Origin of the sequence: Microbacterium salitolerans (assembly GCF_019720895.1) — a bacterium.
In the GTDB taxonomy this organism is placed as follows: domain Bacteria; phylum Actinomycetota; class Actinomycetes; order Actinomycetales; family Microbacteriaceae; genus Microbacterium.
In genome coordinates this window covers 226,246-282,920 of record NZ_JAHKSH010000003.1, presented here as the reverse complement: position 1 = coordinate 282,920, position 56,675 = coordinate 226,246, and the positions used below count along the sequence as shown (strand labels likewise).

Genomic DNA, 56,675 nt, shown 5'->3' with positions numbered 1-56,675 from the left:
AAGCCGTCGCCGACGAGCCGGCGACGGTGGTCGTGCGCGTGACGGTGTTCGACCCCGACCTCACGCTGACGCGTCCGGGCGCCGACGCGCACCCGCGGATCCTCGTGACGCCGCGGCAGGCGTCGACGTCGGTCCCCGCCCCGATGCGCGTGCGGTCGGCGCAGTTCGGTCGCCAGGCCCCCGAGATCAAGCACACCGGGCTGTTCGGTTCCCTGCACCAGCGGCGCCTCGCGCAGCGGGCGGGGTTCGACGACGCCGTGTTCGTCGACCATCGCGGGCTGCTGTCGGAGGGCCCCACCTGGAACATCGGATTCGTCCGCGGCGACGACGTCGTGTGGGCCGCGGGCGACGCGCTGCCGGGCGTGACGCGAGCCCTGCTCCCGGGCGGTGGATCCGAGGAGGTGCGGCTCGACGATCTCGCAGACATGGACGGCGCCTTCGCGACGAGCTCGGGCGCCGGCATCCGTCCCATCGCCTCGATCGACGATCAGGCGTGGCCGACCGACCACCCGGTGTTCGATCATCTGCGCGCCGACTACGCCGCGGTCCCGCGCGACCGGATCTGACCGGGAGCGCGACAAGAGCCGGGGCGGTGGCAGCGCCACCGCCCCGGCTCCGAGAAGCCCTCGTCCGAGCGGCTCCGGTCAGAAGCGACCGGTGAGCTGGGCGCCCGCGAGGCCGAGCGCGGCGAACACGACGCCCCACAGGATGATCGAGATGATCTGCCAGAAGATGACGCGGTTCTTCGGGGCGCCGAAGCCGACGATGAGGGCCGACGTGATCTGGCTCGGGAGCACGAGCTGACCGAGCAGGCTGACGCCCGCGACCCCGTACTTGTCGAATCGGTCCTTGAGCTTCTGCCGGCGCGGCGAGAGCTCCTTCGGCGCGCCGTTCTTCGTCGCGGCGGTGCGGATCCCGTGTGCGGTCAGGACGAAGATCGTCATCGAGACGATGTTGCCGATCACTGCGGCGACGACGGCGACGACGGGGTTGACGCCCGCGACCACGCCGATGAACGAACCGAAGTACGACTCGATGAACGGAATGGCGCCGAGCAGGATCAGGCCGAGCCACTGGATCGCGGCGGGCAGGTCTTCGGTAAACGACTGGAGAGCTTCGAACATGTTTCCATCCCATCGTGTGCGGGGGTGTCGGCACCTCCCCCGCGGGGTGGATTCGGGATCCACCCCGCGGCGGGCGCGTGCCTCAGGCGATCGGAGTCTGGAGACTCTGCGGCTCGCGCGCGTCCGTCTTCGGCGCCCAGTCGGGTCCCGGGCGGAACGTGCGGAACACCAGCAGGAGGACGATGAGTGCGGCCATGAGGATCCATCCGGGCAGGCCGAGCGCCATGCCGATGAGCGGATCCATCTCGGGCGTCGCCCACAGCAGCGGGACCGTGAACGTCGCATTGAGGGCGCCGTGGCCGACGACCGCCGGCCAGACGCTGCGCGTGACGTAGCGCGACCACTGCAGCAGCACACCGACGAAGAAGGTGAAGGCGCACATCGCGAGGAGGCCGACGAGGTCGGTGCGCTGGAAGTTGTAGCCGAGCAGGATGATCGGCGCGTGCCACAGCCCCCACACGACGCCGATGATCAGCGCCGAGCGCCAGAACCCGAGCGGCGACAGCGCAGTCGTCAGGTAGCCGCGCCAGCCGAGCTCCTCGCCGAAGGCGGCGATCGACGACGTGGCCACGGCGATCGGCAGCGACGCGATCTGCAGGATGAGGAACACATCGAGATCCATCTGGCCGGCGAGCTGCTGCTCGACCGCGGCCATCGCCCAGTCGGCCTCCGCCCAGCCGAGCGCGACGGCGAGGACGAATCCGCCGATGCCGACGGCGAGGAACACGACGGGCGCGAGGACGAAAAGCCAGATCTTGCGCGAGACCGGACGGAAGGGCAGGAGCCCGAGATAGCGGGCGCGGGATCCCCTCGGCACGGTCGCGAACGCGATGATGAGCGCGCCCGCCGCCGGGGTGTACATCAGCACGGCCGCCAGGACTCGGAACAGCGGCGACGCGAGCCCGTCGCCGAGCCACAGCGGCAGACACACGAGCCAGCCGAGCGCGAAGGCGATCGCGAGGAAGAGACCGACGGATCCCCACGGCACCCTCGCGGGCGGGATCCCCGGTCGCGCGTCGTGCGGCGAGTACAGATCGGTGGCGTTCATGGGTCCATCGTCCTGCCGCCGCGAGCGGGGCGCATCCGCCCTGCGACGGAGCATGCGGGGTCCGTCGCAGGGCGGCGGAGGATCCCTGTTGCGATGTCCGCACGTGCTGATATCGTTACCAACCACGCACGACTTTGCAGCAGACTGGGCGACGGTGAACAAGACGATGGAGCAGCGTGCCGACGCGGACACGCGCGAGTGGGTTCTCGAGGTCGGCGGCAGCCACGCCACCGCGGCCGCGATCGACGTGGATCGCCCGGATGAGCCGTTCGCACGGCACTCCGACGAGACCATCGACGGCGGCGCCCCACGCGACGAGCTGCTCGACACGATCGCGCGCCCTGCACAGGCGGCGCTGCGCGCGGCGAGCGCGGAGGCCGCCGACGTGCACTGGGCGGTCGCGATGCCCGGCCCCTTCGATTACGACTCCGGAGTCGGTCGCTTCGCGGGCGTCGGGAAGTTCGAGTCCCTGCGGGATGTCGATGTTCGTCAGGAGCTCGCGCACCGACTCGGCTCGCCCCCGCACCAGATCCGCTTCGTCAACGACGCCGTCGCCTACGGGATCGGCGAGTGGGCGTTCGGCGCCGCAGAACGCGTCGACCGCCTCGTCTGCATCGCGCTGGGCACCGGCGTCGGGTCGGCCTTCCTGCGCGACGGCACTCCCGTCGACCACGGCCCGGACGTCCCTCCGGCAGGAGAGGCGCACCGCATCGTCTGGAACGGAGCTCCTCTCGAGGACACCGTCTCGACTCGCGCCATCACGGCGCAGTTCGCGCGGCGCACGGGGCGGACGCTGGCGGTCAAGGAGATCGCCGCTCTCGCCGACACCGGCGACGACGTCGCCCGCTCCGTCCTCGCGGAGGCGATGCGCGCGCTCGGTGCAGCGCTGTCGCCATGGCTGAAGTCGTTCGACGCGCGCCACCTGGTCGTCGGCGGCTCGATGGCGCGCTCCTGGCACCTGCTGGGCTCCGCCCTGTCCGACGGCCTGCAGGCGAACGGCGACATCGCGGTGCGCCCCTCCGCTCTCCTCGACACCGCACCGCTGCTCGGGGCGGCCGCCTGGCTGCGCCGCGAATGCCTGACCCATCCACCCACGACCCCGGAGTGACACCAATGAAGCCCGCTCTCATCGCCCAGGCCCCCTGGACCTCCGAGGAGGCCAGAGAAGGACTCCTCGACCGCGCGACAGCCGCATCCGGCACCATCGGCTCCTCGTCGATCCACGTCATCCCGGAACCGCTCCAGCGCACGGTCGAGGGGACGCGCGTACGCAGCGTCCGGATCGTCGTCGACGGACACACGGGAGAACCGGTCGATCTCGACATCCGCGTGACAGACGACGGCGGCGCCGACCTCGTCGTCGGGCGCGCGGAGGCACCATCGGGCTCGGTCCGCGTCCTCGTCCCGGCCGCCGAGCGCCCGCTGCGCGTGTCGGTCGGCATCCCCGCCCTGGGCGCCGAGACGCTCGACGCGGCGCTCGACGTCGTCCGTGAGTGGAGCATCCACGTCGTGCACCACTCGCACTTCGACTTCGGGTACACCGACCCGCAGGTGGCCGTCATCCGCAATCAGCGGTCCTACCTCGATTCCGCCGTCGAGCTCGCGCACCACACGGCCGACTGGCCGGAGGAGGCGCGGTTCCGGTGGAACGCGGAGGCGCTGTGGGCCTTCTCCGACTGGGAGAAGAACCGCACGTCCGCCGAGATCGACGACTTCGTCGCCCTCGTTCGCGACGGATCCATCGGGCTCAGCGCGATGCCGTACAACCTGCACACCGACACCTGCTCGACCGACGAGCTCCACGAGCTCTTCGCCGAGGCCCGCCGCATCCGCGATGAGTACGGCATCTCGTTCTCCAGCGCGATGCAGACCGACGTCCCCGGCCAGGTCGCCGGCCTGCCGGACGCCCTGCAGGAGGTGGGCGTGAAGTATCTGGCCGTCGCGCACAACTGGGCCGGCCGGTCGAACCCGCATCAGAACGGCGCACTCGACCTTCCGCGCATGTTCCGGTGGCGCACACCCGCGGGCAGCTCGGTGCTCGTCTGGATGACCGACAGCCCGCACGGGCTGGCCTACCTGGAAGGCCCGATGATCGGGCTCACGGAGTCGTACGACACCGCTGAGACGCTGCTGCCGGCGTATCTGACGGCGCTCGCGACGCAGGGCTACCCCTTCCCTCCCGGCGTGTTCGGCGCCCACGGCGAGGAAGACGAGGGCCGCGCCCCCTATCCGTGGGACGTGCTCCACATCCGGACTCAGGGCTACATGGGCGACAACGGCCCCGCCCGGCTGCACCTGTCCCAGCTGGTGCGCCAGTGGAACGAGACGTGGGAGTTCCCGAAGCTGCGCGTCTCACGCAACGAGGACTTCTTCGCCGAGGCCGAGGAGCGGTTCGGCGACGAGCTCGAGACGTACGAGGGCGACTGGGGCGACTGGTGGGTCGAGGGCATCGGCTCGGGCGCGGTGCCGCTCGCGCTCGCACGCGAAGCCCAGGCGCTCGTCCCCGAGGCCCGCTCCCTCTCGCAGCTGGCCGCGCTGACGGGCGGCGAGCCCGCCCGCCACGAGGCCGCCCAGGCTCGCGCCGCCTACGAGGCGATCTCGATGTTCAACGAGCACACCTGGGGCGCGAGCAACTCGTGGACCCACGGCGACGAAGGATACGACTCCGGCGAGCGCCAGTGGCAGTGGAAGGTCGGCCACGCCCTCACCGCGCATCAGCTCGCCACCGACGCCGTCGAAGGCGCGCTGCATCACCTCGCAGCGGCCGTGCCCGCGGCGCCGTCCGCGCTCGCGAGCTATCTCGTCGCCAACGTCACCGGAGGATCCCGTCGATCCGCCGCGCGCATCCTCGTCAAGGAGTCGCAGGTGCCGTTCGACGCCTCCTTCGTCGTCGTCGACGCGCGCTCGGGCGAGACCGTTCCGCATGCCGTCGAGCCGCAGGGCAATTCGCTGCACCGTGAGTCCGGCCGCTGGATCACCTTCAGCGCCGCCGACCTGCCGGACGTCGGCTTCGTGCGGTTCGACCTCGTGGCCGCCGACGCGGCCGCCGCAGCCGCGCCGCCCCTCTCACTGCACACGACGGCGCGCGAGGAGCTGCTGACGCTCGAGAACGAGCACCTCCGGGTCGAGGTGGATGAGCAGCGGTCGGCGATCCGCTCGGTGGTCGAGAAGGCCACCGGGCGCGACTGGGTCAACCAGGGGTCCGTCGTCGGCTTCAACTCCTACATCTACGACACCTACGGCAGCTCCGGCGCCGGGGTGAACCACCTCGCCAACAAGCTGTCGGTCTCGCCGCGCCTCGAGCTGCTGGCCTCTCGCACCGTGGCGAAGCCGGCGGTGCTGATCGAGCGCGTCAACGATGCGGTCGAGCAGCGCCTGGTCTACGAGTACTCCGCCGACGGCGTCGACTCAGTGCAGGTCACGCTGCGCCTGCGCCACGGCGAGCCGCGACTGCTCGTGGAGAACCGCGTGGCCAAGCCCGCGACCCGCACCAAGGAGAGCGGGTACTTCGCGTTCCCGTTCGCCACGGAGGATCCCCGCGTGCGCTTCGAGGTCTCCGGCGGCGCCACCGGTGACGGGCTCCCCCACATCCCCGGCGCTCCGCAGCACATGCGCGCGGTGCGCAACTGGGTCAGCGTGACGGACGGCGACGACGCGGTCGCGTGGGTGACCAGAGACGCGCCCCTCGTGCAGGCCGGCGCGATCTCCCTGCCCTACGCGCCGTTCCCCGTGAGCACGCACCCCGTCGAGCCGAGCACGGTGTTCTCCTGGTTCCACAACAACGTCTGGGACACCAACTTCCCGATCGAGCAGGGCTTCACGGCGACGTTCTCCTACGCGATCGGCGTGCGCGCGCACGCTGCGCAGTCGACGGAGGGCCTGGCGATCGAGACGTCGGCCGCGCTCACGAGCCCCCTGCAGTCGATCGCCGCCCGCGGCAGGGAGGGCGCCGCGATCGACACCGCGCGGATCCTCTCGCTGAGCGACGACCGCGTGCGACTGATCGGGCTCTCCGACCTCGGAGAGAGCGACGGGACGGCCGTCCGGTTGCAGTCGTTCGCCGACGAACAGGTGACGCTGACGATCACGCCGGAGTTCGCGGTCGCGCAGGCGCGCCGCGCGACGCTGCTCGGCGCCCGCCTCTCGGATCTCGACGTCGTCGCCGGCGCCGTCGAGGTCGCTCTGGCGCCGTACGAGACGGTGTCCGTGGAGCTGCGCCGAGGCGCGAGCACCGCCTGACGGCACGACGAAGGGGGCGGCCCGAGATCGGATGATCTCGGGCCGCCCCCTTCGTCGTGTGTCTCAGTACTGACCGAGCGCGAGACCCTTCTGGAAGAAGCGCTGCGCGAACATGAACAGCAGGCCCGTGGGGATCGAGACGAGCAGACCCGCCGTCAGCATGATGGTGAACGGCGCGCCGCCCCCCTCGGCGCCCGCCTGCAGCGCCTGGAGCAGCGGCATCACCGGACGGGTCTCGGCGCTCTGCGTGAGCACGAGCGCGAGCAGGAAGTCGTTCCACACCCAGGTCGCCTGCAGGATGAACACGACGACCAGGGCGCTGCGCGACATCGGCAGGTAGATCCGCGTGAAGATCCGGAACGGCCCGGCGCCGTCGACGACGGCCGCTTCGAAGACGGTCTCGGCGATCCCCGAGAAGAAGTTGCGCATCACGAAGGCCGAGAACGGCACCGACACGACCGAATACACGATCGCCATCCCGACGAAGGTGTCGAACATCCCGATCTGGGTGTACGCAGCGAACAGCGGGATGATCAGCATCTGCAGGGGGAAGATCGTGCCGCAGAAGACGACGAAGAACCAGAAGAATCCGTTCCGAAGCTTCAGCGCGATCACGGCGTATCCGACGCCGGCGCCGAGCACGACGGCGACGATGGGCGCGACCAGGGCGTACAGGAAGGTCGTGAGCAGCCCGGTCGGCACGTCCGTGGTCGTGAACACCGCGACGATGTTGGAGAGCAGTGCGGGCAGATTGCCGGGCGACCACAACGTGAGTCCCGAGTACTCGGACGTCAGCTTGCTCGCGTTGGCGAGCAGAAGGTAGATCGGCAGGAGCCAGAGGATGCCGATCACCGCGAGGATCCCGTAGCGGAGGATGCGGGAGATCATGCGCTGACCTTTCTCGAGGCAGTCGGTTCGCCGAGCGAGAGCTGCTTCCGGAGGTAGATCAGCGAGGCGGCGACCGTCACGACGGTGAGGAAGATCGCGACGGCGGATCCCAGCCCGTACTGGCTGTTCAGGAAGGTGTCGCGGTACATCGTCACGCCGAGCGTCTCCGAGACGCGGTTCGGACCGCCTCCCGTCATCGACTGCACGATGTCGAACGTCTTCAGGCTGTTGACGATCGACAGCCCGACCACGATCGTGGTCGACGGCCGCAGCAGCGGCCAGACGATCGAGGCGAACAGCCGGAACCCGCTCGCGCCGTCCAGCCGGGCCGCCTCGAGCGGCTCCTTCGGGATCGACTGCAGCCCGACGGTGAAGAGGAGCGCGTTGACGCCGACGCCCTGCCAGGCGGCGGCGAAGATCATCACGATCGTGTTGAGCGGGGCGTCTTCGAGCCATCGCAGCTCCGCGCCGGGCAGGTGGAGGAAGTCGAGCGCCTGCGACAGTGCGCCTCCGTTCTGGAAGACGAACGAGAAGATCACGCCGACGGCGACGCCCGACAGGGCGTAGGGGATCAGGAACGGCACGCGCAGCCATGCCGCGCCCGGCAGTCCGTAGGCCATGTAGGCGACGAACAGTCCCAGGGTCACGGGAACGAGCAGGGTGCCCAGCACCCACGCGAGCGTGTTGGCGACCGAGGTGAGGAAGGCCGGGTCCCGGAACATGTCGACGTAGTTGTCGATGCCGATCCACTCAGGGCTCCCGAGTCCGTCGTACTCGGTGAAGCTCAGGAAGACGGTATAGAAGACAGGCAGGTAGAGGACGATGACGACGGCGGCGACGCCCGGGCCCATGAAGGCCCAGGCGGCGCGCTGGTCGTGCGTCGGGGTGCGGTGAGCCATGCGGGTCAGTGGTCCGCCCAGTACTCGTCCGCGACGCGCTCGATGCCCTCGAGATACGGCATCGGATCGCCCGGGTTCGTCATGAAGCCGGTGAACTGATCGAGCGAGGCCGTGAGGATCTCCGCGGGAACGGCCTCGTAGTAGCGCAGGTAGAACTGGTACCCGTCACCCGCGTACTCATCGCCGATCGCGGCGAACTCATCGGAGGACGCCTCGGCGGTCGGGTTGTACGGCAGGTTGCCCTGCTGCTCCGACCATGCGGTCTGGGCCTCGGCCCCCATCCACCACTCGGAGTACTCGAGCCCGAGCTCCTTCTCGTCCGACTTCTCGGGTACGCACGCCGGGGCCGTCTCCGTGGCGACCGGGGTCACCTCCTGGTCGGCGTTGACATTCGGGATCGGGAACGCGCCCCAGTCGGTGCCGGCTTCGAGCCCCACCGTGTCGAGCGTGCTGGCGTACCAGGTGCCGAACGGCATCATCGCGACCTGCTGGTCCTTCATCTGGGTCTCGCCCGGGGTCTTCGAACCCGGATCCGAGAAGTAGCCCTTCTCCTTCATATCGAGCCAGATGTCCATCACCTCGACGACCTCGGGGTCGGTGAAGCTCGCCTCCCCACTCACCAGGTCCTCGTACAGATCCACGTCGGTGCCGGCCAGAAGGATCTGGAACCACACGAACGCCCACGGGTTGCCGCTGGAGTTCCAGAACGGCGCGACGCCCTCGTCGACGAGGACGTCGGCGACGCTCATCATCTCGTCCCAGGTCGTGGGGACCTCAAGGCCGTGCTCCTCGAAGGTGCGCTTGTCGTAGTACATCACCCAGCTGTCGACGCTGATCGGGGTGCAGTACTGCTTGCCGTCGACGGTGTAGAAGTCCCGCACCGATTCGGCCACCTCGCCGTCGGCGATCGCCGCGTCCCACAGCTCCGTGGTCTCGGCGACTACGCCGGCCTCGACGAGGTCCTCGAGCTTGCCGCCCGTGTGCCAGGTGAACAGACCCGGCGCCTTGTTCGAACGGAGCGACTGCTTGACGAACGCCTCGAACGCGTTCACGTCGGCGTAGTGCGTCGAGTCGAGGCTGATGTCGATGGCTTCGTCGGACACCTTCGAGAAGGCGTCGAAGTCCCAGCTCTTGTCCGTCACGAAGGTGAGCTCACCGGTCGTCGCCTGCGACCCGGAGGACCCGGCACACCCCGCCGCACCGAAGGCCATTGCAGCCGTAGCGGCGACCGCGACCAGTCGTCTGCGCGCGTTTCTCATGCGGAACTCCTTTGTTCATACCCCCGAAGGGCAGTCGTCGATGACTGAATGGCAACGCCTTGATATCGTTACCAGCGCGAAGCTAGCACGCTCCCCCTTTTCGAGGCAACCTCTCCGCGCCGCCGAGACGAATCCGTCACCCGACCTCCGATCCGAGGGTTGACCGATGGGAAGTCGGGCGGCACTCTGGACGGGCTGGTAACGATATCAGCCACAGAGATCGGATGAACAATGACGTCACCTCTTCGACCACGCTCCACTCGCACCTGGGCATCGGGGGTCGCCATGACCGCCGTCGCCGCCCTCGCCCTGGGAACCGCCTCCCCCGCCCTGGCCGCACCGAAATCACCGGATGACATCTGGCAGGAACGGGCGGTGACGACGTACGACGCGATGCAGGACCACCTGTATCTCGGCGCCGAGGGCCACCAGCTGTACAAGCTCAACACCGGCACGGAGGCGAACCCGTACTCCTACCTCTGGGAGTACCGCGAGGCCGCACAGGCCACGGCCGACCTGCAGGGGGCGGCCGACATCGGGCCGGCATACGACAACGTCGCGCGCCAGCGCGTCGCGAACTTCGACCTGTACTACAACGTCCGCGACGGCGACCGTCCGGGCTACGAGTCATATCTGCCCGCACCGCTCGGAGGCGGCGGCGACGTCTTCTACGACGACAACAGCATCGTCGGCCTCACCGACATCCGCCAGTACCGCAAGACCGGCGACCCCGAGCACCTCGAGAAGGCGCGGGGCGCGTTCGAGATCGTGAAGCGCGGGTGGAACACGGATCCCGACCTCACCTGCCCCGGCGGGATGGATTGGATCGATCGCCCGGACAACGCCGACCGCGGCGCGAACATCACCGGACTCGGTGCGCAGCTCGCGGCCCACCTGTACGAGCAGACCGGCGAATCCGACTACCTGGAGTGGAGCGAGAAGCTCTACGACTGGAACAACGACTGCCTGGGGTCGTCGCCCGGTCTGTATCTGAACAGCATCGACGACGCCGGCGAAATCAACCCGACGCTGTGGACGTACAACTCCGGATCGATGATCGCGACGGCCACCATCCTCTACCGGGCGACGAAGGACCGTGAGTATCTGAAGGAGGCCGAGGCGGCCGCGCGCGGCTCCCTGGAGTACTGGACCGCCGAGGATCGCCTGCAGCAGCAGCCCGCGATCTTCAACGCGTTCTACTTCCGCGACCTCCTCCTGCTCGACTCCGTCAAGCACGACCCCGCATACCGGGCCGCGGCCGAGGCGTACGCCCAGTCGACATGGGAGTCCAACCGCAATGCCGAGACCGGCCTGTTCCACTTCCAGCCGTCGGGTGGTGGCGACTACAAGCCCGACCGCCCGGCCGCGACGCTGGACAACGCCGGCATGATCCAGATCTTCGCGATCCTGGCGTGGGACAAGCGGGACCTGGACGACATCAGCTGAGGACAGGGGCCCGGAGGCCCGCCGTACCGACCTCCGGGCCCTCCCGCCCGTACAAGGATGTATCGATACCATGACGCCATGACCGAGACCGGCGCCACGCCCCCACTCCGTCCGCACAGCGCGCCGACGGTTCAGGATGTCGCCGCCGCCGCCGGAGTGTCGCCGATGACGGTCTCCCGTGTGCTGGGAGGCGGCGTCAACGTGCGCCCCGAGAAGATCGCGGCCGTCACGGCGGCCGTCGAGAAGCTCGGCTACCGGCGGAACGAGAACGCCCGCAGCATCCGCCCCGGACAGCGCACCGGACTGCTTGGGGTCATCATCACCAACGTCGCCAACCCGTACTACGCGCAGCTGCAGCTGGGTGCCGAGGAGGTCGTCGCGAGCGCGGGGATGCGCCTCCTCGTCGGCAACAGCGGCGAGGACGTCGAACGCGAACGCGCACTGGTCGACGACTTCATCGGGCGCCACGTCGACGGGCTGATCGTCGTGCCGACGGGCGAGCACGTCGCGCACCTGAGCTCCGCCGTGGCCGCGGGCGTCCCCCTCGCACTCGCCTCCCGCCAGGTCTCGGGTCTGGAAGCCGACGCCGTGATCGTCGACGACCACGGCGGAGCCCTGGAGGCGACCCAGCATCTCATCGACGAGGGCCACACGCGCATCGCATACGTCGGCAACACCACCTCCGTCTTCACCTCGCGGCGGCGCCTCGCCGGCTTCCGCGAGGCGCACGCGCGTGCCGGTCTCGAGATCGACGCCCAGCTCGTACGTGCAGCCCAGAACGACTCCGACGCGGCCCGCGCCGCGATGAGCGAGCTGCTGCGGCTCGACGCGCCCCCGACCGCGATCTTCGCCGCCAACAACCGCAACACGATCGGCGTCATGCGCGCCTGCATCGAGGCGGGCGCCCCGACCGCGCGGATCGTCGCCTTCGACGACTTCGAGCTGTCCGACATGACGCCCTTCGACCTCTCGATCGTGGACCACGACCCCCGCGACGTCGGACGCGAGGCCGCGCGCATGATCCTCACCCGCCTCCGCGGAGAGGCCGAGCCGGCCGCACGCGTCCTCGAACTGCCGGCGCGGTTCCGCGCGTAGTCACGCCCCCGGCCCGCAGATCTCCTCACGATGGATGTCGCGCCACCGCTGCGTCATTCTTTTGGTATCGTTACCATTCCTGCGTCATCGACGACGCGAATCCAACAGAGGGGACAGGCGCGGAATGACACACGTGAGCTCGACATCGGACTCCTCGGACCGCTATCGCAGCGAGTACGACCTCGCCCCGTCCGTGGATCTGCCGCACGGCGAGCGCATTCTGCGCGGATCCGACCTCTGGGAGCGTCTGCGCCTCGCGGCGAACGCCAGCGGCGCGCGGCCGCTCATCGCGATCGACGCCTACCCCGGCGCCGACCTCGCCGCGCTCCGCGCCCAGGTGCGCGAGGCGCTGCCCGACGTCGACCTGTTCGACGCCGAGTCCGCCGCGATCGACGGCGCCGCCCTCACGGCATGGATGCAGGCGAACCTCACCGACGACCGCGTGTTCGGCCTGCTCTCGCACAGCAGCATCGACGCGTTCTACGACCCCACGGCCGTGGACGCGCTGCGGTCCCAGATCGCGGAGCGCACGCGCGGCGGCGTGCTGATCGGATGGGGCGCGGCGATGATCGCGCCCGACGCAGACGTCCTCGTCCTCGGCGAGATGGCGCGCTGGGAGATCCAGGGCCGATACCGGGCCGGCATGCCGAACTGGCACGCGGACAACGCCGACCAGGATCCGCTCCGCAAGATCAAGCGCGGCTTCTTCGTGGAGTGGCGCGTCGCCGATCGCCACAAGCGCGGCCTGATCTCCACCGCCGACTTCGTGCTCGACCTCAATCGCGCCGACGAGCCGGCGCTGATCACCGGAGCCGCCTTCCGCGGCGCCCTGGAAGGGGCGGCGCACCGCCCATTCCGCGTCGTCCCGTACTTCGACCCCGGAGTGTGGGGCGGCCAGTGGATGAAGAGCGTCTGCGGCCTTCCCGAGGACAAGGCCAACTACGCGTGGTCCTTCGACGGCGTCCCCGAGGAGAACAGTCTGCTCCTCAGCGACGGCGACACCGTGTTCGAGATCCCGTCGATCGACCTCGTCCTCACTCGGCCGCGGGAGCTGCTCGGCGAGCGGACGCACGCCCGCTTCGGGGCCGAGTTCCCTATCCGCTTCGACCTCCTCGACACGATGGACGGCGGCAACCTCTCCCTGCAGGTGCACCCGCTGACCGAGTACATGCAGGAGAAGTTCGGGATGACGTACACGCAGGACGAGAGCTACTACCTGCTGGACGCGTCCGAGGACGCCGTCGTCTACCTCGGCCTCAAGACCGGCGTCGACCGCGCACGCCTGAGCGCAGATCTCGCGGACGCGGAAGCCGGCCTCGCCCCCTTCCCCGCCGCCGAGTACGTGAACCAGTTCCCCGCAGCCAAGCACGACCACTTCTCGATTCCCGCGGGAACCGTGCACTGCTCCGGCCGCAACTCGATGGTGCTCGAGATCTCCGCCACGCCCTACATCTTCACGTTCAAGATGTGGGACTGGGGCCGAGTCGGCCTCGACGGCGTTCCGCGCCCGATCCACCTCGACCACGCGCTGGCCAACATCCAGTGGGATCGGGACACCGAGTGGACTCGCGCCAACCTGGTCGACCAGGTCGAGACCCTCGGCCAGGGCGACGGCTGGGTGGAGGAGCGGACCGGACTCCACGAACTGGAGTTCATCGAGGTGCGGCGCCACTGGTTCGACGGCCCGGTCCGCCACGACACGCAGGGCACCGTCAACGTGCTCAACCTCGTCGAGGGCGACGAAGCGGTGGTCGAGTCGCCGACCGGCGCGTTCGCCCCGTTCGTCGTGCACTATGCGGAGACGTTCATCGTTCCCGCCGCGGTCGGTGCGTACACGATCCGCCCGCACGGGCGCGGGCTCGGGCAGCGCCTGGGCACGGTGAAGGCCTACGTGCGGGGCACGCGGCGCGGGGCTGGAAAGGCGGAGGGCGCCTGACCGCGCGGCGGCATCACGCCGCCGCGCGCACCCGGCGGTTGTGGCGGAGGACGACGGCGCACGCGCCGAGGGCGATCACCACTGCGACGCTCACGCCGACCCAGGCCGAGAGCGCGATGCCGAACATCGCGGCACCGCCGACCGTCAGTCCGGCACCGAGCGCGCGCTGAAGAATCTCGTGCTTGGGCACGACGGGCGGCTCACCGAGCCACGGGATCCTGCTGTCGGGGTTCGCGCGCACGGTGCGCAGGAGTGACGCCGCGAACAGTGCCGTTCCCGTCAGTGCCAAGAGGATCCCGACCGCAATGAGCATGCGCCCATTCCATCAAAGATGGGGATGCCCGCCCCGTCACGCCGACTGCGTGCGGCGAGTTCTCGCGATGAGCAGCCCGAGCAGTCCGAGTGCGATCAGCAGGATCGCCCACCCCAGCCCGGCCACCATGCCTCCGGTCGCGGCGAGCTCGGGCAGATCGACCGTCACCGAGTCGGACGCGGAGACCGTGGATGCTCCGCTGATCGCCATCACCGTCGCCGCGTTCGTCACGGCATGGGCCCTCGCCTCGTCGGCGGTGATGGTGTACGACACCGGCCCGCAGGTGACCGACTCGCCGGGGGCGAGCTCGGGGATCTCGCACGACACCGTTCCGCCGAGCTTCGGATCCTCGAGCACGGCGTCCGTCAGCGTGGCCGCACCTGTGTTCGTCACCGTGAACCGGAACTGCACCGTGTCGCCCGCGCTGACCTGCGCGTCGTCGTTCGCATCGGCGTAGTCGCCACCGGTCTTCTCCAGCGCCACAGCCGGCTGAGCCTCGACCTGCGTGGTCACGCTCGCCTCAGCGGTGAGCTCCTCCCCGCCGGCACCGACCGCTGACGCCGTCGCCCTGTTCACGACCTCACCGGCATCGACGTCCGCCTGCGTCAGAACGTAGGCGGCCGGGCCGCACAGAATCATCTCGCCCGGGGCGATGGACGCCGCCTCGCACGTGATCGTGTCGTCCAGGCGCGGGTCGGAGATCGCCAGCGCGGTCGCCGTCGTCGTCCCGGTGTTGGTCACCGCGAACGTGTAGTCGATGGTGTCCCCGGCATCCGTCGCGCCGTTGCCGTTCGCGTCTTCGACCGCCGCAGCCGACTTGGCCAGCGAGATGCCGCCCTCGCCGAGGAGGGCAACGTCCACCGACGCGACATCGGACACGGCGGCTTCGTCACCGACGGCCGTGACCGACGCCGCGTTGTGCACGGCGCCCGCGTCGACGTCGTCCTGAGTCAGCGTGTAGCTGACCGGACCGCAGCTGACTTCGTCGCCCGGCGCCAGATCCACGCCGCCGATCTCGGGACAGTCGACCACGCCGCCCAGCAGCTCGTCCTCGAGGACGACCTCGCTCAGGACCGTCGTCCCGGAATTGCGCACCGTGAAGCGGTATTCGATCGCGTCGCCCGCACCGACGCGATCGTCGCCGTCCACATCCACCGGCTCCCCGGCGGTCTTCGTGAGCTCGACGCCGCTCGTACCCGTGATGGTCGTGGTGGCCTCAGCCTTATCCGTCACGGAGGCGGTGGGGGCGGACGCCGTGACGGACGCGACGTTGCGCACGGCCCCGTCTTCCACATCGGCCTGCGTCAGCGTGTAGGTGATCGGTCCGCACTCGGCCGATTCGCCCGGGGCCAGCGAGACGTCGGTGAGCGCGGGGCAGTCGAGCGCACCGCCGAGCATCTCGTCGCGGATCTCCGCATTCGTCAGGGTCGTCGTGCCGGGGTTGCTCACGATGAGGGCGTAGTCAACGGTGTCGCCCGCGCCGAGGACTCCGTCGCCATCGGCATCCGTGGGATCTCCCGCGTGCTTCTCCAAGGCGACGGCGCTCGCCCCGCTGACGGAGACCGTCGCGGTGTCGTCGTCGGCGACCGACCCGCGCGGACTCTCCGCGGAGGCCGCGGCGGTGTTGACCACCTGGCCGTCGTCGACGTCCGCCTGCGTGAGGGTGTAGGAGACGGGGCCGCACTCGACCGACTCGCCAGGCGCGATCGCACCCGCGAGGGCGGCGCACTCGACCGGCCCGCCGAGGAGCGGATCCTCGATCGCCGCATCCGTGAGCGTCGCCTTCCCCGTGTTCGTCACCGTGAACGAGTAGGCGACGGTGTCGCCCGCGCCGATCATCCCGTCGCCGTTCGTATCCACCGGCTGCGAGGCCGTCTTCGTCAGCTCGATCCCCGCCTCGCCCGAGATGGGCGTCACCACCGTGGACGAGTTGTTCCCCTCCTCCGGGTCGGCCTGCGACGCCGCCACGGTCGCCGTGTTCGTGATCTCATTCGACGGAGTCGACGGATCCACCGTGCCCGTGAACGCGAACTCCGCCGACTCGCCGTCTGCCAGCTCCGCCAGCTCGCACGACACCACGCCGTCCGCGATGACGCACTCCTCGCTCGAAGGCGCCACACCGATGAGCTCCGCCGGGACCTCATCGGCGACCACGACCTCCGTCGCATCGTTCGGTCCGAGATTGTCGACCGCCAGCGTGTAGGTCACCTCGCCGTTCATCGGAGCAGGATCCACTGAGATGCTCTTCGTGATCGCCAGATCCGCGCGCGCCGTGACCGTCACATCCGCCGTGTCGACGAGATCGTCCGCATCCGGATCCGGGGTCTCCGACGACGCGGTCGCCGTGTTCGTGAACGTCCCCTCGGCCACAGCGACGCCCGAGATCGCGATCTCGGCCTCCTCGCCCGGCTGCAGCGCCCCCACATTCCACGTGCCACCCGCCCACGTGCCGGTCGACGCCTCCGCACCCGTGAGCGCGATGCCCTCTTCGATGGTGTCCTCCACGACGACTCCCGTCGCCGTCGACGGGCCATCGTTGCGCACCGTCACGAGGTACTGCACCTCGCCGTCGAGCGCGACATCCGGCGTCGACGTCATCTTCGTCAACGACACATCGGCGAGCGGCTCGAGCGGGACGACCACGGTGTCCGCATAGTTGTCGCCGTTGGGATCCGGTGTGCCAGAGGCGACGTTCGCGGTGTTGGCGATGCTGCCCGTGGCATCCGGTGCGATCGTGCCCGTCACGGTGACGGCCGCGGACGCTCCGGGTGCGAGATCGCCCAGGGCGCACGTGCCGACGAGACCCGTGATCATGCAGGAGTCATCGGCTGTCACATCACGGAGCTCCGAGGGGAGCACGTCGGACACCGTCACCCCGCGAGCCGTCGACGGGCCATCGTTCGTCACGGTGATGGTGAACGACTGCTCCGTCCCCGGGACGCCGGGGTTCGGCGTCGCGGTCTTCTCGACGCCGATGTCCGCGCTCTGCTCGACGACGACGGTCGCGGATCCGGAGTTGTTCGCCGTGTCCGCATCATCCGCCGGCGAGGCGACGGATGCGGAGTTGATCAGCTCGCCCGCCGGCGCGTCGGGTGCGACGAGGACGAGGATGTCGATGGACGCCGTCTCGCCCGGCTGCAGCGCCTCCCAGTCACAGCGCACGGCCTCGGCATCGAATGAACAGGCGGCATCAGCCGGTGCGACGACGTCCTGCACCGTCATGCCCTCCGGCACGGTGTCGGTGAGCACAGCGTTCTGCGCCGCCGAGGGACCGAGGTTCTCGACCCCGACCGTGTAGGTGAACTCGTCTCCCGCCGTCACGGTCGACGCCGAAGCCGACTTGGTCGCCGCCAGGTCCGCGATGATGGTCGGCTCGAAGCTCGTCGACGAGGCGTTGTCGGCGTCGTTCGCGTCGGACGTCGACGTAGTGACCATCGCGGTGTTCTGCACGGCCGCGGCGGCGTCCGCCGCGAGCGTCACCGTGACCGTCACGGTGACGGTCGCACCTGGTGCGAGCGAGCCGACTGCGCACGACACCACCGAGCCGTCGAAGTCGCAGCTGCCGGCGTCCGATTCGGCACTCACGAACGTCGTCGACGGGTCCAGGGGATCCGTGATGTCGACGCTCTGCGCCGTCGACGGTCCGGAGTTCGTCGCCGTCAGGGTGTAGACGACCTCTTCTCCGGCGACCGGCTCCCCGGGTGCGAACGACTTCTCGACCGAGACGTCGGCAGACGTCGAGACCGTTCCCGTCGCCGTGGAGGTGTTGTTCGACTGATCGGGGTCCGTCGTGGCGGATTCCACCTGCGCGGTGTTCACGACAGCGGATCCCGCCGGCGCGTCGGGCGACAGCACGCCGGTGATCGTGATCTCCGCGCTCTCGCCGTTCGCGAGCGGCCCGCCCTCGCAGTTCACGCTGGCCGTCACGAGGCACGACCCGGACGTCGTCTCGGCCTGAACATCGCTCAGCGATCCCGGCACGGGGTCGTAGACGGTGAAGTCCTCCGCCGCCCCGGGGCCGTTGTTCGTCACGGTGAGGGTGTAGGACACCGGGCCGCCGGCGACGAGCGGAGACGTGTCGAGCGTCTTCACGACTTCCAGATCGGCGACGGCGGTGAACGTCACGGTCGCGGTCGCAGACGCCGGCTCATCGTTGACCGTGAACGACACCGTCGCCGTGTCCGCCTCGGTCGGGGCCGTCAGGGTGGCGGTGTACGTGCCGTCGCCATTGTCGGTGACGTCGGACAGCGTTCCCGCCGTGGTCGAGATCGTCACGGAGTCTCCGCCCACCGGCAGCGGGTTGCCGTCCTCGTCGAACAGCGTCACCGTGATCGTCGACGTGCTGACGCCGTCGGCCTGCACGGTCTCCGGATCGGCGGCGATCGTCGATGTCTCGGCGTCAGCGAGCATGACCACATCGAACGGCGTCGCCGCCGTGTTGTTGTGGAGATCGACGTCGGCGAGGCTGCCGTCCCGCTGGACCGAGGGCGTGGACGGATCGACGGTGAGGTCGTCGAAGTTCGTCGGGATGACGGATGTGCTGGTGAAGGATCCCGGTTGGGGCGCGACCGTGCCGTTGACCGTCACCTCCACGGATCCTCCCGCGGGGCCGGACCAGTCGGCTTCGACCACCGGACCGATACCCGATGCCTGGGCGCACTCACCGCCGTCGACGCCGACACAGGTCCAGGTCACATCGGAGATCGGCAGATCGCTGAGATCTTGGTGGACGACGGCGACACCCGTCTCCGGGTCTGAGCCGCCCACGATGGTCGGTCCGTTGTTGGTCGCCGTCAGATCGAACGAGATCGGGTCGCCCGGAAAGAAGGTGCCGGCCGGGAATCCGGCCTGGCCGGGCGTCGTCGGACTGAGCGCACTGGTCAGCGCGAGGTCGCCGAGCGAGCGCACGCTGATGTTCCGGATGTCGTGGAAGCTCGAACCGTTGCCCGTCGATGCGGAGAACCCGAGCTTGAGGGTGTCGGGCAGCGGCACCTGGCCGGGCACGTCCGCGAGCTCCGTGGAGAAGACCTCGGTGAGCTCGCCGGCGCTCTCTGATTTCGCGGTCGGCTCCGACAGCGACACCGTGACCTGGATGCTCCCGTCGACCGGGAGGACCACAATGGAGGCGCGGCGGTAGAGAGAGCCATCATCCGCCGCCGGATCTCCGCTCGCAGCGACGGCGGTCGACAGACCCGGAACGGCGACCCCGTCGATCCAGGGGTACTGGGTATTCGCGGATCCGGTGCAGTCGCCGGGCCCCGACCCGCGGAGCCCGATGTTCTGCTGCCCGACGAGCGCCGAGTCGCCCCCGAAGTTGTTCACGTTGGCCCGCGGCCAGTTGCCGAACATGTCGAACCCGAGACCGAGGTACCCGCCATTCGTACCGCACGCCGAAGAATTGTTGCGCGCGTAGCCGAGACCCGCCCCCGGGTTGCCCGCACTGATCGGCTCTGCACCGTCCACGAGGTACAGGGCGAGCCCATCTCCGATGGTCGCCCCGCTGCCCGCGCGGAAATCGAACGTCGCCTCGAACCCGGAGCTCGACGGGAAGGCGACGGGATTGAGCAGGTTGGTGGTCCGGAGCGTGCCGTTGTCGGTGAGCCGCAGCCAGCCATCCGAGGTGTACGTGCCCCCGGTGTTTCCGTCGCCGGTGACGATGCGCTCCCAGGCATCATCGAACTCGCCCGGCGTCCCCGCGCCGTCGTCCACGATCGGAAAGGGCTCGACAGCCTCCGCGGCATCGATCCCCGGCCCCCACAGCGCCGTGAACCCGCTCACGACCAACGACACCGCAGCCACGGTGGAGACGAGCAGGCGCGCCCGATGCGAACGCTCGCCTCGCGGGGGCGCGACGGCCTTCGTCATGGGGAAACCTCCGGCTCCGGGTGAATCTTCAGCAAGTGTATGGGAGCGAGCTCGCTGCGGGAACAGGTGGCAGAAGTCACCTCGTGGGGCCGATGTCGGCACACGATCCGGTGATCGGCGCCTCGTCGGCCGCCGGATTCGTCGACGTTCGAGACCGCATCCGCGTCATTCCGGAGCGCGAGCCGCGTGGCGATCGGCTCACCAACGGTGAGCTCATACACCGGCGCCAGTTCCCGCATCTCATCAGGTTGGGGGCGAGGACGCCCGAGGTCAGGTCTCTGGTATCCCCGATCACGGCGGCAGGCAGTCTCTCCGCAGCTACACGCTGCGGAGAACCAGGTCGTCCCGAGATGTGAGCTCACGCCACTGCTGAGTGCGAAAACTCTCCTGTGCGAGGACGTCTGAGCGGGCGAGCAGCCCGACGTCGACACCGGCCTGACCGGCGATGTCGGCGACCGGGACCTGGAACGTGCGGTAGGCGCCCAGCGGGGCCACGGTGAGAACACCCTGGCGCGTGTCGACGAGCTCGCTCTGGTCGAGGATGAATCCTGCCGCCGCAACACCATCCGCGCCCTGCCAGGCGGCGACCTTCCAGAACCGCAGCGGGATGTGGATCCCTCGATAGGCCGGGTCGCCATCGGCAAGAATCGGGGCGGTGAACACCGACACCTTCTGGTCTGTCGCAGCGGCGTACTCCAGCACGTGATCTTCGAGCCCAAGCCAGAGCTCCTTCGACTGATTGAAGGCCGCCGCCTGAGGTGCCGCGTTCGTGTAGACGAACGTCGCCTCCGTGGCGTCGCGCGCGACCTCCGCGTCTCCCCACCCCGGATCCAGGCGCCGGACGAGATGGCCACGGTCGAGATCGTTGTGCGTGTAGATCTCCGGACCCGCTTGCTCCTCTGCCGCGACACGGGAGTCGAGACGCCAGCTCCCGGTGCGCGGCACTGATCGCAGCGCCGCCCCGTCGATGTTCACCGCGGTCACGACCGCGAAACGACGCATCGGGTCGAGAAGCACGGTGAATCGCGGGTAGTCGAGCTCGCGAGTGTCGACTGCCGAGGAAGGGAGAGGAACGTCGGTCGCCAGGAACGAGGGATCGTATCCGTCAGCCATGAGCCCATCCTGCCGGGAGTCCGTCGCCGCCGCTCGCAAGAGTCCGGCCCATCTGACCGATCGACGTGTGCCCCGGTGCTCAGTCGCTCCCGAACCCGTGCTCCATCTGCACCATGTCGTGGAAGCGGCTGTAGTGGCCCTGGAACGCCACCGAGATCTCGGCCGTCGGCCCGTTTCGGTGCTTCGCGACGATGAGATCGGCCTCGCCGGGGCGGTTCTGCTTGTCGTAGACCTCGTCACGGTGCAGGAGGATGACCATGTCGGCGTCCTGCTCGATCGAACCCGACTCGCGGAGGTCGCTCACCATCGGCCGCTTGTCCTGACGCTGCTCGGATCCGCGATTCAGCTGCGACAGCGCGATGACGGGAACCTGCAGCTCCTTCGCCATGAGCTTGAGGGCTCGCGAGAACTCCGAGACCTCCTGCTGACGCGACTCGACCTTCTTGCCGCTCGTCATGAGCTGCAGATAGTCGATCAGGATCATCTTGAGGCCGACGCGCTGCTTGAGGCGGCGGCACTTCGCGCGGATCTCGACGAGTGTCATGTTGGGGCTGTCGTCGACGTAGAGCGGCGCGTCGTTGATGCGGCCGCGTGTGGACGCGAGGGTCGTCCAGTCGCGCGAGTCGAGGTCGCCCTTGCGCAGCTTCTGCAGGGGGATCTGCCCCTCGGCGCTGAGCAGGCGCATCGCGATCTCGGAACGCCCCATCTCGAGCGAGAAGAAGATCGACGGCTGATCGTTCTTGATCGACGCGGCACGCGCGAAGTCGAGCGCGAGCGTCGACTTTCCCATGGCGGGCCGCGCGGCGAGGACGATCATCTGGCCCGCGTGGAGGCCGTTGGTGAGGCTGTCGAGCTCAGCGAAGCCCGTGGGCACGCCCGTCATCTGACCGTCGCGGCCCTTGGCGAGCTCGATCTCCTCGAGCGCGGCCGACACGGCGGTCTCGAGGGGGACGTAGTCTTCCGACTGCTCCTGTCCCGTGACCGCGTAGACCTCGGCCTGCGCCTGGTTGACGAGCTCGACGGCCTCACCCTGACCGTCATAGCCCATCTGCACGATGCGAGTGCCGGCGTCGACCAGGCGCCGCAGCAGCGCGCGCTCCTGCACGATCGACGCGTAGTAGCCGGCATTCGCGGCGGTCGGGACGATCGACGTGAGCGAGTGCAGATAGTCGGCCCCGCCCGCGCGCTGCAGGTCGCCCGTCTTGATCAGCTCGTCGGTGACGGCGATGACGTCGGTCGGCTCGCCGTGCGAGTACAACGTGAGGATCGCCTCGAAGATGATCTCGTGCTTGGGGATGTAGAAGTCAGCTCCGCGGAGCGTCTCGACGACATCGGCCACGGCGTCCTTCGACAGGAGCATCCCGCCCAGCGTCGACTGCTCGCTGAGCAGGTCGTGCGGGGGCGTGCGCTCGGCCTCGCGGCCTCCACCCAGACGCTCGGCGACGACGTCGTTGATCGACACAGGCTCTCCTCCCCGATGAATGCTTCGGTCGTGCGACCGTTCGCGCTGCGCGCGTCGTCTGCATGACAGCAGCGACCTCTGACATTCGAAGCGGGCGCTCCGGGGAGCGCCGACGCTTCACCCTAGGAGCGTCTCAGACCGTGCTCAATCAACCCTGTGGATAACCCTGTGGAGAGACCTGGGTAAAACGCCGCACGTCCTGTGGACAACACCTGTGGAGAACTGACTGGACATCGGGATACTGCAGCCGGCGAGCATCCTCTGACCTGGGGTTTCTCATTTCCACACCCTGTGGATCCCTGTGCAATTCAACCGCGCGTTGAGAGTTGAACATTCAGTGACGGATGTGGATGAAACACACGGTTGTGACCCCGCGCAGACACCAGACGGCGCCGACTCCCGAGGGAGCCGACGCCGTCTGACGACGCGCGAACGCGTTACTTCTTGAGCGCGACGACCTGCAGGCCGAGGACGGCGGTGACGTCCTCGTGCAGGCGCACGAGCGCCTCGTGGTCTCCCGTGACCTTGATGGCCGAAGGGATCGTGACCTTGCGCTTGTCGAGCTCGCCGAGCCCGGCAGCGGAGACGGCCGCGGCGACGTCGGCGGCCTTGACCGAACCGAAGAGGCGACCCTCGGCGCCGGCCTTGACCGACACCTTGATGCGAGCCTGCTCGAGCTTCTGCTTGAGCGCCTCGGCCTCTTCACGCGTGGCGATGGCGCGAGCCTCGCGGGCGGCGCGGATCGACGCCACCTGCTTCTCGCCGCCACGGGTCCAGGCCACAGCGAATCCCTGCGGGATGAGGTAGTTGCGGGCGTACCCGGACTTGACGTCGATCACGTCACCGGCGCTGCCCAGGCCGTCGACCTCATGAGTGAGAATCAGCTTCGACATGGGTTCTCCTTAGCGGCCCGCGCCAGCGTACGGAAGCAGGGCCATCTCACGCGCGTTCTTGATCGCGCGGGCGATGAGGCGCTGCTCCTGGACGGAGACACCAGTGATACGACGGGCGCGGATCTTGCCGCGCTCCGAGATGAACTTGCGAAGGGTGGCGACATCCTTGTAGTCGATGAGGCCGACCCGGATGTGCTTCGCGGGAGCGGCGTTCTTGCCACCCTTGCGCGGCTTGCGGCGGTCGCCGCTTGACTTTCCAGCCATTGTGGGTCCTTACGAAAATGAAGAAGAATTCAGAACGGGGTGTCGTCTGAGAACGACCCCGGGGTGCTCCACGCGTCAGCGCCGGTCGAGCCGGGCGTCGCCCAGGGCTCGCCCGATGCCTGCTGCTGCGGGCGCTGCTGCTGGCCTCCGCCGTTCCCACCCTGGGGAACCTGGCCCTGCTGACCGCCGCCGAAGTTTCCTCCGGTGCTGGCGGCGCGGGTGACCTGTGCAGTCGCATACCGCAGCGACGGGCCGATCTCCTGGACATCCAGTTCGATCGACGTGCGCTTCTCGCCTTCGCGCGTCTCGTAGTTGCGCTGACGGAGGTTGCCCTGCGCGATCACGCGCATGCCCTTCGTCATCGAACCCGCGACGTGCTCGGCGAAGTCGCGCCACACGCTTGCGCGCAGGAACAGGGCTTCGCCGTCTTTCCACTCGTTCGCCTGACGGTCGAACGTGCGAGGGGTCGAAGCGATCGTGAAGTTGGCCACGGGCACACCGCTCTGCGTGTAGCGCAGCTCGGGGTCGGCGGTCAGATTGCCTACGACGGTGATGACGGTTTCGCCTGCCATGCGATTACCTTAGGCCTTCGCCGCCGACTTGCGAGCGGCCTTGGCCTCGGCGCGCTTCTTCTCAGAAGCCGCCATCGCGATGGCCTCTTCCGCACGCAGGATCTTCGTGCGGACGACGTCGTCGGCGAGGCCGAGCTGACGGTCCATCTCCTGTGTCGTCTCGCTCGTGGCGGTGAAGTTCACGACGGCGTAGATGCCTTCGTTCTTCTTGTCGATCTCGTAGGCGAACTTGCGCTTGCCCCAGATGTCCACGTTCTCGATGGTGCCCTTGTCATCGGTGATGACCTTGAGGTACTTGTCGAGGTACGGGGGAACCTGGCGCTCGTCGACATCAGCGCTGATGATCACCATCATCTCGTACTGGTGCGTGTGCGTCACTATCCCACCTCCTTCGGACTCGAACGGGCGCCGGGTATCTCCCGGCACCAGGAGGGTGTGTTGCACGTCGCCCGCCGAAGGCCGGAATCGGCCGTTGGCGGACAACCTGAACAGTCTAGCGGATCCGTTCCTGTGCGGCGAGTGCGCGCACGCGGATGGGGCGGGGGCACTGTGCCCCCGCCCCATCCGGCCCTGGTCACTCCGCGGGCGAAGCCGGCGGCGCCGGAGGACCAGACGGCGCCGGAGGAGCAGACGGCGCCGGAGGAGCAGCCGAGGCGGGAGGAGCAGGCGGCGCCGGCGGTGCGGGCCGCGTGGGCGCCTCCTCGGCCTTCTTCTGGAGCTTCGCGAGCGACTTCGCCGCCGCCTCGCGACCGCCGAGGCCGTACGCGAGGGCCGCAGCCAGCGCGCCGCCGACGACGACGGAGCCGAAGGCGAGCACGATGATCTCGTCGGCGATACCCATGTAGCTCAGGCCCATCGCGGCGAAGAGCGCGATGGTCGCCCACCGGATCACGTTCGCCGCCATCGTCTTGCCCGCCAGCTTCGCGAGCAGACCCGCGATGACGAAGCCCGCGGCGATGATGATGCCGCCGAAGACGACCTTGCCGCCGAGCTCGAGGACCTCGTTGAGGATGTGCGTCACCTCGGGGAAGCCGAGCGCACGGGTCGCCATGATCGCGAAGAAGATCATGATCGCGACCTGGAGGACCCGCGTGATGATCTTCGAGGCGCTGGCGCCCTCCGGCACGATCTCGAGCTTCGCGACCGAGCGGTCGACGCCCAGGCCGCTCAGCGTCGTCTCGAGCACCCCGCCCAGGAAGGTTGCGACGAGGTAGCCGAGGCCGAGGATCAGGGCCGCCGCGATGATCGCCGGCAGGGCCGTCAGGAACATCTGGAGCATCTGCTCGGCCGGGTTCGAGATCGCCGAGATGCCGAGGATCTGCAGCGCCGCGATCGCGACGACGATGAGGATGATCGCGAACACGAGGTTGCCGACGATGCTCGCGATGCGGCCGGAATCGATCTTCATGCCGCCCGCGGGGGCCTTCGGATCACTCGTCGCCTCGCCGACGACGGTCTGCGCCCCGGCGGAGGCCTTCTGCGTGAGCTTCGAGAAGTTGATGGCGCCGATGGCCGTCTCGATCAGCTGCCGCACGATCTTCGCGATCACGAAGCCGATGGCGAAGACGAACGCGGCACCGAGGAGATTCGGCAGGAAGCCGAGCACCCCGACCAGCAGCTCCTGGATCGGCGCGAGCACCTGCGTCAGCGCGAAGAGCTGCAGCACCGCCAAGAGGCCGAAGAGCCAGATGAGGAGGGACGCGACGGATCCGAGAGAGGACCCGATCGCCTGTCCGTCGTGGCCCTGTCTCTGCAGGAAGGCCACGCGGAACACGAGTTTGCCGATCGCCCAACGGACGATGCTCGCGATGACCCAGGTCACCGCGATGATCACGATGGCGAGCAGAACCTTTCCGAGGATGCCCACCCAGTCGACGTCTGCGAAGTCCACGACCGACTCCTTTTCGAGTTGATTCGCGGCGCCGGTCGGCGCTCGCACGGGCACCGTATCGGACTCTCAGCGTCCGCACAGGAGGGGTCTTGCGATCCCTTCAGCACCCGTCGATCAGAGCTTCAGCGGCCCTCGACGGCATCTACGACCGCCGCGAAAGACGGATCCTCCGGGTCGATGACCGCGAAGTGACCCGCGCCCGGCAGCAGCGCGAGTGTGATGTCGTCGCGCCGGGTCGCGTAGCGCGTCGAGTACTCGACGGGGACGTCGCCGTCGAGGTCGCCGTGCACGAGCGCGATGTCGACGGACGGCACGGCCTGCTGCATCGGGTCCGCCGCGCGCACGGTCTCGGCGTCTGCAGATCCGAGGAACTCGCCGGCCGCATCGTTCGAGAGGCCGTCCGCCGCGCAGGCGGCCAGATCGAGGACCCCCGCGAGCGACACGACCCGCGCGAACCGGACCCGCTCCGCCGCGAGGATCGCGAGGTGGCCGCCCGCCGAGTGCCCGGCGACGACCCACTCGCCCGCGGGCACCCCGAGGGTGGCGCTCGTCTCCGTCGCGATACGCGCGAGGTCGTCGAGGGTCCCCGGCCACCCGCCGCCAGCCTGCCCCGCGCGCAGATACTCGGGCAGCGCGACGAGCCACCCGCGATCCGCGAAGAACTCGGCGAACGGCCGCAGATGCGTGCGGTCGAAGCGCGCGCGCCAGAATCCGCCGTGGACGAGGAGGAGGGATCCGCGGCGCTCGCCCCGTGGCGCGTACACCTCGACCACATCATCCGCCCCGCGGGATCCTACGAGCACGCGATCGGCGGCACGGGCCGCGCGGCTCAGGATGTCGGTCACGCCAGCATCTCGCCGATCGCGTTGATCGCGCGCTCCGTCTCCGAGAAGGAGGTCGACAGCGGCGACAGCCCCAGGCGGATCCCTGTCGGCGGGCGGAAGTCGGGGATGATGTTCGCCGCCCAGAGGCGCTCCATGAGCGCGGGGAACGCCGGGTGGTCGATCGTGATGTGGCCGCCGCGCACCGACGCGTCGCGCGGACTCGAGAGCTCGACGCCGCGCGGCGCGAGGATACGATCGTATTTCTCGATCGCGAACTCCGTGAGGGCGATCGACTTCTCGCGGATGCGCGAGATCCCGACCTCCTCGATGAGGTCGAGCGTCGCCTCCATCCCGAGCATGCCGACGATCGGCGGCGTGCCGCTGACGAACCGGCGGATCCCGTCGGCCGGCTCGTAGCCCTGCCCCATCGCGAACGCGTCCTTCACGCCCATCCAACCCTGGATCGGCTGCGTGGCCGACTCGAGGTGCCGACTGCTGACGTAGAGGAAGGCCGGGGATCCGGGCCCGCCGTTGAGGTATTTGTACGTGCACCCCGCCGCGAAGTCGACGCCCGTCGCGTCGAGCTCGATGGGGACCGCGCCGACGGAGTGGCAGAGATCCCACACGATGAGCGCGCCCGCGTCGTGCGCGGCGCGCGTGATCGCAGCCATGTCGGAGATGTGCGCGGAGCGGAACGCGACGTGGCTGAGCACGACGACGGCCGTCTGATCCGAGAGCACCCCGCGGACGTCGTCGAGCGTGACGCCGCCCGCGGGATCCGGCTCGATCCAGCGCGGCGTGCGGCCGGTCTCGGCCGCGATCCCCTCGACCAGGTAGCGGTCGGTCGGGAAGTTGCCGCGATCGACGACGATCTCGGAGCGGCCCGGGCGCTGATCGACGGCCGCGCGGATCACCTTGTACAGCGACACGGTCGTCGACTCGCCCACGACGGTCTGCCCCGGTGCGGCGCCGAGCACCGCGGCGCCGATGCGGTCGCCGAGCGCGACGGGCTTGTCGAACCAGCCCTTATCCCACCCGCGGATGAGGTCGGTGCCCCACGCCCCCGCGACGAACGACGCCATGCGCTCCTGCAGGGCCTTCGGCGGGCGCCCGAGCGAGTTGCCGTCGAGGTACGCGGCGACGGCGGGGTCGTCGGCGGCGACGAAGCGGTCGCGGTACGCGCGCAGCGGATCCCGCACGTCGAGGTCGACAGCCGTCGCGGTCATCGTCCGATCTCCGTCCGCACCGAGAACAGCTCCGGGAAGAAGGTGAGGTCGAGCGCCTTCTGCAGGAACGAGACCCCGCTGGATCCGCCCGTGCCCGTCTTGCCGCCGATCGTGCGCATGACGGTGCGGAGGTGCCGGAAGCGCCAGAACTGGAAGTTCTCCTCGAGGTCGACGAGCTCCTCGCAGGCCTCATACGCCTCCCAGTGCGTCTCGGCGTCGTCGTAGATGCCGCGGAACACGTCGATGAGGGCGGCGCTCTCGACGTGCGCCTTCGTGACATCGCGCTCGAGCAGCTCGGTGGGGATCGCGTGGCCGCGGCGGTGCAGCAGGCGCAGGAACTCGTCGTACAGGCTCGGCGCCTCGAGGATGCGCGCGAGCTCGGCCTGCGCCTCGGGTTCGGCGTCGAACACGGCGAGCATCTTCGCGTTCTTGTTGCCGAGGAGGAACTCGACCGCGCGGTACTGCCACGACTGGAAGCCGGACGACTGCGCGAGGAAGCCGCGGAACTGCGCGTACTCGGTGGGGGTGAGCGTCGCGAGCACCGACCACGCCTCGGTCATCGTCTTCTGGATGTGCTTGACGCGCGCGATCTTCTTGAGCGCGCTGCCGAGATCGTCGTCGCGAAGCGCCTGGCAGGCCGCCGTGATCTCGTGGATCATCAGCTTGAGCCACAGCTCGGTGGTCTGATGCTGGATGATGAACAGCATCTCGTCGTGATGCTCGGGCTCGCTCAGCGGGTGCTGCGCCGACAGGACCTGGTCGAGGCCCAGGTACGACGAGTAGGTGAGCTTGTCGCGCAGATCGGTGACGATGTCGCTCTCGAGCTCGCGGGTGTTGTCGTTGACGCTCATTCCTCGAGGCTATCCACCGAACCTGCGCCCTCACCGCTCGCAGAGGGACCGCGACTACCATCGGCCGCATGGTCGGGGGCTCGAAGGATTCTGGCGAGCGCGCGTGGGCCTGGATCCGCGCCGCGGCGGCGATGACGACCGTCGTCGCCGTGCTCGCCGAGCTGGTTCACGAGATCCGTCACGCCGGCGCGGACGAATCGGCGATCGCGGTGACCGCCGACTTCCTCGGGCGGTACACCAACGTCTCCGTGATCGCGGCGGGCGTCGTCCTCTGCCTCGCGACGTGGTCGGCCCTCGTGCGGCGCCGGCCGCTGCGTTCCGCGCCCGCCTGGATCGGCGGATCCCTCACGGGCGTCGCCGCCAACCTCCTGCTCGTCGCCGTGATCTACAACGCGCTCCTGCGGAACATCGAGCCGTCCGACGCGATCTGGTGGGTCAACGAGTTCATGCACGTGTGGCTCCCCGCGTACCTGCTCGTCGACGCGCTCGCCGTGCGGCAGCCGCGCGGGCGCGGCCAGTTCATGTGGGCGACGTTCCCTCCCGGCATCGCGTGGTGCATCTACTTCCTCACGCGGGAGTCGTACCCGTACTGGTTCGTGGATCCCGCGATCATCCCGGGCGGCGTCCCCGGCGTGCTCGGAGTGTGCATCGCGGTGCTCATCGGCGTCTCGCTCGTCGCCCTCGCCCTGCAGGGCCTGAACGCCCTGCTGCATCGGCGATCAGCGGCCGAGGCGTAGCGGAGCGGCCCCACAGCGCACTGAGGGGTAGCGCTCGGCGCGATATCCCGAAAAGATTCTCCCGACGATGTCGATCCGGCCGATTCTCATTCGACGCAGTGAGTGAGGAGGCCGAGAGGCGGCCCCCGCACACAGAGGAGATGGACCGATGAAGGTCATGCTGATCATGCGCGCGACAGATGCGGCGGTCGAGGCGTACAAGGAGATCCCCTTCGAGCAGGTCATCGAGAACATGGGGCGCTTCAACGAGGAGCTCATGAAGGCGGGCGTCCTGCTCGCGGGCGAGGGCCTGGCAGAACCCGACGACAACGCGTTCGTCGTCGACTTCACGTCCGAGCCGCCGCTCGTCACCGACGGCCCGTACGGCGAGACGAAGGAGCTCTTCAGCGGGTTCTGGATCCTCGAGGTCGCCTCGAAGGAGGAGGCCGTTCGGTGGGCGAGCAAGGTGCCGCTCGGCCCCGGCGCGAAGATCGAGGTGCGCCGCGTCACCGACGCGTCCGACTTCGACCCCGACAACGAGTGGATCCAGAAGGAAGAGGGCTGGCGCGAGGAGCAGGCGCAGCGCGCCGAGAAGTGACGCTCGCCCGATGACGACCGACGACACGGCCCTGCCCGCGGAGGAATCCGCGCGCCGGGCCGTGTCGGCCGTGTGGCGGATGGACGCGGCGAAGATCGTGGCGACCCTCACCCGCTACACGGGCGACTTCTCCCTCGCGGAGGATCTCGCGCAGGAGGCCGTCGCGGAGGCCCTCGAGCAGTGGCCGCGTCAGGGCAGCCCGCGCAACGGCGCGGCGTGGCTCACGACCACGGCGAAGCGCCGCGCGATCGACCACTGGCGGCGACGCGAGCGCTACGAGGACCGACTCGCGCAGATCGCGCAGGACACGGATCCGCTCGAGCAGGCTCCCTGGGATCCGGACGAGATCGACGACGACGTGCTGCGCCTCGTCTTCATCTCGTGCCACCCCGTGCTGGCCCCGCAGGCGCGCGTCGCCCTGACGCTGCGCATCGTCGCGGGGCTGACGACCGACGAGATTGCGCGGTCGTTCGTCGTGTCCACGGCGACGGTGCAGCAGCGGATCGTGCGGGCGAAGCGCACCCTCGCCGACGCCGACGTGCCGTTCGAGGCGCCGTCCGGGGCCGAGCTCGCCCCGCGCCTCGCCGCCGTGCTGAACGTCGTCTACCTCGTCTTCACGGAGGGGCACGCGGCCGCCGCGGGCGACGACGTCCTGCGCCCTGATCTCGCCCGCGAGGCGCTGCGCCTCGGACGATCACTCGCGGCGCTGCTGCCGAAGGAACCGAGCGCGCACGGGCTCGTCGCCCTCATGGAGCTGACCGCGTCGCGCTTCCCGGCGCGCACGGATGCCGCCGGCGCCCCCGTGCTCCTCGCCGACCAGGACCGCACGCGATGGGACCGCAGCGCGATCACGCGAGGGCGCGCCGCGCTCGCCCGCGTCGACGCCCTGGGCCGCGGGCGCGAGACCTACGCCCTGCAGGCCGCGATCGCGGAGTGCCACGCGGTCGCCGCGAGCGTCGACGACACCGACTGGGCGACGATCGTGCGGCTCTATGACGCGCTGCTGACCATCACCCCGTCGCCGATCGTCGAGCTCAACCGCGCCGTCGCCCTCTCGATGGCGGAGGGGCCGGCGGCCGCTCTCGAGATCGTCGACTCCCTCGCGGCGGACGGGCGGCTCGCCGCACTGCACCTGCTGCCGTCGGCGCGGGCCGAGCTGCTCGAACGCCTCGGCCGTCACGACGAGGCGCGCGCGGCGTTCGCGGAGGCCGCCGCCCTCGCGCAGAACGCCCGCGACCGCGCCGTCCTCCAGGCCCGTGCGGCGACGGGGCGCTGACAGCGGCCGTCACCACGCACGCGGATCAGAATCGGCTGCGATCTGGCGCAGCGCCTCGATCGCGGCGTCTACCCTCCGCAGGCGATGGCGGCCTACCGGCGTCAGCGCAACTGCCGCGTTGTCGAAGATGCGCTCCTCGACACGTCGGTACGCGACTTCCATCCCCTCGAAGGAACGCAGACTCGGATGCGGCACGGCGTTGACGAACCCGAATCCCAGCCCCCGTGCGACCAGCGATCGCATGGTCTCCGCGCTCGATGAGCGCCACCTCACGTCGATGTCCAGGCCGTGTGCGTTGATTCGTTCGAGGAGCAGCTCCTGCGTGGGAGGGACATCGAGCATGACGGCGGGCATATCCACGAGGTCGTAGAGCGATACCTCGTCGCGTCGTGCAAGAGGCGAATCGGCAGGAAGCATGGCGTGAAGATCGACGTCGATCAGGTGATGCTGCTCCAGGTCCGTGCCCCGAACCTGTCGCGAATAGACGATCCCGATGTCGAGTCGGCCCTCGGACACGCTTCTCTGGATATCCCTGGGTGCGCCCTCTACGAGCGACAGCTGCACGTCGGGCCAGCTCCGCGTCACGAGATCGGCGAGCGACGGCAGGAATCGAGGCCCGGCTGTGTGCGTGCACCCCACGCTCAGCGGGCCCCGCAGACCTTCCCGTGAGTCATCGACTGCGTCGGCTGCCTCAGTGACCGCGCCGAGGATCTCTCGGGCTCGCGCAGCGAAGTCGAGGCCCGCCTGCGTCGCATGAGCGCGGCGGGCGGGACCGCGTACGAGCAGATCCGCGCCGAGCGCCTTCTCGAGCTGCGCGATCGATGCGGACACGGTCGCCTGCGAGACATGGCACGCGGCTGCCCCCGCACCCACGGACCCGTGGTCGACGACCGAGACGAGGTACTCCATCTGACGGAGGGTGACATTCTTCATTGTCTCTACCTATGACTAAAGCAATTTCATTTGGCTTTCGTCATGATTGCGCGCGATCCAGACTGGATACAACTCGACGACGGCAATCGCGCGAAGGAGCGCCCATGACCTCACCCGTGTCTCCCGCCGAGATGAACGTGATCACTCTCGGCACTGCAGGCGGCCCTCGCTGGTGGCACCCGGATGGCGCCGACCGTGCGGGAATCTCCACGGCGATCACCGTCGGCGATCGCTTTTATCTCATCGATGTCGGCGATGGCGCAGGTAGACGCGTCCGCCAAGCGGGGCTCGACATGTCCGGTCTCGGCGGCGTCTTCCTCACTCATCTCCACTCGGACCACACGGTAGGACTTCCCGCACTCGTCCTGTTCGGAATGCACTACCTGCAGGACCGCGCGACGGGCCCCGTCCCCGTCTACGGGCCGGGCGACCGGGGGATGCTGCCTCCCGTCTCCGAACGGGCTGTCGTCGCACCGCAGCCCGTCGCGCCGCATGACCCGACCCCGGGGACGACGGGCCTCGTCCGCGGAATCGTCGACGCCTACGCGACCGATCTCAACGATCGCGTCCTCGACTCTCTGCGCACCCACCCTCTCGAGCTCTTCGATCTGCACGACATCCCCCTCCCACACGACATCGGATATCACCCGAATGATGCCGCCAGCCCCGAGATGGCCCCGTTCCTCGTCTTCGAGGACGATCGCGTCCGGGTGACGGCGACATTGGTGGATCACCCACCGGTCGCGCCCGCATTCGCCTTTCGCGTCGAATCGGAGCATGGATCCGTCACGATCTCAGGCGACACATGCGAGAGCGACAACCTCGTGCATCTCGCCGCCGATACCGACCTCCTGCTGCACGAGGCCATCGACTTCGAATGGGTCGAGCAGCTCTACGGCGCTCGCTCCGATGGAGAAGGGCGCGCGTCACGCGACCATCACTACCGGTCGCATACCTCGGTGGAAGGGGCCTGCCGGATCGCAGAACGGGCGAACGCGCGGCGTCTCGCTCTCCACCACCTCGTTCCCGGACACGCGGACGCCTCCGTCTGGGCACGAGGCGAGGCCAGGCTCCCTGGCCGCTTCCTCGTGCCCGGCGACCTCGACATCATCCCCATCGACTCGCGAAACCCACGCGTGCGAAGCGCTCACTTCGACACTGCTCGGGCGTAGCACCTCCGTTCGGAAGAGAGAACCCCATGGATCAGCAACGACGCAGCTCCACGACAGACGCCGAAGGTGTCCAGACGTCGCTCAACACCACCGATATGCGACGCATCCTCGCGTCGAGCTTCATCGGGTCGGCGATCGAGTTCTACGATTTCATGCTCTACGCGACGGCTTCGTCGATCGTGTTCAGCGCCCTGTATTTCGCTGACCTCGGTCCGGGCCTGGCCCTGTTCGCCTCGTTCGCCACACTCGCAGCGGGGTACATCGCTCGACCGCTGGGCGGCATCATCTTCGGCCATTTCGGCGACCGCGTCGGGCGCAAGAAGGCCCTCGTGTTCTCGATGCTGATGATGGGTGCCGTCACGATCCTGATCGGTCTCATGCCGCCGACCGCGCAGATCGGCGCCATCGCGCCGATCTCGCTCCTGGTGCTGAGGATCGCACAGGGCATCGCCGTCGGCGGAGAGTGGGGCGGGGCGGCCCTCATGGCGCTTGAGCATGCTCCGAAGGACAAGCGCGGCTTCGCCGCGGCGTTCGCCAACGCCGGCGGGCCGGCCGGCGCCGTGCTCGCGACGCTCGTCCTCTCCCTCATGACCGTCCTCACCGGCGACCAATTCGTCATCTGGGGCTGGAGGATTCCCTTCCTGTTGTCGGCCGTGCTCATCGTCGTGGGGCTCGTCGTCCGGCTGCGCGTCGCTGAGACCCCCGCCTTCCAGTCGCTCGAAGCAGAGCGCGACTCCCGTCGGATTCCCCTCGTCGACGTCATGCGGCACCATCTCGCCCCTGTCGCGATCGCGCTGCTCGTCACGATGAGCGTCTACACGACGCAGGCGATCGTGACGGTATGGGGCGTCTCCGTCGCCGTGGAGGCGGGGGAAGACAAGACCGCCGTCCTCAACTGGAAGGCCGCTGCAGCCGTGGTCACGATGATCGTGACCTTCGCGATGGCCCGCGTGAGCGACCGAATCGGCCGCCGACGTGCGCTCGTGATCGCGACGCTCACGACCGCAGCAGCGGCCTTCCCGCTCGCCCACCTCATCGCGACGGGCGAGCTCGGGAACTACGCCGTCGCGATCGTGGTCGGCAACGGAATCGTCCAGGGGATGGTCTACGGACCCATCGCTGCGTACGTCGCCGAACTCTTCCCGCCGGAGGTGCGCTATTCAGGAGCTTCGCTGGGCTATCAGGCCGCCGCGGCCATCGGCGCAGGTATGACTCCGATGATCGCGTCGGCATTCATGCTGCTCCCCTCGGGCGGCGAATGGTGGATCGGGGCGTACTGGGCCTTCTTCGCGCTGGTCGGCGCCGGTGCAGTGGCGCTCTACCGCCGCCGGCCGCTAGAGACTGACGACGATTCCGCCAGTCCAGGTCCGAAGGGGGCCGCGACGCCGCAGCTGACGAGGTCCGCACGATGACTCGACCTCGCCGCCGCCCGAATCCCCATCACCCCACCCGGATTGGCGCGGATGCCAGCGAGTAGCGTGGTGCCCGATGACGCCTGACGAGTCGAAAGATCCCGCACCCCGGTCCCCGAGCCGCGGGCCGCTGACGCGACGCGTCTTCCGCGGCGGGACGGAACCGGATCCGCGCTTCTCGCTCGCCAATGAGCGCACGTTCCTCGCGTGGATCCGGACCGCCCTCGCGTTCATCGCGGGCGGCGTCGCGCTCGGCGCATTCGGGATCGGCACCTGGCCCGAGGTGGCGCACAAGAGCATCGCAATCGCCGTCATCACCGTCGGCGTGCTGATCAGCGTCGGTGCCTGCACCCGCTGGTGGCGGGTCGAGTCGAGCATGCGCCACGGACGGCCGCTTCCCGTTCCCGGAATCGTGCCGCTGCTCGCCCTCGTCTCGGCGGCGGGCGCGGCCGGCGCGATCGTGATGGTCCTCACGGCATGACCGCGGCGCCCGCGAAGACGGTCGGCGACGCCGGCCTGCAGCCCGAGCGCACGTGGCTCGCGTGGAGCAGGACGTCGTCGGCGATGCTGCTCGCGGGGCTCATCGGCGTGCGATGGGCGGAGACCATCGGCATCGTCCTCATCGTCACGGCGCTTCTGACATCGGTCGGCGCCGTCGTGCTCGGCGCGACGCAGCGCTCCCGCTCGCGGCGACTGCTCGCCGGCTCCCGCAACGGCGTCGCGCCCCCGCCGTCCGCGGTCTTCGCGCTCGGCGGCCTCGTGATGCTGCTGGGCATCGCGGCCGCGGCCGTCGTCGCGTTCAGCTGACCGGTCGGGGCTGCCGCGAGCCGCTGAACATTCGTCGAGAGATCCGCGGATCCGCCGAAATCCCCAGCGAGCGAGCGCATCGTCAGCGTCTCGGCGCGCTCGGAGGCGACACGCGCCGGATCCTGCCTCGGGGAGCGCTTCACACCGCGATGATCTTGTGCCACTCCCCCGACGAGTAGATCGGCTCGAAGCCGACGGCCTCGTTGATGGCGAGCAGGTGGGCGTCGTCCTCCGGGTTGGCGGTGACGATCTCCGTCGACGCGGGCGCGACGTCGCGCCACGCGGTGAGAGCTGTGCACTTCGTGAGCAGGCCGAGCCGGTGGCCTCGATGCTCGGGGACGACGAGCGTGTTCTTCGTCGCCGTGGTCGCGGAGCGGTCCTGGCCGATGAAGAGCTCGCTGACGGCGACGAGGCGCCCCGTGCGCAGGTGGCGGGCTCCCGCGACGCCGAGCACACCGTCCCTCTCGCGGAACCGCGCCTCGCGCGCTCGCACCCGCGCGATGTCCCACTCGTCGGCGGTCGCGTGGCCCAGCACGTCGGCGTAGTCGTCGACCATGTCCTCGGGGGCGGATCCCACCCACCAGACGATCTCGTAGTCGTGCGTCGTCCGCGAGCGCGCCCGGGTGAGATGCTCGTCGATCCGACGATCCTGCGGGTCGCAGCTGCTGTACCGCATCACCTGGCCGAGCGCGTACCCCGCGTCGGACAGCGAGCGCGACTGCGGATCCCTCGGCACGGATCCGGCGTCGTCCTCCGACGCGATCGTCGGCCCGCCGGGATCCGCACGGTGCAGCGAGACGGCGCGGATCCGGCTGCGCATGAGATCGCGTGCGGCCCGCTCGACCTCCTTGATCAGCATCGTCTCGATGCGGCCGCCGCTGATGCGCCGCGTCACGAAGACGCCCATGCTCGCGTGGGACCCCTCGCCGAACGGCGCGACGAGCTGCGCGGCGCCGACCGCGTCGCCGTCGATCCGTGCGAGGAACGCCGACCACATCGCATGGTCCGTCTCCCGCATGCTCGCGAGCACGTCTTCCGGCCGCTGCCGCAGCGCGGCGGATCCGGTCTGCTCGCGCATCGCCGCGTTCGTCACGGCGACGTAGTCGACGAAGTCGCGCGCATCGGGTGCATCGACGGTCTCGGGCAGCGCCACGGGAACGATGTCGATCGCGATCATCTGGCCAGTATGGGCGAGATGCGGCGCGGATCCGGGACACCCGTCGCGGGTCCGCCGGAACGGATCCGTGGCGCTACGCCGCCATCCCCCGCCAGGCCACCTCGAATGCCGCGCGGCAGCGCGCACGGACGTCGGGAGCCTCGATGCGGGAGCCGCGCACGACGGCCTGATAGTAGAAGACGCCGTTGATCATGTCGATGCAGGCGTCGATGTCGATGTCGTCGCGCAGCTCGCCCCGGCGCACCGCCTCGGCGAGCGCGGCGTGGACGGATCCGCGGCGCCGCCGCACGTGCGACGTCCAGTAGGCCTGCTGCAGCTCGGGGTTCTGCATCACGAGGGCGAGCCGCGTGCGGAACCGCCGCTCGGTGTACGTCGCGCCGCGCACCGCCGAGGGATCCCCGAACAGCAGCGCGACGAGCGCCTGCTTGATGTCGCCGTTCAGGTCGACCTCGACCGCCGCGCGGCCGCGGTCCAGGGCGGCCGCGATGAGGTCGGTCATGCTCGGCCATCTCCGGTACAGCGCGGCGCGCGAGACGCCCGAGCCGGCCACCACGGCATTGACCGTGACCTGCGCTCCGTCGTCGATCAGCCGGGTGACGGTGTCGAGGATCCGCTCGTCGTGACCCTCGGTGCGCGGACGGCCGGGGCCGCGCGCGGCGACCCCGGCGTCGAGAACCGCTCCGCTCACGCCAGCGCTCGCTCCCGAAGCGTCGCGACGAGGCCGTCGGTGAGCCCGGCTTCGCGCAGCGGCACGAGGGGATCTCCGTACGTCTTCTCGAGGTGGGCGAGCAGTCCCTCCATCGGCGCGGGCGAGAACTCCTTGCGGGTCGCCGCCCGGGCGGCGTCCTCGAGGTCGAAGCCATGCTGCGCCATGATCGGCCCCATCACGGGCGCGAGACGCTCCATGATCGCCTGCGAGTTCACACCCGTCCGCGTGTAGTCCTCGACGATGACGTCGTGCGCGGCGCCGAGCGCGAGCAGCAGCGACGCGGCGAGCACGCCGGTGCGGTCCTGGCCCGCGGCGCAGTGGAACGCGGTCGCCCCGGGCGCCGTCGCCATGACGCCGAGCGACGCGACGATGCGCGGCGCCGCCGACTCGTACATGCGGATGTACATCCGCTCGAACTGCGTCTGGTCGATCATCTCGTCGGGCGACGCGCTCTCGCGCGCCTCGCCGAGCGACGCCATGAACGGCACGTGGTGGTAGGTCACGGGCATCTCGCCCAGCGGCCCGCGCCCCGTGAACTGCGCCTCGTTGTGCGAACGCAGGTCGACGACGGCCGCGAGGCCCGCGTCGACGAGATCCGCCGCGCTCGCGTGATCGACGACCGAGAGATCGTCGGCCCGGATCGCGAATCCCGGGCGCAGCGTGCCGCCCGCGACGGGGATCCCGCCGAGGTCGCGCAGGTTGACGGGGGCGGTGAGCGGGAGCTCGGACGTGAGAGTCATGTGATCTTCTTTCGGATGATGGCGCTGACCTGGTCGATGATCGTGACGAGCACGATGATGCAGATCACCATCGCAAACAGGTAGCCGTATTCATAGCGGTTCATGGCGGTCGTGAGCTCGAGGCCGATGCCTCCCGCGCCGACGAGGCCGAGGATCGTCGCTCCGCGCACGTTGCCTTCGAACAGCAGCAGGGTGTAGCTGGTGAGCATCGGCAGGGCCTGCGGCAGGATCGCGTACTGGATGACCTGGCGCTTCGACGCGCCGACCGACTCCATCGCGACGATGGGTCCGCGGTCGACGGCCTCCATCGCCTCGGCGAAGATCTTGCCGATCGTGCCGATGGATCCGATCGTCATGGCGAGGATCCCCGCGAACGGCCCGAGTCCGACGGCCGACACGAACATCAGCGCGATCACCAGGTCGGGCAGCGCGCGGATGATGTTCATCGCCCAGCGGCAGGGGTAGTACAGCCACCTCGGCGCGATGTTGCTCGCGGCGCCGAACGCCATGATGAGGGACAGGACCGAGCCGAGCACGGTTCCGACGATCGCCATCTGCAGCGTCTCGATGAGCAGCAGCACGATGGTGTCGAAGTTCGAGAAGTCCGGCGGGAACATCCGCAGGACGAACTCGCCCATGTTCGCGGCGCCCTCGCCGAGCTTGAGGAAGTCGAACTGCGCGCCGTTCGCCGACCAGAGGAAGAGGGCGACCGCGGCGACGACGCCGACGAGGAAGCGCGCCCTCGGAATCCGGAACGCTCTCTCCATGCGCTCGCGGGCGTGCGGATCCAGCTGGGTCTGCTGGGTCGCCTTCCTGCGCGGCTTCCTCTTGGGCTCCTGCGGGTGGGCCTGGGCTTCGAGCATGGCCATCAGTTCGCCTCCTCCGCGTCGTCGTCGATGTCGTAGACCGGGGCGAGCATCGCCTCATCGAGCTGAGGCGTCGCGCCCTCGACGACGATCTCGCCGTGGCGCAGGCCGACGATCCGGTCGGAGTGCTCCAGCGCGAGCGGCACCACGTGCAGGCTGACGAGCACGGGGATCCGCTCCTCGCGCGCGATGGCGTGCAGCAGCTCGAGCACGACGCGGCTCATCTTGGGGTCGAGCGACGCGACGGGCTCGTCGGCGAGGATCAGCTTCGGGTTCTGCATGAGAGCCCGCGCGATCGCGACGCGCTGCTGCTGACCTCCCGAGAGGGAGCGCGCCTCGTCGCCCGCCTTGTGCGCGATGCCGACGCGGTCGAGGAGCTCGAGCGCCCGCTTGCGGTCCTCGCTGCGGAACGTGCCGAGCATGTTGACCGGGCCCGCGCCGTACAGGGATCCGGTCAGCACGTTCGTCAGCACGCTGAGGCGGCCGATGAGGTTGAACTGCTGGAACACCTGGCCGACGTGCGACCGCAGGTGGCGCAGCTGGCCGCGCCCGAGGTGCGCGACGTCGAAGTCCCCGGCCTGCACGGTGCCGGAGCTGATGGGGGCGAAGCCGGTGAGGGCCTTCATGAGCGTCGACTTGCCGGATCCGGACGAGCCGAGAAGGGCGACCATCTCGCCGCGGTGCAGGTCGAGGTCGACGCCGTCGAGGACGAAGGGCGCGTCCGGCGCATACTGCACGCGCAGGTCGCGGATGCGGACACGCCGCTCGTCGGTGATCGTGGGCTCGGGAGCCGTCGCGGTCTGCATGATCACTCGAGGTCCGAGATGTCGACGTCGGCGATGGCGGCGATGTCCACGAAGGGCTGGAAGATCTCCGTGTCGGGCTCCACGACGGGCTCGACGCCCTCGGGGAAGCCCTCCATGTAGAGACCGAGCTCGTCGCGGTTGTCCTCCGAGAAGACGGCGGGAAGCGCCTCGAGAAGAGCCGCGCGCTTCTCCTCGCTCATCTCCTGGTTTCCGAGCACCGAGATCGAGATCGGCATGCCGATGCTCTCGCCGATCGAGCGCGTCTCGCCCTCGTCGAAGGGGAACATCGGATCGCCCTGCCCCGCCATCGACGGGAAGATCGTCGACGTGCAGGCGACGTCGGCCTGGCCCTCCTGCAGCGCGATGAAGCTGCGGTCGTGACCGCCGGCGAAGAGCTCCTCGTAGTCCTCGCCCGCCGTGAGCCCGGCCGCGTCGAGCATGTGCGTCGGCATGAAGAAGCCCGAGCTGGAGGCGGGGTCGGCGAACGCGATCGTCGTGTCGGGCTCGATGTCCTCGAGCGACTGCAGGGGCGAGTCGTCGAGCACGAGGCACGTGGAGACGGGCTCGTCGGTTCCGGGCCACGCGACGAGCGAGTCGACCTCGCCCGTGCTGACCGCGAGCGCCGTCGGGAAGCCGCTCATGAGGCCGATGTCCTCGTGGCCGCCGCGGATCGCCTCGATCACGGCCGAGTAGTTGGGCACATCGGTGACCTCGACGGTCATGCCCGTCTCCTCCTCGAGGAGGGTCGTCAGCGCCTCGACAGGCGTCTCGACCGACGGGTCGTCCGTCAGCGGAAGCGTCGCGAGGCGGATCACGTCGTCATCGGTGCCGGCGTCGGCGGAGCTCGCCGAGCATCCGGCGAGAAGGAGCGCGGAACCTGCGGCGAGAGCGCCGAGGGCGAGGGGTGCGCGAAGTCGCATGGATGAAGCCTTTCGGGAGGGGAGGCTCCCCGAGCGGGGATGGCTTCATCGTGGCGACGCGAGGTGACCGGCAATTACGAGACTGTCGGTACCGGAACGGAATACTGAGTGAACACGGGGTTACGGGATCCGCGGTCTCGGATCCCGTACGAGCTCAGCCGCGCGGCCCATTGATCGGGTCGGGGCCCCAGAGCCGTCCGCCGGCGGGGATCTCGGACGCCTCGACCGCCGGATCCTCGACAAGGGCGTGGATCAGGTCGACGGATCCCGCGACGAGGGACGTGTCAAGGTCGATGTCGCCCGCCACGACCCACTCTCGCCCCGCCGGCCAGATGAGGCTCGGCGGGTGCGTCCACTCGGAGTTCTCCTCGCTCCACGGCACGCGTGCAGGCCACGACGGATCTGCCCACGTGCGCGGCGTCGCGCGGAAGAGCACATGGCCTCGATCGCGAAGCTCGAGTCGCGGACCGCGCGAGATCTCGTCGGAGAGGATCCCCGGGCGCCACTTGGGTCGACGGAAGACGTTGTTGAACACGTCCTTCACGCTGGCCTGCATCAGTGCCTCGTGGGGAGTGTCGCCACGGAGCCCGTGGCGGGATGACATCGCCCCCACGAGATCACCCCAGCCCTCCCAGACGGCAACGAAGCCGTCGTCGGGCGTCGACGTGTGCGCGAGGAGCGGTGCCGCCAGGCCGGCGAGCACCTCCGGCATGATCCCACCCCCGTTCGGACCGTCGTAGCGCCATCCGTCGGCGTCGCGGGCCGATTCGGGGTTCCAGTCGTCGGGCTCCGCACCGATGATCCCGCCCCACTGGGCCAAGGGGTGCATCGTCGCACCGAAGACATCTGCGGCCTGCTTCCAGGTGATCCTCTCCGCGTCGATCTCGGGCTCGTCGGTGGCGAACCGCTCCCACGCGTCGAGGTCGCCCTCCGGCGGCCACGCCCGCCCGACCGGCCGCTCGCGGTGGATCGGATGGAAGATCCGCGCGTAGGCGGGCATCCCCTCCGGCACGAGGTGGTGGATCGTCCAGGCCTGCGGATCCCACTCCAGCCGCTCCCGGATCCAGTCGCCCGCCGACACATCGCTCACCCATTCCATGCGGCCAGCGTACGGAACTCGCCCCGGGCAGACCTGCCCGCTGGAGGTATCGGGGGTTCGTCCTACCGTAGAGGTCATGCAGCAGACGGAGACGTACGGATTCGACGCGCGGGCGCTCACGGAGCCTGTCGACCGGCGAGCCGTCAAAGCGTTCAAGGGCTCGCTCTCGACGCGGTTCCCGCTCTGGCACGCGAACGACCGGTCGCTCGGCGAGACGCTCACGTTCGTGTTGTTCGTCGCGATCGGCAGCGTGTTCGTGCTCGTCGGGCTCGGCGCGATCGCCAGCGGCATCATCGCGCGCTCGCCGGCATGGTTCGCCGGCCTGCCGTTCCTGCTCGTCGGCGGCGTGTTCGTCGTGCTCGCGATCGTCCATCAGGTCGCGGGCGGAGCCACGACGGCGTACCGGCTCGACCGGTTCGCGCAGGCGAACAACATGACCTTCCACCCGGGGTACAGCGCGCCGAAGCTGCCCGGAATGCTGTTCGGGGTCGGGCGCGGGCGACGGTCGAACGACCTCGTCCGCGGTGACGAGCCGCGCTTCGTGGAGTTCGGCAACTACCGCTACAAGACCGGATCGGGCAAGTCCGAGAAGACGCACACCTGGGGATACATCGCCGTGCGGCTCGACGCCCCGCTGCCCCACATCGTCCTCGACGCCGAGGGCAACAACGGCCTGTTCGGATCGAACCTGCCGATCGGGTTCAGGAAGGATCAGCGGCTCGAACTCGAGGGCGACTTCCACAAGCACTTCAGCCTCTACTGCCCCGAGGGCTACGAGGCCGACGCGCTCTACCTGTTCACGCCCGACATCATGGCGCGTTTCATGGACAGCTCGGCACAGCTCGACGTCGAGATCGTCGATGACTGGCTGTTCTTCTACACCGGGAAGGACGTCTCGACGCTGGATCCTCGGCGCTGGGCGTGGCTGTTCTCGGTCGTCGGCGCGATGCTCGACAAGATGGCGCAGTGGGGGCGCTGGCGCGACGACCGCCTCCGCGCCGAGCAGTCACACGCGACACCGGCGCAGGTCGCGCCCATCGCGCCCGACCACATCGAGAATCCGGCGATGCAGAATCCCGCGACGCTGCGCCCGCCGAAGGGCGTCGCCGACCCCGGCCGGCGTCTGAAGCGCCGCGGATTCGCCTGGACGGGATTCCTCGCGGTCGCGATCTTCGTCATCCTCCAGGTCCTCTCGCAGCTCGACTGATCGGAGCCGTCGATCCCGCGTGCGGCGGAGCGACTCAGGAGGCGAAATCGGCCGCCGTCATGCCGGCGCTGTGGCCCGCGGGCCACTGGACGAGCTCGATCCGATAGCCGTCCGGGTCGCTCGCCCAGGCCGTCCAGAAGTCGGTGTCGGAATCGAGCAGAACGGGATCCTCGACGGAGAACCCGGCGTCCGCGAGGCGCGCGGCGCTGTCGCGCGCAGACGAGACCTGCACGGCGATATGGCCGTCGTGGGGAGTGACGGGCCCGCGCGACGGGTCGTGCGCCAACTCGATCGCCACGAACGGATCGCCGGGGAGCTTGAGCATCGTGAGCGCGCCGACCGGCGACTCGGGCACGCGGCCGACGACCTCGTAGCCGAGGGCGCCATAGAAGCGGACCGAGCGCTCGGCGTCGGCGACACGCAGGGCGGTATGGAGCGTGCGCATGTCGGAACTCCGATCCGGTCAGGGAAAACCGTGTGGCCGGATTCTACGCCGACGGGCGACACGCGTGGCGGCGAGGACGCCGACGCATGCACGAGACGCAGATCGCCCGATCCGGCACCGCCGTGCCGCCCTCTGGCACAGCGGTTCCCGCTCGCCCCGGCACCGCCGCCTCGGCTACATCGGCGGGCCCGGCTGTTGCCCGCGATCGGAGGGCAGCTCTGGCTGAGGCGCGTTCCAGCACGTCTCTCAGAATCGAACATCTCTTCGAATGTCAGGGGTTGCTCGTAGCCTCGGAGGCATGGATGAGGAACGGTTCGCGACGCGACTGGCGGGGCTGACACCTGCCGAGCGTGACCGGGTGCGGGGCCTCATCGCGCAGGTCGTCGATCGTGACCGGGTGATCGCGCGCGCCGAGGGCGAGAAGGCCGTCCTGCTGGCCGAGCTCGCCCGCATCGCTCATGCCGACGGGGCGCGGTCGGTGTCGTCTCACGGTCCCGACTATGCGCGGCGGGCGATGGCCGCGGAAGTCGCCGCCGCGACCCGCACGCACCCTGCTGCGGCGAAGAACCGGATGGACGCCTCCGAGCGACTCGTCACCGACTACCCCGTCACGCATACCGCCCTGGTCGAGGGGCGCATCTCGAAGCGCCACGCGGATGTCATCGCGGACACCGGGGCGTCGCTCGAGGCCGGTGCCCGGGCGACGCTCGATGCGCAGGTGGTGGCGTTCGCGGAGACGCGCACTCCCCGGGAGGTGGAGAAGATCGCGACGATGCGCGCCGCGCACCTCGCCCCGCTGTCGCTGCGCGAACGCCACCAGCGTGCCCGCACCGGCCGCCGTGTGGTCGTCACCGAGCGTGAGGACGGGATGAGTGAGCTGTGGGCGTTCCTGCCCACGCTCGAAGCGCGCGCGATCCAGGGCCGGGTCACGCAGATGGCGACGATCATCAAGACCGACCGGCGCCGTGCCCGCACCGCCTACGAACGGGAGCACGGGTTCGCTCCGGAACAGGGGTGGGGTGTGCCGGTCACCGGCGGTATCGACATGTCGGATGCGCTGTCGGTGGGGGCGAGTGATGTGCGCACGATGGATCAGCTGCGTGCCGACCTGCTCGCCGACATCCTCCTGACCGCCTCACCCACCGGGCACGAACTCCACTCCGCCGGCACCGGAACAGCGCTTCAGGGGATCGTGGCGAGCGTGCAGGTGACGATCCCGGTCTCGCAGATCATCGACCCCGACACCGGCACGTCCTGGATCGACGAGGGCGGGCTCGCCGCACCCGATACGGCGCGGATCGTCGCGGGGTCCGCGGCCGGGTGGGAGAGGCTGTTCACTCGCCCCGACACCGGCGAGATCGTCGCCGTGGATCGATATCGGCCCTCCGAGCAGCAGCGACGGGCACTGATCGGGCGCGACGTGACGTGCCGGTTCCCGGGATGCACGACACCGGCCCGAAGATCCGACATCGATCACACGCGAGGCTATGCCCGCGGCGGCCCGACCGACGTGGTGAATCTCGCGCATCTGTGTGAGGCGCATCACGTGATGAAGCACCACTCCGGCTGGCAGGTCAGACAGATCACCGGCGGGGTCATGGAGTGGACGAGCCCGGCGGGGCTGGTCTACACGGACGAGCCGATCAGTCGGGTGTTCTTCCGGGAGGAGCCCGATGATCGTGCTGCTCGGGAACGACGCGAGCGCGAGGCGGAGGCTCGGGAGATGTGTGAGCGGGAGCGGCATGCCGACACCGACGCGATGCTTGCGCATGCTCTCGCGTGGGACGAGGCGCGCGTCGAGACCTGCGAGCGGGTGTTCGCGGACCGGATCGCGAACGGCGAGATCACCCCGCCGCGCGAGATGGCACCGGTCCCGGCGTGACGGGTTACGCCCCATCGAGCAGTCCGAGCTCCCGCACCTCCTCGTCCGAGAGCAGACGTGAGCGGATGAGGAACCTCTTCCCGGTCGGCGCCTCGACGCTGAAGCCCGAGCCGCGACCGTCGACGACGTCGATCGTGAGGTGTGTGTGCTTCCAATACTCGAACTGGCTCTCCGACATGTACACCTCGATGGCATCGTCGAGCCCGACGTCGATCGTGCCGAGCAGCACGTCGCCCGGCCCCGTCAGGAACATCCCGACGGGATAGCACATGGGGGACGAGCCGTCGCAGCAGCCGCCCGACTGGTGGAACATGAGTCGACCATGCTGCGCCGTCAGTGTGCGCAGAAGGGCGGCGGCCTCCCCCGAGACCGCCACCCTCTCCACGGGATCCGTCATCAGAACAGCCCCGCGGGCCCCTCGGCGTACGACACCAGGAGGTTCTTGTCCTGCTGATAGTGGTCGAGCATCTTCAGGTGGTTCTCTCGGCCGATGCCCGACTGCTTGTACCCGCCGAAGGCGGCGTGCGCCGGGTACTGGTGATAGGTGTTCGTCCACACGCGACCCGCCTCGATCGCGCGCCCGGCGCGGTAGCACGTATCGGCGCTGCGGCTCCAGACCCCGGCCCCGAGCCCGTAGAGGGTGTCGTTCGCGGTGGCGATCGCGTCGTCGTAGTCGGCGAAGTCGGTGACCGAGACGACGGGCCCGAAGATCTCCTCCTGGAAGATCCGCATGCTGTTGGATCCCTCGAACACCGTCGGCGTGATGTAGTACCCACCCGAGAGCTCGCCCCCGAGATCGACGGGCTCGCCGCCCGTGAGCACCTTCGCGCCCTCCTGCTTGCCGATGTCGATGTAGGAGAGGATCTTCTCGTACTGGTCGTTCGACGCCTGCGCGCCGATCATCGTCGAGGGATCCAGCGGGTTGCCCTGCGTGATCTTCCCGACGCGGTCGAGCGCGTCGCCGAGGAAGTCGTCGTACATCGACTTCTGGATCAGCGCGCGCGAGGGGCACGTGCACACCTCGCCCTGGTTGAGGGCGAACATCGCGAAGCCCTCGAGCGCCTTCGCGTAGTAGTCGTCCTTCTGGCGGGCGACGTCCTCGAAGAAGATGTTCGGGCTCTTTCCGCCGAGCTCGAGCGTCACGGGGATGAGGTTCTGCGACGCGTACTGCATGATGAGGCGGCCCGTCGTGGTCTCCCCCGTGAAGGCGATCTTGCGGATCCGCTTATGCGACGCGAGCGGCGCGCCCGCCTCGATCCCGAATCCGTTGACGATATTCAGCACGCCGTCGGGGATGAGGTCGCCGATGATCTCCATCAGAAGCATGATCGACGCGGGCGTCTGCTCGGCCGGCTTCAGCACGACGCAGTTGCCCGCGGCGAGCGCCGGCGCGAGCTTCCAGGTCGCCATGAGGATCGGGAAGTTCCACGGGATGATCTGCCCGACGACGCCGAGTGGCTCGTGGAAGTGATAGGCGACAGTGTCGCCGTCGAGCTGGCTGAGGGATCCCTCCTGCGCCCGGAGCGCGCCCGCGAAGTAGCGGAAGTGGTCGATCGCGAGGGGGATGTCGGCGGCGAGCGTCTCGCGGACGGGCTTGCCGTTCTCCCACGTCTCGGCGACCGCGAGCCGCTCGAGGTTCTGCTCCATGCGGTCGGCGATCCGGTTGAGCATGTTCGCGCGCTCGGTCGGCGACGTCTTCTTCCAGCCCTCAAAGGCCTTCCACGCCGTATCGACGGCGCGGTCGACGTCCTCAGCCGTGCCGCGGGCGATCTCCGTGAACGTCTTACCGGTGATGGGCGTGGGGTTCTCGAAGTACCCGCCCTGGACGGGATCCACCCACTCGCCCCCGATGTAGTGGCCGTAGCGCGGCTGGTAGCTCACGACGGATCCGGCGGCCCCCGGGGCCGCGTAGGCACTCGAAACGGCTTCTTCGACGATGGTCATCGCTGGTCTCCCTTGATGGCGTCCGCGGCGGCACTGCCGCGTCGTGCGCGACGCTACGCCGCCGGGAGTTGCAACGAGTTGCGTCAGACCCGCCCCCACCGCTCGAGACGGGCGACGAGGCCCGCGCGACGCGGCGACTTCGCGGGCAGCATGCCGAGGCAGAGCCGCATGGCCTCCATGTCGTCTCGGCCCACGTCGGTCTGCAGGTAGTCGTGGAGCGCGTCGACGCCGGCCTCGTCGAGCATCGCCTCGCGGAGAGCGCCTCGCACGGTCTCGCGCAACTCCTCCACGCCGGGAGCACGGGAGTCGGGCAGCACGTCGCCTTTCCACGCCGCCAGCGCGACCCGGTGCGCGCCACGATCGAGCAGCGACAGGAGGTCCTGCGCGTCGGTGTCGAGGGGCCCCGTGAGCCGGTACGGCCGCGACTCGAGCGTGAGCGGCAGGGCGTGCGTGTGGAGGACCCTGCGCAGACGGACGAGCTCGGGCCGCAGAGTGCCGACGGCGCGCGGATCCCCGTAGACGAGCTCCGCGAGACGCTCGGCGCTGAGCCCGTCGCGATGCGCGGCGAGCAGGAACAGGACCTCCGCATGGCGCACCCCGAGGGCGACGGATGCGCGGCCCGCCTCGAGGATCGCGCGATCGCGCCCGAGCACGCGGAGGACCATACGGGCGGGCGTCGCCTCAGCGCGCCGGCGAGGCCGCTCGTCGCGCTGTCGCATGCGGGCGATGAGCAGCTCGCTCTCGACGGCCCGCACGGTCGCGTCGACCAGCAGCTGCGCCTGCGGCGCGGCCGCCGTCTCGCGCCCGGTCACGTCGATGACGCCGATGAGCGCACGCGTCTCGGGGTCATGCACGGGGGCCGCCGTGCACGACCACGGAAGCACATGGCGGTTGAAGTGCTCCGACCCGCGCACCTGCACGGACCGATCGAGCGCGAGCGCCGTCCCGGGGGCGGCGGTGCCGACGCGCTCCTCGGACCAGTTCGCCCCCTCGATGAACCCCATCTCGCCGACGCTCGCACGCACCTCGCGGTCGCCCTCGATCCACAGCAGGCGCCCTGCGGCATCGCCCACCGCGACGACCACGCCGGATTCATCGACGTCGCCGGGCAGCAGCAGTCCGCGGATCATCTCCATGCTCGCCGCCAGGGGATGCGCCCGCCGGTGCACCTCAAGGGCCTCGCCGGCGAAGTCGAGCTCCGGGATCCCGTCCGGCGCGACGAGGGAGTCGAGCGAGCGGATCCACGATTCGCGCACGACCGCACGAACGTCCTGCAGGCGCGGATCCCCCGCATGCCCGGCGAGGAGCTCGTCGTAGGCGCGCTCGAGGATCAGCCGCGAGGATCCGCTCTGCGCCGCAGCCCAGGGAGACGCCATGCACGCTCCGATCGCCGTCGAGGGAGGTGGTGACGTCGAGTGTATGCCGCCCGACGCGCGGTGTCAGCACGTGCGGGGCAGTTCTCCTCGCGGTCGCGGAGATCGCCTACGCGGGCGTGCGCACCCGCAGGAACGGCACGCGGCGACGGAGCTCGAAGCCGAGCTTCTCGTACGCGGCGACGGCGCCCGTGTTCGCGGCGGACGCGTGGAGGAACGCCCGGTCGCCGCGCGCGCGGATCGCGTGCGCGACGTCGAGGGTGAGGGCCGAGGCGAGGCCCTGTCGGCGCACCTCCTCGTCGACCGAGACGGCGCTGATCTCGGTCCAGCCGTCCGGATGCAGGCGCTCGCCCGCCATCGCGACGAGGCGTCCGCCGCGACGCACCCCCACATAGCGCCCGAGCTCGTGCGTGCGCGGCAGGAACGGTCCCGGCTGGTTGCGGGAGACGATCGCGAGCATGTCCTCGACATCGTCGGCGCCCAGTTCGACCGCGTCCGCGAAGGGCGCCGGCGTCAGCCGATCCGTCTCGACGAGCTGCAGCCCGCTCCCCCGCCAGATCTCGGACCAGCCCGCCGGGAGGGCGGGGTCCGCATGCGAGATCATCGTCTCGGCTCCCGTCCCGAACTCCTCGATCAATGCGCCCCAGACGTCCGGATCCTCCCAGGAGGCGACACCGGCGAAGGGCGACACGTCGTCGGGGTATCGGCGGACGAGCGCGTTGCCGATCGCGAGATGCGCGTGCGCGCCCGTGAGCGAGGACCACGCTGGCGCATCGAGCACGGCATCCGGGGTCGCCGTCGAGTCGGAGGACGGGAGAACAGTGGTCATGAGCGCCTTTCGTCGGGGCCGGCTCAGCGTGCAACACGGGAGCGGGCATCCGTGTTCCCTCTCGCGCACGACGACGGCGCCGTCCCTCTCGGAACGGCGCCGTCGTCGATGGAGCGCGTCAGGCCGTTGCGGCCGGCTTCTTCTCCTTGGTGCGCGTCGCACGGCGCGACTCGGCCGGCGCGTCCTTCGCCGCGTTGGCCGCCTCTTCCGCCGCACGCACGGCGAGGAAGAGTCCCTCGCGGTTCAGGTGCCGGGAGTACCGCGCGTCGAGGTACAGGACGGGCACGTCGCCGGCCGCCTCGATGAGCACCGGGTACAGCGCGTCCTTGATGGGACCCGAACCGCCGCCGTACACGTAGACGACCTCGGTGGACTCACCCGACTGGCTGAGCGTCTCGCTGAACGAACGGCGGATCTGCTCGACCAGGTGCTTGATGTCGGGCTCGACCAGGCGCTGCGCACGCTGGTGACGGCCACGCTGCAGCACGGTCGGGGTCGTCTGCAGGAAGTCAGCCAGCTGCTTACGGCTGGTGAAGCGCAGATCGGCCTCGTCCTGGCGATCGAGGGCGTTCTCGAGGATCGTGCCGTAGCCGAGCTCGAGCGTCGACGCGGCCTCGGCGTTGAAGCGCCCCATCGTGAACACGGGGAAGTTGACCGTGCCCTCGCCGACGTCGATGCCGATCGTGTTCTGCGCGGCGACCAGGTCGGCGCCCGTGACACCCGGGAGGATCCCGAGCTCGCGCGAGCGCAGGTCGGCCAGCAGCGCATCGGCGAGCGGCTCGCCCTTCTCGGTGATCGCGAACTGCGCCGAGGCGCCCTCGGCCACGACCTGCACGTCCTCGAACTCCAGACGCACGCTCACGGGCGTGTTGAAGTTCTTGATCGTCACGAGGTGCACCGACGAGCCCTTGCCGCCGATGAACTCACCGGCGTGGCCGTAACGGCGTGCGACGAACTCGGCGATCGGGAGCGCCAGTCCCGCCCGCACCTTGACGCGGAGCTCCTGTCGGGGCAGCGAGCCCTCGGCGCGCACGTGGTCGCGCAGCGCCTTCGCGGCGAAGACGCCGAGCACGAGGAGCTTGCTCAGCTCCTGGTCGGCCTTGCTCGCGTGCCCGTCGTGCACCTCGAACTCGGTGAAGACGGATCCGCGCACGCTGAGTGCGGCGCGACCGAAGATACGGCGGTCGCTGTCGGCGACCAGCGGCGACGAGAAGGAGGCGTCGAGGCGGTTGTAGAAGTCCTGCTCGGCGTCGACCATCACCTGCGCGGCGTCCGCGTCTTCGATGGGGACCTTCGGCGACTGGCGCGGTGTCGCGACAGCCGCGCTCGGAAGGTCGATCCGGTCCCGCACGTCGGTGTCGGTGTTCAGGATCATGCCCTTGACGTACCCGTTGCCGACGTCGATGCCGCCAGTGAGATGGATGGTGTCCGCGGTCATAGGGGGAGAAGCCTTTCGTTCCGCTTCGTGTGGTGGGAGATGAGGGGAGTCACAAGCCGAGGAGGTCGTCGATCGTGTTCGACGCGGCGGTGGCCGCGGCGGTCGGACGGCGCGTCTTCTTCGCCGCAGGTTCGGGGTCGACCTCGGTCTCGTCAGCCGGATCATCGGCGACATCCGGGATGGACCTGTCGAGAGGGACGTCGGGGGCGGCGGACCGATCGAGCGGCACGTCGGGTGTCACGGCCGCGGGGTGCGCCGGCGGCGTGACGGGCCGATTGGCGACGTCGACGAAGCCCTCGCGGGCCACGGACTCGCGGATCAGGCGTCGGATCGACTCCGCCGTCGAGTACTGGGCGTCCAGCCATTCGATGACCGAGACGTCGGCGACGGGGACGGTGATCTGCACCTTGCGCGTGGATGCGGTCTCCGCCATCGTTCTGCCCCTCCAGCCTCGAGCCTGCGCGACGCGCGCGGGGCTCTCCGCCCGCCACTGTCACCGTACACGCATGTCGGCTCCTCCCCTGAGGATACTGGCCTCCCACACGCCCGGCTCGTCAGCGGGATCCGAGGATCCGCTCACGCGCTCGGATGCCGTGGAAGAGGGTCTCGTTCACCGGCGTCGGGATGCCGAGCTCGCGCCCCATCTCGACCACGACGCCGGCGAAGATGTCGATCTCGGTGGGGCGGGCGGCGCGCATGTCCTGCAGCATCGAGGTCTCACCCGCGGGGTCGAGGGTGCCGACGACGCGCAGCCACTCCGCGAGGTCGTCCTCTCCGAGCGCGACGCCCTTCGCGTTCGCGATGGCGATGAGCTCCCGCTGCGCCGCGACCATGACCGCGCCGGCAGGCGAGTCGCCGCCCTGGAACTCGCCGTAGGTCGCGTCGAGGAGCGCGGAGGCCGGGTTGATTCCGACGTTGCCCATGAACTTCCACCACAGCACGTGCGTCATGTTGCGCGGGATCTCGTGGGGGACATCGGCCCCGGCGAAGACCTCGCCGAGGCGCCGGACCGCGTCGCTCTGCGCCGTGTCGCCGAACGCGATGCGTCCGAAGTTCGCGAACCGGATCTCGTTCCCCCGCCGCATGACGTCGCTGCCCGCGGTCATGGAGGGGACCACGTGCGCCCGAGGGAACGCACGCGCCAGGATCGGCTCGCTGTGGATCCCGTTGATGAGGCTCAGCACGATCGTGCCCCTGCCGACATGGGGAGCGGCGAGGGCGATCGCCGGGTCGAGGCCGGCCGCCTTCGTCGCGATGATCAGCAGATCGGCGGACGACGTCGCGTCGCCCGGTCGCAGGACCGGGAACACGCGGCGTTCGCCGTTGATCGTGATGCCGTCGCGCTCGAGCCGATCGGCGCGCTCGCCGTCGGCCACCACCACGACGTCCGCGTCGGGCAGGCCGCGTGCGAGCCGATCGAGATAGATGCCGCCGAGGGCCCCGATTCCGATCATCGCGATGCGCATGGAGCGATCCTATTCGGGGGTCGGCGCCGCTCCGAATACGCTGGCCCCATGCCCTCCTCGATCTCGCGCGTCACCGTGTTCACCGGTTCCTCCCCGGGGTCCAAGCCCACCTATCGGGAGGCGGCGGTCGCGGTCGGATCCGCCCTCGCCTCCGAGGGGATCGGCGTCGTCTACGGCGGCGGGAACGTCGGGCTCATGGGCGCGGTCGCGACGGCGGCGAGCGATGCCGGCGGCGAGGTCTACGGAGTCATCCCGAAGGTGCTCGTCGACAAGGAGATCGCGCACGAAGAGCTCACGCGGCTCGAGGTCGTGGACGACATGCACGAACGCAAGATGCGCATGGCCGAGCTCGGCGACGCGTTCGTCGCGCTGCCCGGCGGCATCGGCACGCTCGAGGAGTTCTTCGAGGCGTGGACCTGGCTGCAGCTCGGGATCCACGCCAAGCCGATCGCGCTGTACGACGTCGACGGCTTCTGGCAGCCGCTGCTCGACCTGATGGACCGCCTGGTCTCCGAGGGGTTCGTCAAGGCGGAGCTGCGCGACGGCCTCATCGTGGCGACGTCGCCGGACGAGCTGCTCGACGCGCTTCGCTCGTGGCGGGCGCCGACCCCGAAGTGGGAGGCGCACGCCGAGATGTCAGACGCCTGACCCACCCGCGACACGTGCCTCTCGACATCTACGCCCCGGTCATCCACGGCATCGGCGTCCGCGATCACGAGGCATTCGCCGAGTACTCCGTGCAGAGCCTGGCGGCGCACCTGCACGCGTCGCCGAGCGGGTGGTCGTCGCAGCCCTGCCCCGACCCCTGCGAGGTCTTCCGCCCGGGCCACGCGCACCTGGCGGACGCATCGGGGCGCTCGCTCGTGCTGGATCCCCTCATGTGGCACGCCGAGATGCGCGAGCCGTCGCGGTGGCGCGCGGCCTGGTGGTTCCTGCGCACCCTGTTCGTCCTGTGCGCGGTCCACCTGCTCGTCAACGGGCAGGTGGTCGCCGAGATGCCGGGAGCGCGCTTCCGCGACTTCTTCCTGTACCTGTGGCGCATCGTCCGGGCGATGACGTGGATGCTCGTGATCGGCACCCTCGCGATCGGGCTCGCGATCCCGCTCTCGATCGGCGTCGTGATCGTGCCGCAGCTGCGCCACTTCGTCACCGACGCGCTCGGCTGGACGAGCGACCCCGAGACACGGTTCGGGGTCATCGAGCTGGTCGCCGCGCGCGTCCTCGAGGTCGGCGCGCAGCACACGGTGCTGATCGGCCATTCGCAGGGCGGCGCGATCGCGACGAACGCCTCACGGGTCCTGGATCCCAACCGCACGACCCTCGTGACGATGGGCACGGGGCAGGCGCTGCTCGCGCCGGTGCGCGCATCGCTCGGGGTGCCCGGCGCGTCGATCGTCGCGCTCGTCGTCGCGATCCTCACCTACGTCGCCGCCGCTCTCGTCGTCATGAGGGCGCTCTTCGTCGGCGTCTTCGAGGCCATCGCGGGTGCCGTCGCGGCCGTCCGGGCGCTCAGGACGGATCCGACCTCCGTGCCCGACGCCGTCGCGAGCGCCATGTTCTCGCCCGGTGCCCTGGCCGCACTCGTATGCATCCCGCTCATCGCGCTCGCCGTGATCGTCTACGCCCGCGTGTTCTCGCCCGCCGTCGAGGGCGTCCGCGACCTGTGCCGGCCCGATCTCCCCGGCGTCGACATGTGCGCCACGTTCGACCTGGTGTCGCACCCGTTCACGGTGCTCGGGGACCCGAGCCGCGTGACGAAGATCGTCCAGTCGGCATCGCTCGCCGACCACGCGCGGTACTTCGCGAACGAGATCGAGGTGCTCACCGAACTCGATCGGCAGATCACGCACGCGGGAGAGTCCGACCCCGCCCCGGTGGTGGTGGCCGCCCGGCACCGTGTGCGGCGAGCGATGCGCCTGCACCGCGTCCTGCGCGGCACGGGGTCGCTCGTCGCGGCCGGCGCCGCGTTCGCCTGGCTCGCGAGCGCGCCCGCCGCGATCATCGCCGGCGCCGCCGTCTATCTCGCGGGGACGCTGCTGAAGAGCGTCCGCTGGAGCGCACTCCAGGGGTCCTTCGCGGCGGGCCGCGGCGACGTCTGACTCGCGCCGAGGGTGGGTGCTGTTCGCGAGAGTGGGTGCTGCATGCCCCACTCTCGGAGGGAACGACCACTTTCGCGGACCTCAGCGAGCGAGGAGCGCCGCGAGCTCGTCCTCCGACAGGGACGGGGCGAGGGTGCGGATCCAGTCCCCGACCTCGTCAGGGCCCAGCTCGCGGCGCTCCGTCGCCGCGCCGGGGCGCCGGATCGTGATGCCGCGTGCCGTCAGCGTGACGTGGCCCTCGGGCATCAGCCGCGCCACGACGAGGTCGCGCCGGAAGTGCGACGTCGGGGACGTGCTCGTGAAGTGATGCCCCACGACGACGTCCTGCGGAACGACCGGAAGCTCGTCGGTCGTGTGCATCAGCTGCCAGCCGTCGGAACCCCTCCGGTGCAGCTCCCAGCCGTGCACGCCGTGCTGGAAGCGGAACAGCGAGCCGTCGAAGTCGACCTCCGTGGCGTCGTGCCACGGAACCGGGCGGACGATCGAGAACCCGAAGCCGGTATCGCAGAAGTAGCGGCGACCGTCGACGACCGCCCCGACCACGAGATGCGTCCGGGCCGCGCGCACGGGGTCGCCGACCCGGCCCAGGCGACGGGTGACGCCGTAGCCCAGGCGCGCGAGAGCCGCCGCGAACAGGGTCGAGTGCTCGAAGCAGTAGCCGCCTCTGCCGCGACCGAGGAACTTCTCCTGCACCGCGGCGAGATCGACACCGGGATGCTGCTCCAGCAGCACATCGACGTCGTCGAAGGTGAAGGTGCGGACGTGCGCCTCGTGCAGCTCGGCGAGCGCCTCGGCCGAGGGGTCGCGCCGCGGCAGCCCGATCCGCTCGAGGTAGCGATCGAGGTCGAGCGCCTCGGATCCCCACAGAGCCTCATCGTCGACCCGCACCGCAGCGTCCATGCGGGCATCGTACCCAGGGCGCCGAGAGCGGGCCCGATGTCGGCACCTCTCGCCCGAAACGGCCGATCTCGCCAACTAGACTGAACCCACCCCGCCCCGCCGCACTTCTGGAGCCTCACGCGTGACCATCGAACACGTCGCCGACACCGTCGAGAACGCCGCCGCGACCCCTGACCGCGAGCAGCCGTATGAGGCCCTCGGCCTGAAGCCCGAGGAGTACGCGGAGATCCGCGAGATCCTCGGCCGCCGCCCCACGTCGGGCGAGCTGGCGATGTACTCGGTCATGTGGTCGGAGCACTGCTCCTACAAGTCGAGCAAGAAGTACCTCAAGCGCTTCGGCGAGAAGGTCACCGACGAGATGCGCGAGCGCCTCATGGTGGGCATGGGCCAGAACGCGGGCGTCGTCGACGTCGGCGAGGGATGGGCCGTCACCTTCAAGGTCGAGAGCCACAATCACCCGTCGTACATCGAGCCGTTCCAGGGCGCGGCCACGGGCGTCGGCGGCATCGTCCGCGACATCATCTCGATGGGCGCCCGCCCCGTCGCCATCATGGATCAGCTGCGCTTCGGCGCCATCGACGACCCCGACACGGCGCGCGTCGTCCACGGCGTCACGGCGGGCATCAGCTCGTACGGCAACTCGCTCGGCCTGC

At 69.6% G+C, this 56,675-nt stretch carries 52 protein-coding genes (2 of these 52 only partly in view); 18 read left to right on the top strand and 34 right to left on the bottom strand.

Annotation, left to right across the window (positions count from 1 at the left end; genetic code table 11):
- Positions 1-566 carry the 3' portion of an aminotransferase class IV gene (locus KOL93_RS07865; RefSeq protein ID WP_221584789.1) on the top strand. 202 nt of this gene lie to the left of the window's left edge, so 566 of the gene's 768 nt are visible here — the last part of the coding sequence; its start codon lies off the left edge, out of view; the stop codon is at positions 564-566.
- Between the two features lie 78 nt (positions 567-644).
- Here the strand turns inward: KOL93_RS07865 and KOL93_RS07860 are convergent, their stop codons facing one another.
- A complete protein-coding gene (locus KOL93_RS07860) occupies positions 645-1,124 on the bottom strand; it encodes a hypothetical protein (RefSeq protein ID WP_221584788.1) in 480 nt (159 codons plus the stop codon).
- Between the two features lie 82 nt (positions 1,125-1,206).
- Complete coding sequence (locus tag KOL93_RS07855) at positions 1,207-2,172, bottom strand: CPBP family intramembrane glutamic endopeptidase (protein WP_221584787.1); 966 nt, start codon at positions 2,170-2,172, stop codon at positions 1,207-1,209.
- Positions 2,173-2,326: 154 nt separating this feature from the next.
- On the opposite strand from KOL93_RS07855, the gene KOL93_RS07850 reads away from it, so the two are divergent.
- Together KOL93_RS07850 and KOL93_RS07845 are read left to right on the top strand one after the other, a co-directional pair.
- Positions 2,327-3,280 carry an ROK family protein gene (locus KOL93_RS07850; protein WP_221584786.1) on the top strand — a complete coding sequence of 318 codons (954 nt, stop codon included), beginning with the start codon at positions 2,327-2,329 and terminating at the stop codon, positions 3,278-3,280.
- Between the two features lie 5 nt (positions 3,281-3,285).
- Positions 3,286-6,411: a glycoside hydrolase family 38 N-terminal domain-containing protein gene (locus tag KOL93_RS07845; RefSeq protein WP_221584785.1), complete on the top strand. Its 3,126-nt coding sequence runs from the start codon at positions 3,286-3,288 to the stop codon at positions 6,409-6,411.
- Between the two features lie 63 nt (positions 6,412-6,474).
- Here the strand turns inward: KOL93_RS07845 and KOL93_RS07840 are convergent, their stop codons facing one another.
- From KOL93_RS07840 to KOL93_RS07830, 3 genes are read right to left on the bottom strand one after another with little or no spacing between them, the layout of a single operon-like run.
- Positions 6,475-7,299: a carbohydrate ABC transporter permease gene (locus KOL93_RS07840; protein WP_221584784.1), complete on the bottom strand. Its 825-nt coding sequence runs from the start codon at positions 7,297-7,299 to the stop codon at positions 6,475-6,477.
- Positions 7,296-8,198: a carbohydrate ABC transporter permease gene (locus tag KOL93_RS07835; RefSeq protein WP_221584783.1), complete on the bottom strand. Its 903-nt coding sequence runs from the start codon at positions 8,196-8,198 to the stop codon at positions 7,296-7,298. The genes KOL93_RS07840 and KOL93_RS07835 overlap by 4 nt, the downstream gene beginning before the upstream one ends.
- Positions 8,199-8,203: 5 nt before the next feature.
- Complete coding sequence (locus KOL93_RS07830) at positions 8,204-9,457, bottom strand: ABC transporter substrate-binding protein (RefSeq protein WP_221584782.1); 1,254 nt, start codon at positions 9,455-9,457, stop codon at positions 8,204-8,206.
- A 285-nt stretch (positions 9,458-9,742) separates the two neighbouring features.
- Here KOL93_RS07830 and KOL93_RS07825 point away from each other — a divergent pair, with 285 nt between their 5' ends.
- From KOL93_RS07825 to KOL93_RS07815, 3 genes are all read left to right on the top strand, one after another.
- Positions 9,743-10,903 (top strand): glycoside hydrolase family 76 protein, encoded by a 1,161-nt coding sequence (locus tag KOL93_RS07825; RefSeq protein ID WP_221584781.1) that lies wholly within the window; start codon positions 9,743-9,745, stop codon positions 10,901-10,903.
- 78 nt (positions 10,904-10,981) lie between these two features.
- Complete coding sequence (locus KOL93_RS07820; protein ID WP_221584780.1) at positions 10,982-11,998, top strand: LacI family DNA-binding transcriptional regulator; 1,017 nt, start codon at positions 10,982-10,984, stop codon at positions 11,996-11,998.
- 124 nt (positions 11,999-12,122) lie between these two features.
- Positions 12,123-13,934, top strand: coding sequence for a class I mannose-6-phosphate isomerase (locus KOL93_RS07815; RefSeq protein ID WP_221584779.1), 1,812 nt, complete (start codon positions 12,123-12,125; stop codon positions 13,932-13,934).
- Positions 13,935-13,947: 13 nt separating this feature from the next.
- Here the strand turns inward: KOL93_RS07815 and KOL93_RS07810 are convergent, their stop codons facing one another.
- From KOL93_RS07810 to kynA, 12 genes are all read right to left on the bottom strand, one after another.
- A complete protein-coding gene (locus tag KOL93_RS07810) occupies positions 13,948-14,247 on the bottom strand; it encodes a hypothetical protein (protein WP_221584778.1) in 300 nt (99 codons plus the stop codon).
- A gap of 36 nt (positions 14,248-14,283) precedes the next feature.
- Positions 14,284-20,112, bottom strand: coding sequence for a DUF7507 domain-containing protein (locus tag KOL93_RS07805; protein ID WP_221584777.1), 5,829 nt, complete (start codon positions 20,110-20,112; stop codon positions 14,284-14,286).
- A 318-nt stretch (positions 20,113-20,430) separates the two neighbouring features.
- A complete protein-coding gene (locus KOL93_RS07800) occupies positions 20,431-21,225 on the bottom strand; it encodes a DNA/RNA non-specific endonuclease (RefSeq protein WP_221584776.1) in 795 nt (264 codons plus the stop codon).
- A 79-nt stretch (positions 21,226-21,304) separates the two neighbouring features.
- Positions 21,305-22,687 carry a replicative DNA helicase gene (gene dnaB, locus KOL93_RS07795; protein ID WP_221584775.1) on the bottom strand — a complete coding sequence of 461 codons (1,383 nt, stop codon included), beginning with the start codon at positions 22,685-22,687 and terminating at the stop codon, positions 21,305-21,307.
- A 437-nt stretch (positions 22,688-23,124) separates the two neighbouring features.
- Positions 23,125-23,580 (bottom strand): 50S ribosomal protein L9, encoded by a 456-nt coding sequence (gene rplI / locus KOL93_RS07790; protein ID WP_221584774.1) that lies wholly within the window; start codon positions 23,578-23,580, stop codon positions 23,125-23,127.
- Between the two features lie 9 nt (positions 23,581-23,589).
- Positions 23,590-23,844 carry a 30S ribosomal protein S18 gene (gene rpsR, locus KOL93_RS07785; RefSeq protein WP_029150891.1) on the bottom strand — a complete coding sequence of 85 codons (255 nt, stop codon included), beginning with the start codon at positions 23,842-23,844 and terminating at the stop codon, positions 23,590-23,592.
- Between the two features lie 29 nt (positions 23,845-23,873).
- A complete protein-coding gene (locus tag KOL93_RS07780; RefSeq protein ID WP_221584773.1) occupies positions 23,874-24,416 on the bottom strand; it encodes a single-stranded DNA-binding protein in 543 nt (180 codons plus the stop codon).
- 9 nt (positions 24,417-24,425) lie between these two features.
- Positions 24,426-24,770: a 30S ribosomal protein S6 gene (gene rpsF, locus KOL93_RS07775; RefSeq protein ID WP_260406302.1), complete on the bottom strand. Its 345-nt coding sequence runs from the start codon at positions 24,768-24,770 to the stop codon at positions 24,426-24,428.
- Positions 24,771-24,990: 220 nt separating this feature from the next.
- Complete coding sequence (locus KOL93_RS07770) at positions 24,991-26,307, bottom strand: mechanosensitive ion channel (protein WP_221584772.1); 1,317 nt, start codon at positions 26,305-26,307, stop codon at positions 24,991-24,993.
- 122 nt (positions 26,308-26,429) lie between these two features.
- Positions 26,430-27,152: an alpha/beta hydrolase family protein gene (locus tag KOL93_RS07765; protein WP_221584771.1), complete on the bottom strand. Its 723-nt coding sequence runs from the start codon at positions 27,150-27,152 to the stop codon at positions 26,430-26,432.
- Positions 27,149-28,357, bottom strand: coding sequence for a kynureninase (kynU, locus tag KOL93_RS07760; RefSeq protein WP_221584770.1), 1,209 nt, complete (start codon positions 28,355-28,357; stop codon positions 27,149-27,151). The genes KOL93_RS07765 and kynU overlap by 4 nt, the downstream gene beginning before the upstream one ends.
- Complete coding sequence (gene kynA, locus KOL93_RS07755) at positions 28,354-29,208, bottom strand: tryptophan 2,3-dioxygenase (protein ID WP_221584769.1); 855 nt, start codon at positions 29,206-29,208, stop codon at positions 28,354-28,356. Before kynA ends, kynU begins: the two co-directional genes overlap by 4 nt.
- A 68-nt stretch (positions 29,209-29,276) precedes the next feature.
- On the opposite strand from kynA, the gene KOL93_RS07750 reads away from it, so the two are divergent.
- The 3 genes from KOL93_RS07750 (at position 29,277) to KOL93_RS07740 (ending at position 31,798) form a co-directional block, all read left to right on the top strand.
- Positions 29,277-29,945: a Pr6Pr family membrane protein gene (locus KOL93_RS07750; protein ID WP_221584768.1), complete on the top strand. Its 669-nt coding sequence runs from the start codon at positions 29,277-29,279 to the stop codon at positions 29,943-29,945.
- A gap of 148 nt (positions 29,946-30,093) precedes the next feature.
- Entirely contained in the window at positions 30,094-30,522 is a 429-nt protein-coding gene (locus tag KOL93_RS07745; protein ID WP_221584767.1) for a YciI family protein, read from the top strand.
- Positions 30,523-30,532: 10 nt separating this feature from the next.
- Positions 30,533-31,798: an RNA polymerase sigma factor gene (locus KOL93_RS07740; RefSeq protein WP_221584766.1), complete on the top strand. Its 1,266-nt coding sequence runs from the start codon at positions 30,533-30,535 to the stop codon at positions 31,796-31,798.
- 9 nt (positions 31,799-31,807) lie between these two features.
- Here KOL93_RS07740 and KOL93_RS07735 read toward each other — a convergent pair whose 3' ends face one another.
- Positions 31,808-32,731, bottom strand: coding sequence for a LysR family transcriptional regulator (locus KOL93_RS07735; protein ID WP_221584765.1), 924 nt, complete (start codon positions 32,729-32,731; stop codon positions 31,808-31,810).
- Positions 32,732-32,835: 104 nt separating this feature from the next.
- On the opposite strand from KOL93_RS07735, the gene KOL93_RS07730 reads away from it, so the two are divergent.
- The 4 genes from KOL93_RS07730 (at position 32,836) to KOL93_RS07715 (ending at position 36,122) form a co-directional block, all read left to right on the top strand.
- Positions 32,836-33,903, top strand: a complete 1,068-nt coding sequence (locus KOL93_RS07730) for an MBL fold metallo-hydrolase (protein WP_221584764.1) — start codon at positions 32,836-32,838, stop codon at positions 33,901-33,903.
- Between the two features lie 26 nt (positions 33,904-33,929).
- On the top strand, positions 33,930-35,315 hold the full coding sequence (locus tag KOL93_RS07725; protein ID WP_221584763.1) for an MFS transporter: 1,386 nt from the start codon (positions 33,930-33,932) through the stop codon (positions 35,313-35,315).
- A 76-nt stretch (positions 35,316-35,391) separates the two neighbouring features.
- A complete protein-coding gene (locus tag KOL93_RS07720; RefSeq protein ID WP_221584762.1) occupies positions 35,392-35,796 on the top strand; it encodes a YidH family protein in 405 nt (134 codons plus the stop codon).
- Positions 35,793-36,122, top strand: a complete 330-nt coding sequence (locus KOL93_RS07715) for a DUF202 domain-containing protein (protein ID WP_221584761.1) — start codon at positions 35,793-35,795, stop codon at positions 36,120-36,122. Before KOL93_RS07720 ends, KOL93_RS07715 begins: the two co-directional genes overlap by 4 nt.
- 139 nt (positions 36,123-36,261) lie before the next feature.
- Here the strand turns inward: KOL93_RS07715 and KOL93_RS07710 are convergent, their stop codons facing one another.
- The 7 genes from KOL93_RS07710 to KOL93_RS07680 all read right to left on the bottom strand — a co-directional run bounded on the left by KOL93_RS07710 (position 36,262) and on the right by KOL93_RS07680 (position 42,439).
- On the bottom strand, positions 36,262-37,299 hold the full coding sequence (locus KOL93_RS07710) for a hypothetical protein (protein ID WP_221584760.1): 1,038 nt from the start codon (positions 37,297-37,299) through the stop codon (positions 36,262-36,264).
- Between the two features lie 73 nt (positions 37,300-37,372).
- Positions 37,373-37,987 (bottom strand): TetR/AcrR family transcriptional regulator, encoded by a 615-nt coding sequence (locus tag KOL93_RS07705; protein ID WP_221584759.1) that lies wholly within the window; start codon positions 37,985-37,987, stop codon positions 37,373-37,375.
- Positions 37,984-38,748 carry a tyrosine-protein phosphatase gene (locus tag KOL93_RS07700; protein ID WP_221584758.1) on the bottom strand — a complete coding sequence of 255 codons (765 nt, stop codon included), beginning with the start codon at positions 38,746-38,748 and terminating at the stop codon, positions 37,984-37,986. The genes KOL93_RS07705 and KOL93_RS07700 overlap by 4 nt, the downstream gene beginning before the upstream one ends.
- Entirely contained in the window at positions 38,745-39,617 is an 873-nt protein-coding gene (gene phnE / locus KOL93_RS07695; RefSeq protein WP_260406086.1) for a phosphonate ABC transporter, permease protein PhnE, read from the bottom strand. The genes KOL93_RS07700 and phnE overlap by 4 nt, the downstream gene beginning before the upstream one ends.
- On the bottom strand, positions 39,617-40,420 hold the full coding sequence (gene phnC / locus KOL93_RS07690; RefSeq protein ID WP_221584757.1) for a phosphonate ABC transporter ATP-binding protein: 804 nt from the start codon (positions 40,418-40,420) through the stop codon (positions 39,617-39,619). Before phnC ends, phnE begins: the two co-directional genes overlap by 1 nt.
- A gap of 2 nt (positions 40,421-40,422) precedes the next feature.
- Positions 40,423-41,340, bottom strand: coding sequence for a phosphate/phosphite/phosphonate ABC transporter substrate-binding protein (gene phnD, locus KOL93_RS07685; RefSeq protein ID WP_221584756.1), 918 nt, complete (start codon positions 41,338-41,340; stop codon positions 40,423-40,425).
- Positions 41,341-41,494: 154 nt separating this feature from the next.
- Positions 41,495-42,439 carry a hypothetical protein gene (locus tag KOL93_RS07680; protein ID WP_221584755.1) on the bottom strand — a complete coding sequence of 315 codons (945 nt, stop codon included), beginning with the start codon at positions 42,437-42,439 and terminating at the stop codon, positions 41,495-41,497.
- Positions 42,440-42,515: 76 nt separating this feature from the next.
- Between KOL93_RS07680 and KOL93_RS07675 the strand changes: the two genes are divergently transcribed.
- Entirely contained in the window at positions 42,516-43,646 is a 1,131-nt protein-coding gene (locus KOL93_RS07675) for a DUF3137 domain-containing protein (protein ID WP_221584754.1), read from the top strand.
- A gap of 34 nt (positions 43,647-43,680) precedes the next feature.
- Here the strand turns inward: KOL93_RS07675 and KOL93_RS07670 are convergent, their stop codons facing one another.
- Complete coding sequence (locus tag KOL93_RS07670; protein WP_221584753.1) at positions 43,681-44,091, bottom strand: VOC family protein; 411 nt, start codon at positions 44,089-44,091, stop codon at positions 43,681-43,683.
- 298 nt (positions 44,092-44,389) lie between these two features.
- Here KOL93_RS07670 and KOL93_RS07665 point away from each other — a divergent pair, with 298 nt between their 5' ends.
- Positions 44,390-45,973: an HNH endonuclease signature motif containing protein gene (locus KOL93_RS07665; protein WP_221584752.1), complete on the top strand. Its 1,584-nt coding sequence runs from the start codon at positions 44,390-44,392 to the stop codon at positions 45,971-45,973.
- A gap of 4 nt (positions 45,974-45,977) precedes the next feature.
- Here KOL93_RS07665 and KOL93_RS07660 read toward each other — a convergent pair whose 3' ends face one another.
- The 7 genes from KOL93_RS07660 to KOL93_RS07630 all read right to left on the bottom strand — a co-directional run bounded on the left by KOL93_RS07660 (position 45,978) and on the right by KOL93_RS07630 (position 53,023).
- Complete coding sequence (locus tag KOL93_RS07660) at positions 45,978-46,370, bottom strand: DUF779 domain-containing protein (RefSeq protein WP_221584751.1); 393 nt, start codon at positions 46,368-46,370, stop codon at positions 45,978-45,980.
- Positions 46,370-47,917: an acetaldehyde dehydrogenase ExaC gene (exaC, locus tag KOL93_RS07655; RefSeq protein WP_221584750.1), complete on the bottom strand. Its 1,548-nt coding sequence runs from the start codon at positions 47,915-47,917 to the stop codon at positions 46,370-46,372. The genes KOL93_RS07660 and exaC overlap by 1 nt, the downstream gene beginning before the upstream one ends.
- Before the next feature lie 83 nt (positions 47,918-48,000).
- A complete protein-coding gene (locus KOL93_RS07650) occupies positions 48,001-49,293 on the bottom strand; it encodes a sigma-54-dependent transcriptional regulator family protein (protein ID WP_221584749.1) in 1,293 nt (430 codons plus the stop codon).
- 106 nt (positions 49,294-49,399) lie between these two features.
- Positions 49,400-50,119 (bottom strand): GNAT family N-acetyltransferase, encoded by a 720-nt coding sequence (locus tag KOL93_RS07645; protein ID WP_221584748.1) that lies wholly within the window; start codon positions 50,117-50,119, stop codon positions 49,400-49,402.
- 118 nt (positions 50,120-50,237) lie between these two features.
- The gene (locus KOL93_RS07640; RefSeq protein ID WP_221584747.1) at positions 50,238-51,557 is read right to left on the bottom strand and encodes an acetate and sugar kinases/Hsc70/actin family protein; all 1,320 of its coding nucleotides are present in this window, start codon (positions 51,555-51,557) and stop codon (positions 50,238-50,240) included.
- Positions 51,558-51,606: 49 nt separating this feature from the next.
- Entirely contained in the window at positions 51,607-51,990 is a 384-nt protein-coding gene (locus KOL93_RS07635; RefSeq protein ID WP_221584746.1) for a hypothetical protein, read from the bottom strand.
- Between the two features lie 121 nt (positions 51,991-52,111).
- Positions 52,112-53,023 carry a ketopantoate reductase family protein gene (locus tag KOL93_RS07630; RefSeq protein WP_221584745.1) on the bottom strand — a complete coding sequence of 304 codons (912 nt, stop codon included), beginning with the start codon at positions 53,021-53,023 and terminating at the stop codon, positions 52,112-52,114.
- 48 nt (positions 53,024-53,071) lie between these two features.
- On the opposite strand from KOL93_RS07630, the gene KOL93_RS07625 reads away from it, so the two are divergent.
- Positions 53,072-53,671, top strand: a complete 600-nt coding sequence (locus tag KOL93_RS07625; RefSeq protein ID WP_260406079.1) for an LOG family protein — start codon at positions 53,072-53,074, stop codon at positions 53,669-53,671.
- Between the two features lie 14 nt (positions 53,672-53,685).
- Positions 53,686-55,122: a hypothetical protein gene (locus tag KOL93_RS07620; RefSeq protein ID WP_221584744.1), complete on the top strand. Its 1,437-nt coding sequence runs from the start codon at positions 53,686-53,688 to the stop codon at positions 55,120-55,122.
- Between the two features lie 81 nt (positions 55,123-55,203).
- Here KOL93_RS07620 and KOL93_RS07615 read toward each other — a convergent pair whose 3' ends face one another.
- Entirely contained in the window at positions 55,204-56,022 is an 819-nt protein-coding gene (locus KOL93_RS07615; protein ID WP_221584743.1) for an arylamine N-acetyltransferase family protein, read from the bottom strand.
- A gap of 121 nt (positions 56,023-56,143) precedes the next feature.
- Between KOL93_RS07615 and purL the strand changes: the two genes are divergently transcribed.
- Positions 56,144-56,675 carry the 5' portion of a phosphoribosylformylglycinamidine synthase subunit PurL gene (purL, locus tag KOL93_RS07610; RefSeq protein WP_221584742.1) on the top strand. The gene runs 1,778 nt beyond the window's last position, so only the first 532 of its 2,310 coding nucleotides appear in the window; its start codon is at positions 56,144-56,146; the stop codon falls past the right edge of the window.

Bases quoted from the DNA above. Each gene is read 5' to 3' on its own strand.
- phnC (WP_221584757.1), bottom strand. From the start codon at position 40,420: ATGCAGACCGCGACGGCTCCCGAGCCCACGATCACCGACGAGCGGCGT.
- KOL93_RS07715 (WP_221584761.1), top strand. From the start codon at position 35,793: ATGACCGCGGCGCCCGCGAAGACGGTCGGCGACGCCGGCCTGCAGCCC.
- KOL93_RS07640 (WP_221584747.1), bottom strand. From the start codon at position 51,557: ATGACCGCGGACACCATCCATCTCACTGGCGGCATCGACGTCGGCAAC.
- KOL93_RS07845 (WP_221584785.1), top strand. From the start codon at position 3,286: ATGAAGCCCGCTCTCATCGCCCAGGCCCCCTGGACCTCCGAGGAGGCC.
- KOL93_RS07635 (WP_221584746.1), bottom strand. From the start codon at position 51,990: ATGGCGGAGACCGCATCCACGCGCAAGGTGCAGATCACCGTCCCCGTC.
- KOL93_RS07805 (WP_221584777.1), bottom strand. From the start codon at position 20,112: ATGACGAAGGCCGTCGCGCCCCCGCGAGGCGAGCGTTCGCATCGGGCG.
- KOL93_RS07675 (WP_221584754.1), top strand. From the start codon at position 42,516: ATGCAGCAGACGGAGACGTACGGATTCGACGCGCGGGCGCTCACGGAG.
- KOL93_RS07660 (WP_221584751.1), bottom strand. From the start codon at position 46,370: ATGACGGATCCCGTGGAGAGGGTGGCGGTCTCGGGGGAGGCCGCCGCC.
- KOL93_RS07670 (WP_221584753.1), bottom strand. From the start codon at position 44,091: ATGCGCACGCTCCATACCGCCCTGCGTGTCGCCGACGCCGAGCGCTCG.
- KOL93_RS07740 (WP_221584766.1), top strand. From the start codon at position 30,533: ATGACGACCGACGACACGGCCCTGCCCGCGGAGGAATCCGCGCGCCGG.
- KOL93_RS07840 (WP_221584784.1), bottom strand. From the start codon at position 7,299: ATGATCTCCCGCATCCTCCGCTACGGGATCCTCGCGGTGATCGGCATC.
- KOL93_RS07625 (WP_260406079.1), top strand. From the start codon at position 53,072: ATGCCCTCCTCGATCTCGCGCGTCACCGTGTTCACCGGTTCCTCCCCG.
- KOL93_RS07855 (WP_221584787.1), bottom strand. From the start codon at position 2,172: ATGAACGCCACCGATCTGTACTCGCCGCACGACGCGCGACCGGGGATC.
- KOL93_RS07680 (WP_221584755.1), bottom strand. From the start codon at position 42,439: ATGGAATGGGTGAGCGATGTGTCGGCGGGCGACTGGATCCGGGAGCGG.
- rplI (WP_221584774.1), bottom strand. From the start codon at position 23,580: ATGTCGAAGCTGATTCTCACTCATGAGGTCGACGGCCTGGGCAGCGCC.
- KOL93_RS07730 (WP_221584764.1), top strand. From the start codon at position 32,836: ATGACCTCACCCGTGTCTCCCGCCGAGATGAACGTGATCACTCTCGGC.
- KOL93_RS07750 (WP_221584768.1), top strand. From the start codon at position 29,277: ATGGTCGGGGGCTCGAAGGATTCTGGCGAGCGCGCGTGGGCCTGGATC.
- rpsR (WP_029150891.1), bottom strand. From the start codon at position 23,844: ATGGCTGGAAAGTCAAGCGGCGACCGCCGCAAGCCGCGCAAGGGTGGC.
- KOL93_RS07615 (WP_221584743.1), bottom strand. From the start codon at position 56,022: ATGGACGCTGCGGTGCGGGTCGACGATGAGGCTCTGTGGGGATCCGAG.
- KOL93_RS07650 (WP_221584749.1), bottom strand. From the start codon at position 49,293: ATGGCGTCTCCCTGGGCTGCGGCGCAGAGCGGATCCTCGCGGCTGATC.
- KOL93_RS07815 (WP_221584779.1), top strand. From the start codon at position 12,123: ATGACACACGTGAGCTCGACATCGGACTCCTCGGACCGCTATCGCAGC.
- KOL93_RS07700 (WP_221584758.1), bottom strand. From the start codon at position 38,748: ATGACTCTCACGTCCGAGCTCCCGCTCACCGCCCCCGTCAACCTGCGC.
- KOL93_RS07710 (WP_221584760.1), bottom strand. From the start codon at position 37,299: ATGATCGCGATCGACATCGTTCCCGTGGCGCTGCCCGAGACCGTCGAT.
- KOL93_RS07645 (WP_221584748.1), bottom strand. From the start codon at position 50,119: ATGACCACTGTTCTCCCGTCCTCCGACTCGACGGCGACCCCGGATGCC.
- KOL93_RS07860 (WP_221584788.1), bottom strand. From the start codon at position 1,124: ATGTTCGAAGCTCTCCAGTCGTTTACCGAAGACCTGCCCGCCGCGATC.
- KOL93_RS07735 (WP_221584765.1), bottom strand. From the start codon at position 32,731: ATGAAGAATGTCACCCTCCGTCAGATGGAGTACCTCGTCTCGGTCGTC.
- KOL93_RS07665 (WP_221584752.1), top strand. From the start codon at position 44,390: ATGGATGAGGAACGGTTCGCGACGCGACTGGCGGGGCTGACACCTGCC.
- KOL93_RS07725 (WP_221584763.1), top strand. From the start codon at position 33,930: ATGGATCAGCAACGACGCAGCTCCACGACAGACGCCGAAGGTGTCCAG.
- KOL93_RS07830 (WP_221584782.1), bottom strand. From the start codon at position 9,457: ATGAGAAACGCGCGCAGACGACTGGTCGCGGTCGCCGCTACGGCTGCA.
- rpsF (WP_260406302.1), bottom strand. From the start codon at position 24,770: ATGATGGTGATCATCAGCGCTGATGTCGACGAGCGCCAGGTTCCCCCG.
- KOL93_RS07810 (WP_221584778.1), bottom strand. From the start codon at position 14,247: ATGCTCATTGCGGTCGGGATCCTCTTGGCACTGACGGGAACGGCACTG.
- kynA (WP_221584769.1), bottom strand. From the start codon at position 29,208: ATGAGCGTCAACGACAACACCCGCGAGCTCGAGAGCGACATCGTCACC.
- KOL93_RS07825 (WP_221584781.1), top strand. From the start codon at position 9,743: ATGACCGCCGTCGCCGCCCTCGCCCTGGGAACCGCCTCCCCCGCCCTG.
- KOL93_RS07720 (WP_221584762.1), top strand. From the start codon at position 35,392: ATGACGCCTGACGAGTCGAAAGATCCCGCACCCCGGTCCCCGAGCCGC.
- KOL93_RS07780 (WP_221584773.1), bottom strand. From the start codon at position 24,416: ATGGCAGGCGAAACCGTCATCACCGTCGTAGGCAATCTGACCGCCGAC.
- exaC (WP_221584750.1), bottom strand. From the start codon at position 47,917: ATGACCATCGTCGAAGAAGCCGTTTCGAGTGCCTACGCGGCCCCGGGG.
- kynU (WP_221584770.1), bottom strand. From the start codon at position 28,357: ATGACCGCGACGGCTGTCGACCTCGACGTGCGGGATCCGCTGCGCGCG.
- KOL93_RS07800 (WP_221584776.1), bottom strand. From the start codon at position 21,225: ATGGCTGACGGATACGATCCCTCGTTCCTGGCGACCGACGTTCCTCTC.
- KOL93_RS07745 (WP_221584767.1), top strand. From the start codon at position 30,094: ATGAAGGTCATGCTGATCATGCGCGCGACAGATGCGGCGGTCGAGGCG.
- phnE (WP_260406086.1), bottom strand. From the start codon at position 39,617: ATGGCCATGCTCGAAGCCCAGGCCCACCCGCAGGAGCCCAAGAGGAAG.
- KOL93_RS07820 (WP_221584780.1), top strand. From the start codon at position 10,982: ATGACCGAGACCGGCGCCACGCCCCCACTCCGTCCGCACAGCGCGCCG.
- phnD (WP_221584756.1), bottom strand. From the start codon at position 41,340: ATGCGACTTCGCGCACCCCTCGCCCTCGGCGCTCTCGCCGCAGGTTCC.
- KOL93_RS07630 (WP_221584745.1), bottom strand. From the start codon at position 53,023: ATGCGCATCGCGATGATCGGAATCGGGGCCCTCGGCGGCATCTATCTC.
- KOL93_RS07835 (WP_221584783.1), bottom strand. From the start codon at position 8,198: ATGGCTCACCGCACCCCGACGCACGACCAGCGCGCCGCCTGGGCCTTC.